General features: G+C 54.9%; 58 protein-coding genes (1 of these 58 cut by a window edge). 18 read left to right on the top strand and 40 right to left on the bottom strand.

Going from position 1 to position 57671, the window contains the following annotated elements; translation table 11 throughout:
* Together NFU03_RS00925 and NFU03_RS00920 are read right to left on the bottom strand one after the other, a co-directional pair.
* On the bottom strand, positions 1 to 20 hold the 5' portion of the coding sequence (locus NFU03_RS00925) for a YlbF/YmcA family competence regulator (RefSeq protein ID WP_251635306.1). Its footprint begins 424 nt before the window's first position; 20 of the gene's 444 nt are visible here — the first part of the coding sequence; its start codon is at positions 18 to 20; its stop codon lies beyond the left edge, outside the window.
* Positions 21 to 84: 64 nt separating this feature from the next.
* Positions 85 to 1518, bottom strand: coding sequence for a Mur ligase family protein (locus tag NFU03_RS00920; RefSeq protein ID WP_251635303.1), 1434 nt, complete (start codon positions 1516 to 1518; stop codon positions 85 to 87).
* A gap of 113 nt (positions 1519 to 1631) precedes the next feature.
* Here NFU03_RS00920 and NFU03_RS00915 point away from each other — a divergent pair, with 113 nt between their 5' ends.
* A complete protein-coding gene (locus tag NFU03_RS00915; protein WP_251635301.1) occupies positions 1632 to 2369 on the top strand; it encodes an amino acid kinase family protein in 738 nt (245 codons plus the stop codon).
* A gap of 4 nt (positions 2370 to 2373) precedes the next feature.
* On the opposite strand, the gene NFU03_RS00910 is transcribed toward NFU03_RS00915, so the two are convergent.
* The gene (locus tag NFU03_RS00910; RefSeq protein ID WP_251635299.1) at positions 2374 to 3438 is read right to left on the bottom strand and encodes a CAP domain-containing protein; all 1065 of its coding nucleotides are present in this window, start codon (positions 3436 to 3438) and stop codon (positions 2374 to 2376) included.
* 196 nt (positions 3439 to 3634) lie between these two features.
* On the opposite strand from NFU03_RS00910, the gene NFU03_RS00905 reads away from it, so the two are divergent.
* Together NFU03_RS00905 and ytvI are read left to right on the top strand one after the other, a co-directional pair.
* Positions 3635 to 3997, top strand: coding sequence for a YugN family protein (locus NFU03_RS00905; RefSeq protein ID WP_251635297.1), 363 nt, complete (start codon positions 3635 to 3637; stop codon positions 3995 to 3997).
* A 182-nt stretch (positions 3998 to 4179) separates the two neighbouring features.
* A complete protein-coding gene (gene ytvI, locus NFU03_RS00900) occupies positions 4180 to 5238 on the top strand; it encodes a sporulation integral membrane protein YtvI (protein ID WP_251635295.1) in 1059 nt (352 codons plus the stop codon).
* A 59-nt stretch (positions 5239 to 5297) separates the two neighbouring features.
* Here ytvI and NFU03_RS00895 read toward each other — a convergent pair whose 3' ends face one another.
* The 7 genes from NFU03_RS00895 to cyoE all read right to left on the bottom strand — a co-directional run bounded on the left by NFU03_RS00895 (position 5298) and on the right by cyoE (position 11828).
* Complete coding sequence (locus NFU03_RS00895) at positions 5298 to 5759, bottom strand: DUF420 domain-containing protein (RefSeq protein WP_251635293.1); 462 nt, start codon at positions 5757 to 5759, stop codon at positions 5298 to 5300.
* Between the two features lie 32 nt (positions 5760 to 5791).
* On the bottom strand, positions 5792 to 6715 hold the full coding sequence (ctaG, locus tag NFU03_RS00890; protein ID WP_251635291.1) for a cytochrome c oxidase assembly factor CtaG: 924 nt from the start codon (positions 6713 to 6715) through the stop codon (positions 5792 to 5794).
* Between the two features lie 139 nt (positions 6716 to 6854).
* Positions 6855 to 7202: a cytochrome C oxidase subunit IV family protein gene (locus NFU03_RS00885; RefSeq protein WP_251635289.1), complete on the bottom strand. Its 348-nt coding sequence runs from the start codon at positions 7200 to 7202 to the stop codon at positions 6855 to 6857.
* Between the two features lies 1 nt (position 7203).
* Entirely contained in the window at positions 7204 to 7830 is a 627-nt protein-coding gene (locus NFU03_RS00880) for a cytochrome c oxidase subunit 3 (protein WP_251635287.1), read from the bottom strand.
* A complete protein-coding gene (locus tag NFU03_RS00875; RefSeq protein WP_251635285.1) occupies positions 7830 to 9710 on the bottom strand; it encodes a cytochrome c oxidase subunit I in 1881 nt (626 codons plus the stop codon). Before NFU03_RS00875 ends, NFU03_RS00880 begins: the two co-directional genes overlap by 1 nt.
* A gap of 35 nt (positions 9711 to 9745) precedes the next feature.
* Positions 9746 to 10810, bottom strand: a complete 1065-nt coding sequence (coxB, locus tag NFU03_RS00870) for a cytochrome c oxidase subunit II (RefSeq protein ID WP_251635284.1) — start codon at positions 10808 to 10810, stop codon at positions 9746 to 9748.
* Between the two features lie 97 nt (positions 10811 to 10907).
* On the bottom strand, positions 10908 to 11828 hold the full coding sequence (gene cyoE, locus NFU03_RS00865) for a heme o synthase (RefSeq protein ID WP_251635283.1): 921 nt from the start codon (positions 11826 to 11828) through the stop codon (positions 10908 to 10910).
* 322 nt (positions 11829 to 12150) lie between these two features.
* On the opposite strand from cyoE, the gene NFU03_RS00860 reads away from it, so the two are divergent.
* Complete coding sequence (locus tag NFU03_RS00860; RefSeq protein ID WP_285835396.1) at positions 12151 to 13065, top strand: COX15/CtaA family protein; 915 nt, start codon at positions 12151 to 12153, stop codon at positions 13063 to 13065.
* A gap of 50 nt (positions 13066 to 13115) precedes the next feature.
* On the opposite strand, the gene pyc is transcribed toward NFU03_RS00860, so the two are convergent.
* The 3 genes from pyc to NFU03_RS00845 are packed head-to-tail and all read right to left on the bottom strand — an operon-like array spanning position 13116 to position 18082.
* Positions 13116 to 16553 carry a pyruvate carboxylase gene (gene pyc, locus NFU03_RS00855; RefSeq protein ID WP_251635282.1) on the bottom strand — a complete coding sequence of 1146 codons (3438 nt, stop codon included), beginning with the start codon at positions 16551 to 16553 and terminating at the stop codon, positions 13116 to 13118.
* Positions 16554 to 16576: 23 nt separating this feature from the next.
* Positions 16577 to 17740, bottom strand: a complete 1164-nt coding sequence (locus NFU03_RS00850; RefSeq protein ID WP_251635281.1) for an FtsW/RodA/SpoVE family cell cycle protein — start codon at positions 17738 to 17740, stop codon at positions 16577 to 16579.
* 60 nt (positions 17741 to 17800) lie between these two features.
* A complete protein-coding gene (locus NFU03_RS00845; protein ID WP_251635280.1) occupies positions 17801 to 18082 on the bottom strand; it encodes an Fpa/YlaN family protein in 282 nt (93 codons plus the stop codon).
* Positions 18083 to 18262: 180 nt separating this feature from the next.
* On the opposite strand from NFU03_RS00845, the gene NFU03_RS00840 reads away from it, so the two are divergent.
* A complete protein-coding gene (locus NFU03_RS00840; RefSeq protein WP_251635279.1) occupies positions 18263 to 18760 on the top strand; it encodes a peptidyl-prolyl cis-trans isomerase in 498 nt (165 codons plus the stop codon).
* 14 nt (positions 18761 to 18774) lie between these two features.
* Positions 18775 to 18978, top strand: coding sequence for a YlaI family protein (locus NFU03_RS00835; RefSeq protein ID WP_251635278.1), 204 nt, complete (start codon positions 18775 to 18777; stop codon positions 18976 to 18978).
* A gap of 22 nt (positions 18979 to 19000) precedes the next feature.
* Here NFU03_RS00835 and NFU03_RS00830 read toward each other — a convergent pair whose 3' ends face one another.
* The gene (locus tag NFU03_RS00830) at positions 19001 to 19333 is read right to left on the bottom strand and encodes a YlaH-like family protein (RefSeq protein WP_251635276.1); all 333 of its coding nucleotides are present in this window, start codon (positions 19331 to 19333) and stop codon (positions 19001 to 19003) included.
* Positions 19334 to 19357: 24 nt separating this feature from the next.
* Complete coding sequence (typA, locus tag NFU03_RS00825) at positions 19358 to 21190, bottom strand: translational GTPase TypA (protein ID WP_251635274.1); 1833 nt, start codon at positions 21188 to 21190, stop codon at positions 19358 to 19360.
* Between the two features lie 101 nt (positions 21191 to 21291).
* Between typA and NFU03_RS00820 the strand changes: the two genes are divergently transcribed.
* A complete protein-coding gene (locus NFU03_RS00820) occupies positions 21292 to 21477 on the top strand; it encodes a YlaF family protein (RefSeq protein ID WP_251635272.1) in 186 nt (61 codons plus the stop codon).
* A 41-nt stretch (positions 21478 to 21518) separates the two neighbouring features.
* On the opposite strand, the gene NFU03_RS00815 is transcribed toward NFU03_RS00820, so the two are convergent.
* On the bottom strand, positions 21519 to 22313 hold the full coding sequence (locus tag NFU03_RS00815) for an inositol monophosphatase family protein (RefSeq protein WP_251635270.1): 795 nt from the start codon (positions 22311 to 22313) through the stop codon (positions 21519 to 21521).
* A gap of 136 nt (positions 22314 to 22449) precedes the next feature.
* Complete coding sequence (locus NFU03_RS00810; protein WP_251635268.1) at positions 22450 to 22644, bottom strand: hypothetical protein; 195 nt, start codon at positions 22642 to 22644, stop codon at positions 22450 to 22452.
* Positions 22645 to 22797: 153 nt separating this feature from the next.
* Here NFU03_RS00810 and NFU03_RS00805 point away from each other — a divergent pair, with 153 nt between their 5' ends.
* Entirely contained in the window at positions 22798 to 23424 is a 627-nt protein-coding gene (locus NFU03_RS00805) for a YktB family protein (RefSeq protein ID WP_251635266.1), read from the top strand.
* Positions 23425 to 23495: 71 nt separating this feature from the next.
* Here the strand turns inward: NFU03_RS00805 and NFU03_RS00800 are convergent, their stop codons facing one another.
* The 6 genes from NFU03_RS00800 to NFU03_RS00775 form a co-directional block, all read right to left on the bottom strand.
* Complete coding sequence (locus NFU03_RS00800; RefSeq protein ID WP_251635264.1) at positions 23496 to 23765, bottom strand: UPF0223 family protein; 270 nt, start codon at positions 23763 to 23765, stop codon at positions 23496 to 23498.
* A gap of 80 nt (positions 23766 to 23845) precedes the next feature.
* Complete coding sequence (gene lpdA, locus NFU03_RS00795) at positions 23846 to 25258, bottom strand: dihydrolipoyl dehydrogenase (protein ID WP_251635262.1); 1413 nt, start codon at positions 25256 to 25258, stop codon at positions 23846 to 23848.
* A 3-nt stretch (positions 25259 to 25261) separates the two neighbouring features.
* The gene (locus tag NFU03_RS00790) at positions 25262 to 26644 is read right to left on the bottom strand and encodes a dihydrolipoamide acetyltransferase family protein (RefSeq protein ID WP_251635260.1); all 1383 of its coding nucleotides are present in this window, start codon (positions 26642 to 26644) and stop codon (positions 25262 to 25264) included.
* Positions 26645 to 26682: 38 nt separating this feature from the next.
* The gene (locus tag NFU03_RS00785) at positions 26683 to 27660 is read right to left on the bottom strand and encodes an alpha-ketoacid dehydrogenase subunit beta (RefSeq protein ID WP_251635258.1); all 978 of its coding nucleotides are present in this window, start codon (positions 27658 to 27660) and stop codon (positions 26683 to 26685) included.
* 3 nt (positions 27661 to 27663) lie between these two features.
* A complete protein-coding gene (gene pdhA / locus NFU03_RS00780; RefSeq protein WP_251635257.1) occupies positions 27664 to 28779 on the bottom strand; it encodes a pyruvate dehydrogenase (acetyl-transferring) E1 component subunit alpha in 1116 nt (371 codons plus the stop codon).
* A 212-nt stretch (positions 28780 to 28991) separates the two neighbouring features.
* On the bottom strand, positions 28992 to 29630 hold the full coding sequence (locus NFU03_RS00775; protein WP_251635255.1) for a YkyA family protein: 639 nt from the start codon (positions 29628 to 29630) through the stop codon (positions 28992 to 28994).
* 116 nt (positions 29631 to 29746) lie between these two features.
* Here NFU03_RS00775 and def point away from each other — a divergent pair, with 116 nt between their 5' ends.
* The 3 genes from def to rnjA all read left to right on the top strand — a co-directional run bounded on the left by def (position 29747) and on the right by rnjA (position 32435).
* Positions 29747 to 30301 (top strand): peptide deformylase, encoded by a 555-nt coding sequence (def, locus tag NFU03_RS00770; RefSeq protein ID WP_251635253.1) that lies wholly within the window; start codon positions 29747 to 29749, stop codon positions 30299 to 30301.
* 253 nt (positions 30302 to 30554) lie between these two features.
* Positions 30555 to 30764, top strand: a complete 210-nt coding sequence (locus NFU03_RS00765; RefSeq protein WP_251635251.1) for a DNA-dependent RNA polymerase subunit epsilon — start codon at positions 30555 to 30557, stop codon at positions 30762 to 30764.
* Positions 30765 to 30767: 3 nt separating this feature from the next.
* Entirely contained in the window at positions 30768 to 32435 is a 1668-nt protein-coding gene (gene rnjA, locus NFU03_RS00760) for a ribonuclease J1 (RefSeq protein WP_251635249.1), read from the top strand.
* A gap of 75 nt (positions 32436 to 32510) precedes the next feature.
* Here rnjA and NFU03_RS00755 read toward each other — a convergent pair whose 3' ends face one another.
* The 4 genes from NFU03_RS00755 to NFU03_RS00740 all read right to left on the bottom strand — a co-directional run bounded on the left by NFU03_RS00755 (position 32511) and on the right by NFU03_RS00740 (position 34847).
* Positions 32511 to 33170, bottom strand: a complete 660-nt coding sequence (locus tag NFU03_RS00755; RefSeq protein WP_251635247.1) for a potassium channel family protein — start codon at positions 33168 to 33170, stop codon at positions 32511 to 32513.
* A 114-nt stretch (positions 33171 to 33284) separates the two neighbouring features.
* Positions 33285 to 33734, bottom strand: coding sequence for a TlpA family protein disulfide reductase (locus NFU03_RS00750; protein ID WP_251635245.1), 450 nt, complete (start codon positions 33732 to 33734; stop codon positions 33285 to 33287).
* An 89-nt stretch (positions 33735 to 33823) separates the two neighbouring features.
* Positions 33824 to 34366, bottom strand: a complete 543-nt coding sequence (locus tag NFU03_RS00745; protein ID WP_251635243.1) for a peroxiredoxin — start codon at positions 34364 to 34366, stop codon at positions 33824 to 33826.
* 154 nt (positions 34367 to 34520) lie between these two features.
* Entirely contained in the window at positions 34521 to 34847 is a 327-nt protein-coding gene (locus NFU03_RS00740) for a hypothetical protein (protein WP_251635241.1), read from the bottom strand.
* 210 nt (positions 34848 to 35057) lie between these two features.
* Between NFU03_RS00740 and NFU03_RS00735 the strand changes: the two genes are divergently transcribed.
* The 6 genes from NFU03_RS00735 to NFU03_RS00710 all read left to right on the top strand — a co-directional run bounded on the left by NFU03_RS00735 (position 35058) and on the right by NFU03_RS00710 (position 40982).
* The gene (locus tag NFU03_RS00735; RefSeq protein ID WP_251635239.1) at positions 35058 to 35600 is read left to right on the top strand and encodes a helix-turn-helix domain-containing protein; all 543 of its coding nucleotides are present in this window, start codon (positions 35058 to 35060) and stop codon (positions 35598 to 35600) included.
* A gap of 17 nt (positions 35601 to 35617) precedes the next feature.
* Positions 35618 to 36721, top strand: coding sequence for an ABC transporter ATP-binding protein (locus tag NFU03_RS00730; protein WP_251635237.1), 1104 nt, complete (start codon positions 35618 to 35620; stop codon positions 36719 to 36721).
* Complete coding sequence (locus NFU03_RS00725) at positions 36711 to 37538, top strand: ABC transporter permease (RefSeq protein WP_251635235.1); 828 nt, start codon at positions 36711 to 36713, stop codon at positions 37536 to 37538. Before NFU03_RS00730 ends, NFU03_RS00725 begins: the two co-directional genes overlap by 11 nt.
* Positions 37522 to 38322, top strand: a complete 801-nt coding sequence (locus tag NFU03_RS00720) for an ABC transporter permease (RefSeq protein ID WP_251635233.1) — start codon at positions 37522 to 37524, stop codon at positions 38320 to 38322. The genes NFU03_RS00725 and NFU03_RS00720 overlap by 17 nt, the downstream gene beginning before the upstream one ends.
* Positions 38319 to 39392, top strand: a complete 1074-nt coding sequence (locus tag NFU03_RS00715) for an ABC transporter substrate-binding protein (RefSeq protein WP_251635231.1) — start codon at positions 38319 to 38321, stop codon at positions 39390 to 39392. Before NFU03_RS00720 ends, NFU03_RS00715 begins: the two co-directional genes overlap by 4 nt.
* Before the next feature lie 390 nt (positions 39393 to 39782).
* Positions 39783 to 40982 carry an MFS transporter gene (locus NFU03_RS00710; protein WP_398289485.1) on the top strand — a complete coding sequence of 400 codons (1200 nt, stop codon included), beginning with the start codon at positions 39783 to 39785 and terminating at the stop codon, positions 40980 to 40982.
* A gap of 42 nt (positions 40983 to 41024) precedes the next feature.
* Here the strand turns inward: NFU03_RS00710 and NFU03_RS00705 are convergent, their stop codons facing one another.
* The 12 genes from NFU03_RS00705 to fadH form a co-directional block, all read right to left on the bottom strand.
* A complete protein-coding gene (locus NFU03_RS00705) occupies positions 41025 to 43610 on the bottom strand; it encodes a VWA domain-containing protein (RefSeq protein WP_251635229.1) in 2586 nt (861 codons plus the stop codon).
* Positions 43594 to 45345, bottom strand: coding sequence for a vWA domain-containing protein (locus NFU03_RS00700; RefSeq protein WP_251635227.1), 1752 nt, complete (start codon positions 45343 to 45345; stop codon positions 43594 to 43596). Before NFU03_RS00700 ends, NFU03_RS00705 begins: the two co-directional genes overlap by 17 nt.
* 21 nt (positions 45346 to 45366) lie before the next feature.
* A complete protein-coding gene (locus NFU03_RS00695; protein WP_251635225.1) occupies positions 45367 to 46233 on the bottom strand; it encodes a DUF58 domain-containing protein in 867 nt (288 codons plus the stop codon).
* Positions 46233 to 47225, bottom strand: coding sequence for an AAA family ATPase (locus tag NFU03_RS00690; RefSeq protein ID WP_251635223.1), 993 nt, complete (start codon positions 47223 to 47225; stop codon positions 46233 to 46235). Before NFU03_RS00690 ends, NFU03_RS00695 begins: the two co-directional genes overlap by 1 nt.
* Positions 47226 to 47247: 22 nt before the next feature.
* Positions 47248 to 48837 (bottom strand): hypothetical protein, encoded by a 1590-nt coding sequence (locus NFU03_RS00685; RefSeq protein WP_251635221.1) that lies wholly within the window; start codon positions 48835 to 48837, stop codon positions 47248 to 47250.
* Positions 48838 to 48849: 12 nt separating this feature from the next.
* The gene (locus NFU03_RS00680) at positions 48850 to 49701 is read right to left on the bottom strand and encodes an ABC transporter permease (protein ID WP_251635220.1); all 852 of its coding nucleotides are present in this window, start codon (positions 49699 to 49701) and stop codon (positions 48850 to 48852) included.
* Complete coding sequence (locus tag NFU03_RS00675; RefSeq protein ID WP_251635219.1) at positions 49682 to 50632, bottom strand: ABC transporter ATP-binding protein; 951 nt, start codon at positions 50630 to 50632, stop codon at positions 49682 to 49684. The genes NFU03_RS00680 and NFU03_RS00675 overlap by 20 nt, the downstream gene beginning before the upstream one ends.
* A complete protein-coding gene (locus tag NFU03_RS00670; protein ID WP_251635218.1) occupies positions 50629 to 53022 on the bottom strand; it encodes a hypothetical protein in 2394 nt (797 codons plus the stop codon). The genes NFU03_RS00675 and NFU03_RS00670 overlap by 4 nt, the downstream gene beginning before the upstream one ends.
* A 73-nt stretch (positions 53023 to 53095) precedes the next feature.
* The gene (locus tag NFU03_RS00665; protein WP_251635217.1) at positions 53096 to 53989 is read right to left on the bottom strand and encodes a transcriptional regulator CcpC; all 894 of its coding nucleotides are present in this window, start codon (positions 53987 to 53989) and stop codon (positions 53096 to 53098) included.
* Between the two features lie 96 nt (positions 53990 to 54085).
* Positions 54086 to 54526 (bottom strand): cyclic-di-AMP-binding protein CbpB, encoded by a 441-nt coding sequence (cbpB, locus tag NFU03_RS00660; RefSeq protein WP_251636193.1) that lies wholly within the window; start codon positions 54524 to 54526, stop codon positions 54086 to 54088.
* 131 nt (positions 54527 to 54657) lie between these two features.
* A complete protein-coding gene (locus NFU03_RS00655; protein WP_251635216.1) occupies positions 54658 to 54897 on the bottom strand; it encodes a hypothetical protein in 240 nt (79 codons plus the stop codon).
* A 79-nt stretch (positions 54898 to 54976) separates the two neighbouring features.
* The gene (fadH, locus tag NFU03_RS00650) at positions 54977 to 55735 is read right to left on the bottom strand and encodes a 2,4-dienoyl-CoA reductase (protein WP_251635215.1); all 759 of its coding nucleotides are present in this window, start codon (positions 55733 to 55735) and stop codon (positions 54977 to 54979) included.
* Positions 55736 to 55933: 198 nt separating this feature from the next.
* On the opposite strand from fadH, the gene NFU03_RS00645 reads away from it, so the two are divergent.
* Positions 55934 to 56401, top strand: coding sequence for a YkyB family protein (locus NFU03_RS00645; protein ID WP_251635214.1), 468 nt, complete (start codon positions 55934 to 55936; stop codon positions 56399 to 56401).
* Positions 56402 to 56430: 29 nt separating this feature from the next.
* Here NFU03_RS00645 and NFU03_RS00640 read toward each other — a convergent pair whose 3' ends face one another.
* Positions 56431 to 57294, bottom strand: coding sequence for an NAD(P)-dependent oxidoreductase (locus tag NFU03_RS00640; protein WP_251635213.1), 864 nt, complete (start codon positions 57292 to 57294; stop codon positions 56431 to 56433).
* Positions 57295 to 57671 lie beyond the last annotated feature (377 nt).

Raw genomic sequence — 57671 nt, 5'->3', positions numbered from 1 at the left:
CATTCGTTGGTCATCATCATAGGTGCATTCCCTCCATTCTCTTTCAGTATACCAAATAGAGGGAAAAAACGCACCCGTTGTTCTTCACGTACGGGTATGTGACCGGATGGCGTCGAGGGCTGCGACCGCTTCGGAATAATCGGAGAGTGAAAAACGGTCCTGATTGACGATCTGGACCGCTTCATGGCCTTTGCCGGCGATGATGACGATATCATCGGGCTCGCTCATACTGACGGCTTGGCGGATCGCCTTTCTCCGGTCCAGTTCGACGGTGAACCGGTGCGGCTTTTCCACCCCTGCCAATATATGTTGCGCGATGACAGCCGGATCCTCGTCTCTCGGATTGTCTGCCGTCACGATGACATGGTCGCAATACTGTTCGGCAATCTTTCCCATCAGCGGCCGTTTCTCCCGGTCCCGGTTCCCGCCGCAGCCGAACACACAGACAAGCTTCCTCGGATTCAGTCCAGTCACCGCCTTCAGGACGGCTTCCAGCGCATCCGGTGAGTGGGCATAATCGATATACACTTTCCTGCTGTACTGTTCCGCAAGCTGGAGCCGGCCCGGCGGCAGCGTAAGGGAGCCGAGCGACCTGCTGATGGCTTCTGCAGGGAACCCGAGCAGCCTGACAGCTGAAGCTGCGGCCATCGCGTTAAGCCGGTTGTGCAGCCCGGCAGGCAGCCTCGCCGCCGTGTCCCCGTCGATCGACTGGTCGAGGAAGCGGTCCCGGCTGAAACGGTGCACAGGAACTTCACAGCATGCCGTCATCTCCATGCACACCGCGTCCTCTTCGTTGACGATCATCTGATCCGACAGCGAGCACAGCAGTTTCTTCGCAGCGATATACCCGGACCTTCCTCCATGATCCTCAAAGTGATCCGCCCCGATATTCAGAAGGATGCCGATATCGATCCCACAGTCTGTCAGGCGGCCTTTCTCGAGGCCGATCGAGGACGCTTCGAGCGCTGCGTGCGTCACCCCCCGTGCACGGCACTCACTCAGCAGCGGATGCAGATATTCAGCTGTCAGCGTGGTGAGCGGCGGGATGTCGATGTCCAGACGCTCACCGCCGATATAGCAGCCCGTCGTTCCGATGACAGCAGCCGGCACTCCCATCCCGCCGAGCAGCTGGCCGATGAAATGCGTCACTGTCGTTTTGCCGTTCGTGCCCGTCACTGCGATCACTTTCAGATCGTGTGACGGATTGCCTGCCAGTTCAGCTGCGCAGAATGACAAAAACCGGCTGCTGTCAGGGACGGTGATCACGGCAGTCCCAGCAGCAGACCATGCAGAAATCATGGCGGAAGAGACAGGGCGGTCGATCACCACAGCGTCCGCTCCATTCGTGATGGCTTCGTTGATCGCATGATGGCCGTCGTAGCTTGCGCCTTTCCGGGCGACGAACAGACTGCCGGCCTCCGCGCGTGCGGGGTGTTCCGTCACCTTCCTGATGACCACATCCCGCCAGTTCCCGTTGACCGTGCAAGGCCAGTTCCTGAGCAATTCAATCAGATACATATGCATGACTCCTTCCCGAACGTTTTCCGATCTGCAGAATATAGTAAGGATGAACCTACTGTAAGGTATGAAACGTCCTGAGCAAATGTCACGAAAGAAAGTTGGGAGACGAGATGATCATTCAGAAATTCGGCGGCGCTGCCATGAAAGACCGCAGGCTGCGCCGATTATGTATTGAGCGGATCAGGGAAGGGCTCGCGGAGCACGGCACCGTCGCCGCTGTCGTTTCTGCAATCGGCCGTCAGGAGAGTCCGTATTCCACAGACCGGATATTGTCCATCACGCCTTCGTTCCGTCCTGCCACCGCTGCCTGGGATCTGGCAGCGTCCTGCGGGGAGCTGATCGCGGCAGCCGTCCTCAGTGCGGAGCTGGCGGAAGCCGGTGTACCGAACAAAGTCATGCACAGCCGCCAGTCCGGTATCCTGACTGCCGGCGCATTCAGCGGTGCTTCCATCGAACAAGTGGAGACAAGCTCATATGAGCAGGCATTCCGGCAGTTCCGATGCGTCATCGTGCCCGGATTCCAGGGGATCAGTGAGGAAGGCGACTACATGACGCTCGGCCGCGGAGGCAGTGACTTGACAGCTGTCGTCCTCGGAAATGCCCTCAGAGCGAGCCACGTCGAATTCTTCAAGGACGTCCCGGGCGTCATGTCCGCCGATCCGCACGAATACGAAGATGCCCGCAAGCTGGACACACTGACGATCGACGAACTGTTCCCCTACCTTGAAACCGGCCGGCCGGTCATCCAGCAGCGTGCTGCGGATCACGCAAAAAAAACGGCAACCCCTCTATATATACGCGGGATTGCCGGAGCCGAACCGGGAACGTGGGTCATGCCGGCTCCTTGACCTGTCAGGGAGCTGGTTTTTCCGTTTCCTGTATGAGATTCTGGGTGTAGTAATTTCCATAGACCCCTGTGCCGATATGGGAGAAATCCCTGTCGAGCAGCACTTCCCTGTGCGCGGGGGAATTCAGCCAGCCATGGACGGCTTCGATGGCGTCCGTATAATTCAGCGCGATATTCTCCCCCGCTTTCTTCACGGTGATACCCGCCAGCTCCAGCCGGTTCGACAGCGATCCGGATGTCGGTGAGTCCTGTGAGAAATAATTTTGCAGGGCCATCTCCTTGCTATGTTCCCTCGCGACCACCTGCAACCGGTAGTCCCTCTTCAGCCTGCCCAGTTCGTGATTCGTCCTGTACAGGTTCGTAATATCGAGGATCTGCCGTTCAAGCGCCCGGTCGACGGCAAACTGGTCGTCGGACGACGGCTTCTTCACGTCCACCATCTCGCCCTTGTAGAACAGGTCATACGGCTGCTGCTTGACGAGCGTCATCGGGTCGATGAACCGGACCCCCTCCAGCTCCTCGCCGGTCTCGTCGATATAGAGCTGGGCGAACAGGCCGTCATATTGGATGAGCATCTTGTTTTTCACGTCTTCACCATTAAGCACGAACGTGTACTGGTTCTCCCCTACGCCGACTTCGAGTTCCGACTCGATCAGCGAACTGCGGTAGATGTCTTCACTGCTCTGCCCGTTGACATACGGGTACACATCCGCTTCCCGGTCCCCGCTGTAGATCTGGTTGACTGTCCCTTCCGCTACGCCAGCCATGATCATCGGCTTCGTATTATAGATCCACCACTCGAATCCATACGCGGACAAGTCTTTCCGATCGGGATTCCCCATTTTGTCCGTCAGCTTGGACGCCGGCTGTCCGACCCATGTCGAGATCCCCCGGACCGGCCGCGGCGCCATATTGCCTGCCTGCTGCTGAGATCCTTCCCCTCCGCTGATCGCCGTCCCCGGTTTCACAGGGGACTCCAGCGGATCGTTCTCCCGTATGCCGTCGTCCCAGAAGTAAAAGAATGCCAGGACAACTACTAACAGCAGCGCAACTTTCCATATCCGTTTCATTTCCCCTAGCACCTTCTTTCAGCTGCCTCTCCTTCTATTGTAATCAACTTCACAGCAGGAAGTCACTCTTTTCCCTCTGGAAAACCTTCCGTCCGGCCTCCCGACACAATGTTGCCATTGCAACCGCTTCCCTTTTGTTCTATGATTAGAGACGATTCGTTATCGATGAACTGTTCGTTAAGGAGGATGTTGGGATATGGATTTTATCAACACAGGGCTTGAGAATATTGCGGTCACGCTGCCGATCCTGAAAGAAGTGGCGGCAAGGTACGACTTGGTCCTTGCAGGACAGTGGGACTATGAACGAGTGACATTCGACAAAAAATACACAGTGGCAGAAGGGATCTACTACCTTCGTGTCTACGGGATCACACCCGGCGGTGACGTCGGCAGCAACGATGCAGTGATCGAATTCATCACCCCTCAGCTCGGGAAGCATTACTACCCGCACGGCGTCGAGTACGGCGAGGATGAGATCTACCCGCCATTCGTCGTCAACGACTCCAAGAAGACGATCGCCAATCTTGTAAAAGACCTGCAGGCAGTCAATCTGAAATAATACTATGCATGGACCACACACCGGCAGTACATCTTCCAGATGGACTTGCTGCCGGTGTTTTTCCGTTTGCCGGGTATTCGGTTCCCCGAAAAGCGGCGGGTTTCAGGACCTTCTGCTTTTCGTATCCATTTCCGTTTTCTTTGGCTATAATAGAAACAATACACAACTTGGAGGAATGCCGGGTGGCGAAGTGGCTGACAAAACGAACATTTCTTATTATCATCCTGACAGCAATCATAGTTGCTGCATTATTTTTCATTCTCCCGGTTTCGATACCGCTGATCCTGGCGCTGCTGACCGCGCTCATCATCGAGCCGCTCGTGAAACTGGTCGAGAACAAATTCAAGTGGAAGCGGAAACTTTCCGTCATTTCGGTCTTCATCTTCGTGATGCTGCTCGTGGCGCTCGGCGTGTACTATTCCATCACGTCGCTGATCGGCAGGATCATCCAGTTCACGAAGGACGCGCCGGACTACTTGAATTCACTGTCCGGTGCCTGGATCGATATGCAGGAGAAGATATTCAGATACACATCTGGACTCCCCTCCGATATCGTCAAGGCGACGCAGGAGCAGTTCACGACAGCGCTCAAGTCGTTCCAGACTTCACTGCTTGAACTGCTGAGCTACGAACGGATCGTCGCGCTGGCATCGGAAATCCCGAATTTCCTCGTGAGCTTCATCGTCTTCCTGATCGCCCTGTTCCTGTTCATGCTGGAGCTTCCGCAGCTGAAGCAGGGAGTGTTCAACCGCCTGACGGACAGGACAGCGGAGAAAGTGCGCTATATGACGACACGCCTGAATGCGACGATCATCGGGTTCGCGAAAGCCCAGCTGCTCGTCAGTTTCATCATCCTCGGGGCTTCGTTCGTCGGCCTGCTCCTCATCGTGCCGAAGTATGCAGTGGTCATGGCGCTCGTCATTTGGATCATCGACGTCATCCCGATCCTCGGGTCGATCATCATCCTGGCACCGTGGTCGCTCTATGAGCTTGCGAGCGGCGATGTCGCAATGGGCACGAAGCTCGCCATCCTGGCCGCCGTGCTGCTGATCATCCGCCGGACTGTCGAACCGAAAGTGATGGGCGCACAGATCGGGCTCTCCCCGCTGCCGACGCTGATCGGCATGTTCATCGGCCTGAAACTGTTCGGCGTCCTCGGTTTCTTCATCGGCCCGATGGTCGTCATCCTGTTCACGACGGCGATCGAAGCGGGAATCATCCGGCTGAATTTCAAGATTTAACGGTATGACAAAAAACACGCACCTCCCGAAATTACGGGAAGTGCGTGTTTTTTTCTGTTTCAGAACCCGAGGATGGCTTTGATCATCGAAGTCGTTTCGCCGCCTTTGTAGAATACATACAGCAACAGGTAGACCGCCACACCTGTCAGGGCCGCGAACACCCAGACGGTTGCCGTCACAGGGCCGAGACGGCGGTGGCGGGGCAGGTTGTCCTTGTATCCCGAAATGAGGGACAGGACACCGAGCACTGCACCGAACGTCGCCAGGCAGATGTGGAAGATGAGGAATACCGTGTAGTAGATCTTGATGCTGTCAGGTCCGCCGAATGATGTGTTGCCGACGATGACTGTCCTGGACAGGTAGATCACCAGGAACAGGAGGGCAGCGACGGACGCAGCGGTCATCACGTTCTTATGGGCATTCCGCCGCTGCTGTTTGATGAGGATCCAGCCGATAATGACGAGTACGCCTGAAATGACGATCAGTGCCGTGCTCAACGTTGGTAAAAGTGGTACATTCATGTGAATTCTCCATTTCGTTTCAGCGTCTGAAGTCAGCCATGCACAGTGAGTTTTTTACGTTCCAGCAGGTCTTTGCGTGTGATTTCATCTGCATTATCCTGTTCCTCACGATACCAAGTGATGAAGATCTTACCGATGATGAAGACATACAGCAGTTCCTGGATGACTTTCATGATGATGCCTCCGAGCTGCTGATCATACAGCGTCGGCATGTTGGTGAACAGTTCCGGTCCTGAAATGGACAGGCTCGACAGTCCGGACAATGTCCCGGCAGGCACACAGAGCGCCATCGCTTTCAGCCACGCTTCCCCGCTGTTATACGTTTCGTAAACCGGCACATCTGCAAAGATGATGAGCGAACACGCAGGTGTCAGCAGGATCGCACTGAGGATGACGTACCCGATCTTTTTCAGGCCGTGCAGCTTCGGCTCACCCGGCAGCGTATTGAAGATCGGCCACCAGAGGAACAGCGCAGACGCGAACAGCGTCAGGGTGAACGCGGTATGAAGCGGCAGGCTCAGTTTGATCGTATCAAGGACGAGCGGATAGTGATTGAGTGAAAACATCAGCGTGAAGAGCATCAGGCTGATGACCGGCTTCGTGAAAAACCGGATGACCGCAGCCACTTTCGGATAGCTGAACACTTTCTGCCAGAGGAAGTTCGGGATCCCCATGATGAACAGAGGAGCGATCACCAGAAGCAGCATGGCCATCTGCGCCATATGGACGGAAAACAGGATGTGGCCCATCAGATCCATCGGTGAGCCTTTCACAATATAGAGCAGGACCATCCCGGTGAGGAAAGTGGTGACCTGGCGGTTCGTCACAGGCTCCGTCCCCTCGAAGCGGGTCCTCCATTTCTTCGTCAGAAGGAAATACAGAATCGTCAGTACAGCAAGAAATACGAAAAAATACGGGCTCCACAACGCGCGAAAACCAAATATACTTAACGGCAAGTGCCCCAACTCCTTTAGTCAATACTGTTTTCATTATAGAACGTTCGCCATCAGAACACAATGAACGTTCTTTGACATCGTGTAAAAAGAAAACCCCCGACTCTGGCGGATGGCCAGAGTCAGGGGCATTTCTACACGCTTACCACCAGACAATCGTGACGAATGTCAGCGGGATCAGGAAGCCGAAGACAGCTCCTGTAAACATGAACATCTGCGGTACGCCATGTCCTTTATCTTTCATGTGCATGAAATAATAAAGCTGGAGTCCGACTTGCACTGCGGCGAAGAGGAACAATACCGGGATGACCAAGTATTGTGAGAACCCTTCGACACCTTGCTGGTAAGCAACGACGAATGTAAACGAGGCAAGTGTCATGAAAATCATCAGAGAGAACATCAATACTTGACCGCGCATCGTTTCTTTCGCACGGCGGATGTGCAAGTCCTGTTCAACAGGGGTTCTCTTGTACATTTGTACTTCTGCCATGTTATCCGATCACTCCCATCAAGTAAACTACCGTAAAGATGAATACCCATACGACGTCAATGAAGTGCCAGTACAGCGAGAACGTATAGTACTTAGTCGCATTATACAGGTTCAGGCCGCGTTTTGCATTCCGGAAGAGCAGGAGCGTTACCCAGACAAGTCCGATTGCAACGTGGAAACCGTGTGTTCCGACCAGTGTGAAGAAGGAAGAACTGAATGCACTGTTGCTGAAAGTGAATCCTTCTTTCACGTAGTGGGAGAACTCATACAGTTCCAGGCTGAGGAAACCGAGACCGAGAAGGGCTGTGATTCCGAGCCAGAGCTGCATTTTCTTGAAGTTGAAGTTTTTCATGTGGTACATCGCGTACACACTTGTCAATGACGACGTCAGCAGGAGAAGTGTCATGACGAAGACGAGCGGCAGTTCATACAATTCCTGTGTCGAGAATTCGAAACCGCTCGGTCCCTTGTTCTTGAGTGCCATGTAGGTCGCAAACAGTGTCGCGAACAGGATGGTCTCTCCGCCGAGGAAGAGCCAGAAACCGACGAATTTGTTCTTAGCTTCAAGCGTCGCTCGTTCCGGGTGTTCCGGCCACGTTTCAGGAGTGAATTTTTTGTTCAAGTCCATCAGAATTGACCCCCTTTGCGAGCATTGTCAATGTCACGCTGGATTTCTTCCTTCGTGACATGGAAACCGAGGTCATCCTGCAGGGAACGGGCAGACATCGCTACGAATGTCCAAGCAAGTCCAAAGATGAGCACCGGCAGTCCCCATGAAGTTTCCTGGTGGTACATCGCACCGAAACCGGCGACGAACATACCGAACGTCATCAGGAACGGGATGATCGAACCGTTAGGCATATGGATGTCGGAAACCGGTTCAGCAGGCGTGAGGCCTGTCATGTTGCCTTCCGATTTTTCGATCCATACACTGTCCAGCCCGCGTACGAGCGGAGTTGTCGTGAAGTTATAGAACGGCGGCGGAGATGGGATCGCCCACTCCAGCGTACGTCCGTCATGCCATGGGTCGTTGCCGACACGCTGGTTCTTCGCAACTGTCATGATGATATTGATCACCAGAACGATGACACCGATTGCCATCAGCAATGCACCGATCGAACTGATCATGTTCGCTGTGTTCCAGCCCTGTCCATCCATATATGTCCAGACACGGCGCGGCATTCCCCAGAACCCGAGCCAGTGCTGGATCAGGAACGTACAGTGGAATCCGACAAAGAAGAAGATGAACGTAATCTTACCGAGTGTTTCATTGAGCATCGTTCCGAACATTTTCGGCCAGTACAAATGCAGTCCGCCCAAGATGGCAAGCACTACACCACCGACGATAACGTAGTGGAAGTGAGCGACAATGAAGTAACTGTCGTGCAATTGGTAGTCAAGCGGTGCAGCACCCTGCATGACCCCTGTGACGCCCCCCATGACGAACGATGGGATGAATCCGAGTGCATAGAGCATCGGCGTCGTGACGGTGATGCTTCCGCCCCAGATGGTCAGGAGCCAGTTGAAGATCTTAACACCGGTCGGTACGGCGATCGCCATCGTTGCAACCGCGAAGATTGCGTTCGCTGTCGGTCCGAGACCGACTGTGAACATGTGGTGAGCCCATACCATGAATCCGAGGAATCCGATCAGCACTGTCGCAAATACCATCGCCGGATACCCGAAGAGGCGCTTGCGTGAGAAGATCGTGAAGATTTCCGAGAAAATACCGAATGCCGGCAAGATCAGGATATATACTTCAGGGTGACCGAAGATCCAGAAGATATGCTCCCAGATGATCGTGTTTCCGCCCATCGTATGGTCGAAGAAGTTACCGTTGAACATCCGGTCGAATGTCAGGAAGAACAAGCCGACAGTAAGCGGCGGGAATGCGAACAGAATCATCGCTGACGCGACGAATGTCGTCCACGTGAACAGCGGCATCCGCATGTACGTCATACCCGGAGCACGCATGTTGATGATCGTGACCAGGAAGTTGATCCCGGCCATCAGCGTACCGCCCCCTGCAATCTGCAGACCGATCGCATAGAAGTCGATCCCGTGACCAGTTGAGGCGAGGGACAAGGAAGCATAAGATGTCCAGCCTGCGTCAGGCACCTGGCCGACGAGCCATGAAATGTTCAGGAACAGTCCTCCGAAGAAGAACATCCAGAAACCGAGTGAGTTGATGAATGGGAACGCTACGTCACGTGCTCCGATCTGGAGCGGCATAATGTAGTTCATGAACCCGAACAATATCGGCATGGCAGCCAGGAAGATCATGGTCGTACCATGCATCGTGATTAAGTCGTTGAATAGACCTGCACTAACGAGGTCGTTGTTCGGCTTTAACAGCTGGAGACGGATGATCATCGCTTCGATCCCGCCGAGGACGAAGAAGAAACCGCCGCCGATCAGATACAGAATACCGATCTTCTTATGGTCGACTGTCGTCATCCAATCCCAGAATGCTGCGCCGAAGCTTCTTTTTTGAGCAACAGAACTCACGTTGTTTTACCTCCTCTTCAATATCGCATTACAGTTTACTGCTCAACGGAAAGTCCGAGCAGGTAGTCAGCCAAGTCGTCCAATTCCTGATCGGACAGCTGATTTTCGAATGAAGGCATTGTGTTGCCCGGTTTAAGTTTTTGTGGATTCTTGATCCATTCTTTCAGTTCTTTCTCATCATGCTTCAAGAAGCCGGCAACACGGTTGCGGTCTCCGAATGCAGCAAGGTTCGGACCTTGTGATCCGCCTTCACCGGCACCAGAAGTCGCGTGACAGCCGATACAGCTCGTCTTGAACACTTCCTCACCAGCTGCGTTTGCAACAACCGGCTTGTCTTTCGTAGCCTGCATGTTTTTCACCCATGTGTTGAATTCGTCACGCGGAAGTGTTTTGACCTTGAAGTCCATCAATGAGTGGGACGGACCGCACAGCTCAGCACATTTCCCGTAGAACACGCCATCTTTCAAACCTTTCGACTCCTGATCGAATGTCAGGTAGAACTTGTTCAAGTTCTCGACGTTCGTATCGAGCTTGCCGCCGATTGCAGGAATCCAGAAGGAGTGCTTGACGTCAGCCGCTTTCAAGTTGAAAAAGACTTTCTCTTTCGTCGGCACGACAAGTTCCTGTGCCGTTACGATACCGAGATCCGGATATTCGAACTCCCACCAGTACAGCTTCGCAGTGACGTCGACTACCAAGTGCTTGGCATTGCCGTCATCATCGACTTCCTCCATCGCTTTCACATCACCGAGTTTGTACGTGTAGTACACCGTCGGGACTGCAAGGATGATAATGAGGATGATCGGGATGATTGTCCAAATAAGTTCCAGTTTCTGACTGCCTTCCGTCTGTTCCGGAATGAAGTCATCCCCTAATTTCGAACGTCTGAAACGAAGCAGTGCTACTACGTAAATCGCAACTACGACAATAATGACAAACAGCATGATACCAGATGACAGCATCAGCAGCTTAAACTGGTCCTTACCTACCTGACCAGCCGGCAGAAGCGTGGATAGTTCCTGTTGGCCGCATCCTGCCAGAAATACAGTCAATACAGCTAACAAAGAAAAGAGACGCCATTTTTTGAGTCCTTTCATCATCGCTTCATAATCCCTCTCTTTCTAATAGTGTTTTCTTCCATCGAGGAGCAGTAACCTCTCTATAATGAATTCCTGTCAAAGAAAGAATTCCAGCGGGTCAGATGAATATCGAGAAGATAATCATCGATACAAAAAGAATCGTCATGTAGTTCAGTGAGTAGATGAACATGGACATCGCCCATTTCAAGTCATCCTTTGCACGGAATCCCTTCAGTGCGAGCGCAAGCCAGCCGATGTTCAGCAAGGTGGCCAAGATGATGAATGCGGTGCCGAGACCGCTCAGCAGAAATGGCAGCGGGAACAGCAGCACGACCCATGCAAGCATGGATTTCTTCGTGCGGGCGAATCCCTTCACTACAGGCAGCATCGGTATTCCTGCGGCCCGATATTCCTCCGTCTTCTTCATGGCCAGCGCGTAGAAATGAGGCGGCTGCCAGACGAACATGATGAGGAACAGTGCCCAGGCTCCGAGACCGAGTGACGGATCCACTGCAGCCCAGCCGATCAGCGGCGGAATGGCTCCTGACAGGCTTCCAACAATCGTGTTTGCGACATGTCGCCGTTTCGACCACATCGAGTAGAGGACGACGTAGCTGAACACGCCAGCGAGGCCGAGCCATCCGGTTGTCGGGTTCGCTGAGAACAGCAATCCTTCGCCGATGACGATGAACCCGAGTGCGGCAGTGAGGACGGCAGGTGCTTTGAAGCGCCCTGTCACGGTCGGACGGGTTTTGGTGCGTGACATGATCGGGTCGATATCCCGGTCGATCAGGTTGTTCAGTGCAGCCGAGCCGGCAATGATGAGGGCGGTTCCAAGAAGCACTGCAATCATGAGATCCAGTCTATGTACGAAATTGATGCCTGCAAACTGGAATGCAACGAACAGACCTGTAAACGCGGTGATCAGGTTGGAATTCACGATCCCGATTTTGATGAGCGCCAGGAAATCCTTCAGGAATGTAGGCGCGATCGCAGTCTCCGGTGCCGTCTGTGCAGCAGTCGTTCGACTGTTTGACATTTGACTCCCCCTTTCAAAGCCGGTTGAAAATGACCGCTATACTTAACTATATCGAAAATCCTTCACAATTTCTATACATAATCGCAATTTGTATAGAATTGCACACTCACGCAAGGATTTATACAGTGCACATTCTATAGTAAATCATTCCTCCCTGTCATTTGTGAAGTTATCAGGTCTTTTTTATGAACGTTTTGTGAAAAACAGGCTGGTCCCCTGTCTAATTCGTTTCCGCCATTGTGTTTTACCAGCCGTTTCTCTATCATTAAAAATTAGAGACCTTTCCAAACGGTCGACATATCTCAAAAGAAGGTGTCCTTGTTTGAAACGATATAACTACTTGAAATGGTTTGCCGTCGCAGCGACCATCGGGATGCTGCTCATCATGCTCGGCGGAGCGCTCGTTACGAAGACGGACAGCGGCATGGGCTGCGGCCGGCACTGGCCGGGCTGCAACGGCCAGCTGATCCCCGATGAAATCACGACCGAAGTGCTCATCGAATTCTCCCACCGCGTCGTTACAGGTGCTGTCGGGATTTTAATCGTCGTCCTCGCCGTCTGGTCGTGGAAAGCGATCGGACATGTCCGGGAGACGAAGTTCCTCGCCTCCATGGCTGTGTTCTTCCTCATCCTGCAGGCGCTGATCGGGGCCGCCCAGGTGAAATGGGGGCAGGGCGACTTCATACTCGCACTGCATTTCGGGATCTCGCTCATTTCGTTTGCAGCGGTGCTGCTGCTGACGCTGCTCATCTTCGAAGTCGATAAGAAGTTCGATGCGGACCGCCTGAAAGTCGGCAGGAAACTGCGGTTCCACACAGTCGGCGTGACAGTCTACTCGTACCTCGTCATCTACACCGGTGCGCTCGTGCGCCATACGGAGTCGAGTCTCGCATGTGCCGACTGGCCGCTCTGCCGGAATGACCGGTTCGAACTGCCGTCCAATCTGAACGAATGGGTGCAGATGGGCCACCGGACCGCCGCCGCCCTTATCGTCCTTTGGATAGCGTATATCGCGTTCCATGTGTACCGGAACTACCGGGACCAGAAAGTGCTCGTCTGGAGCTGGTCGATCGCACTGGCGCTTGTGCTCGCACAGGCATTCACCGGAATGCTGTCCATCTTCACGCGGCTCGATCTGATCGTCGCTCTGTTCCACTCCTTGTTCGTCACGCTGCTGTTCGGCCTGCTGACGTATATGATCCTCCTGCTGTCGCGTGTCAGGGAATCGCAGAAGTAACGAATGAAACAGCCGCCCGGGGCTTTGTCCCCGGGCGGCTGTTTGTTTTGTCAATGTTCCAGTTCGATCAGCAGGTCACCAGTTGAAATCGCTTCGCCCGGCGACACGAAGATCTCCTTCACGACCCCGTCATACGGCGTCTGGATCGTCGTTTCCATCTTCATCGCCTCGGTGATCAGCAGATGCTGGCCGCGGCGTACGCGGTCGCCTTTCGCGACGGCGATCTGCAGGACGGTACCCGGCATGGTCGCAGCGATATGCGCGTCATTCCCTGGATCCGCCTTCAGTTTCTTCACGACGTCCGCTTCGACGCTGACGTCCTGGATGACGACTTCACGCGGCTGGCCATTCAGTTCGAAGTAGACGATGCGCGTGCCGTCTGCCTGCGGTTCGCCGATCGAGACGAGCTTGACGATGAGTGTCTTCCCTTTCTCGATCTCCACTTCGATCTCTTCCCCGAGACGCATACCGTAGAGGAATTCAGGCGTCTGGATGACGGACAGGTTGCCGAAATCATTGTGCATGGCCGCATACTCATCGAACACTTTCGGGTACAGCGCAGAGGCCAGCGCATCTTTCATCGTAACCGGTCGCTGAAGCTTCTCCTCGAGGTCCGCTTTCACCTGTTCGAAATCGATCGGTTCCAGCAGTTCGCCCGGCCGTTCCGTCAGCGGCTTGCGGCCTTTCAGGACGACTTTCTGCAGCTCTTCCGGGAACCCGCCGTACGGCTGGCCGATATAGCCTTCAAAGAATTCGATGACCGATTCAGGGAAATCGATGGAATTGCCGCGTTCGATCACCGCTTTTTCATCCAGCTCGTTCTGCACCATGAACAGCGCCATATCCCCTACCACTTTCGATGACGGGGTCACTTTCACGATGTCGCCGAACAGCATGTTGACGCGGGAGAACATCTCCTTCACTTCTTTCCAACGGTTGCCGAGGCCGACGCCTTTCGCCTGCTGCTGCAGGTTCGAGTACTGACCGCCCGGCATTTCGTGGACATACACTTCCGAATGCGGACTGATCATGCCGCTTTCGAAGTGGGAATAGAAGGCCCGCACGTCTTCCCAGTAGAACGACAGCTCTTCGAGTGCTTTGATATCTGTCCGTACGCCCCGATTGCCGTACTGCAGCGCATAGAACAGCGAGTTCGCGGACGGCTGGGACGTCAGCCCTGACATCGCGCCGAGAGCCGTGTCGACGATATCCACGCCCGCTTCGATTGCGCGCGTATACATGGCGATCCCATTGCCGCTCGTATCGTGCGAATGGAGGTGGATCGGGATATCGACCGTCTCCTTCAGTTCGGAGATGAGACGGTAGGCGGCTTCCGGTTTCAGCAGACCGGCCATATCTTTCAGTGACAGGATATGGGCACCGGCGTTTTCGAGCTCTTTCGCCATCTCTTTGTAATAGCTGACCGAATACTTCGTCCGCAGCGGATCGAGGACGTCGCCTGTATAGCACAGCGCCGCTTCGGCCACTTTGTTCTCCTGGCGCACCGCATCGATCGCCACTTCCATCCCTTTCAGCCAGTTCAGGCTGTCGAAGATCCGGAACACATCGATCCCGGACGCAGCAGCCTCTTTGACGAACTCACGGATGACGTTATCCGGATAGTTCTTGTAGCCGACAGCGTTCGCACCGCGGAACAGCATCTGGAACAGCACATTCGGGATCTGTGCACGCAGGACGGCCAGCCGTTCCCACGGATCCTCTTTCAGGAACCGGTACGACACGTCGAACGTCGCGCCGCCCCACATTTCGAACGAGAACAGGTCCGGCATGAGCCGTGCGGATTCAGCAGCGATGTTCGCCATGTCCGCAGTCCGTACACGGGTCGCTAGCAGCGACTGGTGGGCGTCGCGGAACGTCGTATCCGTCAGCAGCACATCCTCCTGCTCCTTTACCCATGCAGCCAGCCCGTCTGGTCCGCGCTCATCGAGGATCTGCTTGGTCCCCGGCTTCGGCGGTATCGACAGATCGATTTCCGGCTTGCGCGGCGTGGCGTAAACCGGCTTGGACTGTCGGCCGATCCCCGGGAAGCCGTTGACGGTGATCGTCCCGAGATAATTCAGCACTTTCGTTCCGCGGTCTTTTTTGACTGGGAATTCGAACAATTCAGGAGCCGTGTCTATGAAGCTCGTCGTATAATCACCTGTGAGGAAACTCTCATGCCGGACGACGTTTTCTAGGAACGGAATATTGGTCTTGATGCCCCTGATGCGGAATTCCTGGAGGTTGCGGTCCATCTTGGCTGCCGCTTCCCGGAACGTCACACCCCATGTCGATACTTTCACGAGCAGTGAATCATAATAAGGCGTGATGACAGCCCCCTGGAACCCGTTTCCTGCATCGAGCCGCACTCCAAATCCGCCTCCCGAACGGTAGACTGACAGTTTGCCTGTGTCCGGCATGAAATCATTGAGCGGATCTTCCGTTGTTACGCGTGCCTGGATGGCGTAGCCGAACAGCGGAATCTTGTCCTGTTCCGGCACGGCAGCATGACCTGCATGCAGGTCCTCACCATCGGCGATGAAAATCTGGGTATGGACGATATCGATACCGGTCACCATTTCGGAGATCGTATGCTCCACTTGGATCCTCGGGTTCACTTCGATGAAGTAGTATTCGCCGTCCGCCACGAGGAACTCGACTGTGCCTGCGTTTATGTACCCGACATTCGCCATCAGTTTGACTGCGGCGTCGCAGATTTCCTGGCGCAGCTCCGCAGACAGGGAAATGGCCGGTGCGATTTCGACCAGTTTCTGATGGCGCCGCTGCACGGAACAGTCGCGCTCGTACAGATGGACGATATTGCCATGTGTGTCGCCGAGTATCTGGACTTCGATATGCTTCGGTTCACGGATCAGCTTTTCAACATATACTTCGTCCGATCCGAAAGCGGAATTCGCTTCCGACTTCGCCCGGCTGTACGCTTCCTGCACCTCGTCTGCATGCTCGACGATCCGCATGCCGCGCCCTCCGCCCCCGAGCGATGCCTTGATGATGATCGGATAGCCATGCGACGTCCCGAACGCTTCGACATCCTCGACGGAATCGACCGGTCCGTCCGTACCCGGAATGACGGGAATACCGGCACGCACCGCCTGTGTACGCGCTTTCACTTTATCGCCGAACATCTCCAGATGACGGGAAGCCGGACCGATGAAGATGATCCCTTCCTGTTCAAGGCGTGCAGCGAACTCCTCATTTTCAGCAAGGAAGCCGTACCCCGGGTGGACCGCATTGGCCCCAGAGTGCTTTGCGATTTCAATGATCCCCTCGATATCCAGATACGCATCGATCGGCTTCTTCCCTTCACCGATCAGATACGATTCATCCGCTTTATAGCGGTGGAACGATCCCCGGTCTTCCGCTGAATAGATTCCGACAGTCGGGATCTGGAGTTCCGTGCACGCACGGAAGACACGAATTGCAATTTCCCCACGGTTTGCAACCAAAATCTTCTTGATCGATTTCATTTCCACCTTAGGCACGCCCTTTTCTATTTTTTCTGCTCATATCTAGTGAACATTGAAATATTCATCAATATTCCTAATGCTAAAGATAACAGAATAATCGAAGTTCCGCCATAACTAATAAACGGAAGCGTCACGCCGGTCAGCGGAATCAGCCCCGTCAGGCCTCCGAGGTTGACGAAGGTCTGGATGCCGATGAGCGCGCCGATTCCGGAAGCGAGCATCCTCGCATGGGGATCCGCCGTCCTGAGCGCAATCGTAAGTGCGCGGAAGACGAGGAAACCGAGCCCTCCGATGACGATCGCTGATCCGAAGACACCGAGTTCCTCCGAAATGACCGCCATGATGAAATCCGTATGCGGTTCAGGCAGGTAGCCCATCTTCTGCACGGAATTGCCGAGGCCGAGGCCGAACACACCGCCGGCCCCGATCGCGATATAGCCGTTGACGATCTGCAGTCCTGATGTCTGCATATAGTCGAAAGGAGCCCGGAAAGCCGTCAGCCGGCCGATCCGCCCGCCTGTCATAACGCTATCCCAAGCAAAGTAAAGGACAATGCCGACCACGACTAGCATGGCGGCAACAAAACCGCTCAATTTGCCGAACGTCTTCAGGCTGATGCCGCTCGCCGCCATGACACAGATCGCCGTCATGATGATGATGAACGTCGCCCCGATATCCGTCTCGAACATGATCGAACCGACCGCAGCGCCAAGAAGGAGGATCGGCGGCATGATGCCTTTGTTGATGTCATTTATGGTGCCGGCATCGTACTTGTTCGCGAACGCACCTGCGAAGTAGAGGATGATGACGATCTTCGCGACTTCGGATGGCTGCAGGCTGCCGATCGGCAGGTTGATCCAGCTTTGTGAGCCGACTTCCCCGCCGAACCCGATGAAGTGCACAAGGACGAGCAGGAAGAGCATCACTGCGACTGAAATGATCATAAATAGCTTTTGCCGGTATAACTTATATGGAAGGAACGCAGTGAACAGGAAGGCAGGAATGGCGATGAACACGCTCCTGAGCTGCTGGTTGAAGAAAAAATCCGCCGGTTTGCCGTACCGGTTGGCAGCCCACACCATGCTGGAGGAGTAGACCATGACCAAACCGAACAGGATCAGCAGTAAGTATGTAAAAAATAACGGAAAATCGAAGTGGCGGAAGAGCCGTTTTGCATAACTTTTCAAGAAAATCCCTCGTATCTGTAAATAAAAAACTCAAACTGTAAGTGAGTTTGAGTCTTCCGTTTATTTTTTGACGCTGAGTTCATGCAATATGTTCATTTCCTTCTCGAGAGCCGAAAGGATGTTCTTTCCGCGATCTCTTTCAATAAGACCGAGCTTGACAGCAAAGTCGATTTCACGGGACAGCCCATACATCTGTGTGTCCAGCACTTCTTCGTACAAAGGGCATTGCGGCATCGTCAAGTTATCCATCTGCACTTTAATGAGCTGGGCGATCTTGTCTGCATCGGCCTGCAGCTGCATGATAGCTTTTTCCTGATACGTTTCCTGCACTTCTATATCCATGAGGACGCCCCCCAAACCTCTTTTTTCAGCAAGGTGCTATACCCTAAATTGTAGCTTTATAAAGCCGAAATTGCAAGTGATTCCCGAACCGGCCGTGCGACTTTCAGCCGGATGACTTCCGGTTGGCGCAAAAAGGCGGTATACTGTTACTAACTCACGACTAAGCTGGGAGGCTTTACTTTGGAAACCATCATACCGATTACAGGCAACGTGAAATATTCGATCACAATCGACCCGACTGTCTGGATCTTCGACGACCGCCGGATCGATCTGGATACGTACTTTGTGACCGAGCAGGTAGAGTTCGACGAAATGGAAGACTACAAGGAGCGGATGGGCAAGCACTGGTCCCGCGAAATCATGGAAGGCGCCACCTATCCCCCCACTTTACAGACTGAGAAGAAATATGAGAAACAGAAAATGCTGACGGGTACGTTCGGTATGATCATCGAGCCGTTCCTGAAGAACGCGGAGCCGGCGGCCGATGCGGAGAATATCATCCTCGTTACATCGGAAGGCGAGTTCGAGTTCCCGATCAGCGATGCGAAAGAGCTGATCTTCCAGTTCAGCCTGAAAGGAAAACCGCTGAAAGAAGATGGTCCTGTGTACGTACTGAAAAAGGACGGGTCCAACTTGGATTCACCGATCAAAGGCGTCACGTCCATCCGGATCAGCTGAAAAGAGGTGCAGCGATGCGTGTGAAATGTGTGATCTGTGATGAGATCGGCAAACTCGATGACGAAGATCCGCTGGCAAAGAAGCTGCGGAACCGGCCGATCCATACGTATATGTGCGAAAGCTGCAGGAACCGGATCGGGGAACTGACCCATATCCGGAAAGAGACCGGTAAATTCACATTCCACCGGAGTTCCCATCCTGCTGAAGACGAATTCTAAAAAAAGAAAGATCCAGCCGCTGTTAAGCGACTGGATCTTTTTTGTGTTCGTTCAGCCGGCGCACCCTGTAAATGATCAGGATGAGTGCCGCTACGATGAGACCTTCCACAATCGGAAGGAAAAATGCTAAGAACGTCAGCACGAGGCAGCCGATGAACAAAAACGTGTAGATCACAAGGTTTTGCAGCGGCTTGATTTTCCTGGCGAAGCCCAGTTTGTAGACGAGGGCCGCCAGTAAAAACACGAGGGCGAACAATACGTAGCCTGCAGAATTGAAACCGGGCACCAGTTCATAGATAAATTTAGCAATCCCGGACATCTTCTCGGCGACGAGCTCTGAATCCTCTACCTTCATTCAATACATTCCTTTCCCAGGAGCTTATTTGCTCTTTTTCTGTGCCTTTTCCCGTTCGTTCTTGTCGAGGATCTTTTTCCGGAGACGGATCGACACCGGAGTGACTTCACAATACTCATCTTCCGCTGCGTATTGCAGCGCTTCTTCGAGTGTCAGGATCTTCGGCTTTTTCGTTGAAACAGTCTGGTCCTTCGTTGCGGAACGGACGTTCGTTGCGTGCTTCACACGTGTCAGGTTGATCGTAATATCGTTTTCACGCGTATTTTCACCGACAACCATCCCAGCATAGATGTCTGTTCCTGCTTCGACGAACATCGTGCCGCGGTCTTCCAGCTGCATGATGCTGTATGCTGTCACTTTTCCGTTTTCCATGGAAACGAGAACACCATTGCGGCGGCCGCCGACTTTATCTGCGGACATCTGCTTGTATTCTGCGAATGAATGGTTCAGGATGCCGTAACCGCGTGTCAGCGTCAGGAAGTCGGTCGAATAGCCGATCAATCCGCGAGCCGGCACGAGGAATGTCAGGCGGACCTGTCCATTACCGTTATTCACCATATCCAGCATTTCACCTTTACGCTCACCCATCGATTCGATGACAGCGCCGGTATACTCTTCCGGTACGTCGATCTGGACGTTTTCCACTGGTTCGCAACGTTTGCCGTCGATCGTCTTGACGATAACTTCTGGCTTCGAAACTTGCAGCTCGAACCCTTCACGGCGCATGTTTTCGATCAGGATCGACAAGTGCAGCTCACCGCGGCCGGAAACGATCCACGCATCCGGGGAATCCGTCGGGTCGACGCGCAGTGACACGTCTGTCTGGAGCTGCTGCTGGAGCCGCTCTTCGATTTTACGGGATGTGACCCACTTGCCTTCTCTGCCTGCGAACGGGCTGTTGTTCACGAGGAACTTCATCTGCAGTGTCGGTTCGTCGACGTGCAGCAGCGGCAGGGCTTCCTGATGGTCCGTCGGGCAGACGGTCTCGCCGACATCCAGATCATCCATCCCGGAAATCGCGATCAGGTCGCCTGCGTATGCTTCCTGGATTTCGATCCGCTTCAGACCTAGGAACCCAAACATCTTCGTCACGCGGAAGTTCTTGACCGAACCGTCCCGCTTCATGACGCTGACCTGCTGTCCGACGTTCATCGTTCCGCGGAAGACGCGGCCGATACCGATACGGCCCATGTAGTCGCTATAGTCGAGAAGCGATACTTGGAACTGGAGCGGCTCGTCCCGGTTGTCGACCGGTGCAGGGATCTTGTCAAGGATCGCATCGTACAGCACTTTCAGTGTGTCTTCCTGGTCTGCCGGGTCCGGGGACAGGCTCGCAGTTCCGTTGAAACCGGAAGCGAATACGACAGGGAATTCAAGCTGATCGTCGTTTGCATCGAGTTCGATGAACAGTTCCAATACTTCGTCGACGACTTCTTCAGGACGCGCAAATTCGCGGTCGATCTTGTTGACGACGACGATCGGCTTCAAGTCGATTTCGAGCGCTTTCTTCAAGACGAAACGGGTCTGCGGCATGCAGCCTTCGAATGCATCGACGACGAGGACGACGCCGTCTACCATTTTCAGGATCCGTTCCACTTCTCCGCCGAAATCGGCGTGTCCCGGTGTATCGAGGATGTTGATCTTCGTGCCTTCATATTCGATTGCCGTGTTTTTCGCGAGGATCGTGATTCCGCGTTCCCGTTCCAATTCGTTCGAGTCCATTGCCCGTTCGTCGACGTGCTCGTTCGAACGGAAGATCCCGGACTGTTTCAAAAGCTGGTCGACCAGTGTCGTTTTTCCGTGATCGACGTGGGCGATGATCGCTATATTTCTAATATCATTGCGTAAGTTTGTCATTATTTCACTCCATCTGTCTTTATTCAGTTGTTTAACTGTGTTATTATAGCACAAGATACATCGAGAAAAAACGATTTACTTTTATCGGGAGGCGTATTTTTTTGAAAAATGTCAAATGGGTGTTCGTCGCATACTCCCTGGGTGCGATTCTTTCGATGTTCATGATCGGGATTGCAGTTGGTGTGAAAAGCTTCCTGCTCGCTTTTGCAGCGATTCTCGCGCTCGTCCTCATCATGGGTAACGGGTTCAAGATGAAAAAGAAATACCGTGAGCAAGGTCTTCTATAGAATTCTGAAGTGAAGGGCGCACCGGTCATCCGGCTGCCCCTTCACTTTTTTAATCGGATGAATTCGCCCAGCAGCTGACGGTGCAGCCCCGGATTCGCGACGACGAACGTCTCCTGGCCGAGCAGGCTGAGCGCAGACCCGTCCATCGTTGTCGCCACCGCCCCGACTTCGTTCGCAATCACCATGCCCCCTGCCACGTCCCAAGGCGACAGCCGCATGGACAGGTAGGCATCGATCCGGCCGGCCGCGACATGAGTCAGTTCGAGGGCGGCCGAACCATAGGAACGGGTACCCCGGCAGCGGTTCACGAGCTCGATCATCGGTTCGTGCTCCGCGTAGCGGTTCGGCGCGACCCAGCTTGCATTCACGCCGATCACCGACTCCTCGACCGCTGTCTCTTTCAGCGGCAGCAGCCGGATGTCGTTCAAATAAGCGCCTTCCCCCTTTTCGGCGCTATAAAGATCGCCGGCCATCACGTCGTACACGTATCCGAGGACGCCGACACCGTCCAGGTAGATGCCGAGCGATATTGCGAAATTCCGCTTCTGATGGATGAAGTTCATCGTCCCGTCGATCGGGTCGAGGAACCAGACCACCCCTTCAAGCGTTTCCACCGTATCGCCGAATCCCTCCTCGCCCATCACCCGGTGATCCGGGAAGTTCTGACGGATGCGGCGGATGAAAAACTGCTCGATCTCCTTGTCGATATTCGTCACAAGATCGTTCTCGGATGACTTCGCGCTCACTTCAATGCCGGTAAAGAAAGAATGCCTGATATGATGCCCCGCTTCTTTGATGAGCGATTTCGCATAGCGGTCAATGGGTCCCCAATTCATCTCCAATCCCTCCAGTTCTGCTGCTTTCAGTATAGCATAGCCCGTTTGTCCCCAAACAAAAAAGGCTTCTGTCATGATCTCCATCACAGAGAACAATGCCCAGATGCCTTTCTACAAATTCCGAATGACACTCCAATTAAAAACCATTCAGCTTCTCCAGTTCGCTGTGGATTTCCGTCAGACGCTTCTTGCTCTTCGCGATCTGCTTCGTATCCTCCTCTTCCAGCGCATCGTGGAGAGTTGCGAGTTCATAATCCAGTTCAAGGTTCAATACTTTAAGGAATTCCTTTTCAACGTCAGCTTTGCGTATTACGTGGACGACTTGTTTCATGATAGAACACCCCTTTTTTGAAAGTATGTGCTATTTCCTGTTACCATAAGATATGCGGGAACCGACAGGACAACTAGATATTCGTCCTCTTGTCTTCAATTGTTCCCCATTGTCTTTAGTTATAAACGTGGAAAAATGAGAGGGGGAACGGATATGACGAAAGGATTCTGGACGGAATCGGATTTCGGCGTATTTGAAACGCCTGGCCTGGAAGCCCGGATGACGGCTCTGCAGGAACGGATCCAGCCGAAATTCGCGATGCTCGGCGAACGGTATGCCCCGATTCTGTCTGCATGGGGGAAAGGCGAATTTTTCGCCCATGTCGCGAAGCATGCACGGCGCACCGTCAATCCGCCGAGGGACAGCTGGGTCGCCTTCGCACCTGCGAAACGGGGTTACAAAGCGCTGCCTCATTTCCAGATTGGTCTGTGGGGCACCCATTTATTCATCATCCTGGCGGTCATTTACGAAAATCCGGACAAAAAAGGGATTTCCGAAAGGCTTCAGCACGATGTGAAGCTGCTGACGGGGCTTCCCGGCGATTATATCGTTTCCGGCGATCATATGAAGCCGGGCGCGGACTCTATCCATGACGCCGGCGAAGAAGGGATCCTGAAGCTGCTGGAACGGCTGCATGATGTCAAAAAAGCCGAGTTCCTCGTCGGCCGACACCTTCCTGCAGAAGAGGCCGTCCGCATGACGGAGAGTGAATTCCTCTCGTATGCCGACCGGACATTCGAAACGCTGCTGCCGGTATACGAACGGATCACCGGCCAGTAATACAAAAAACGATCCGGATCGCGCAAAATCGGCCGCGCGGTCCGGATCGTTTTTTCTTTCACCTGCATGGGTCAGCCTTTGATGAGCTCTCCGTCCGTTCCTTCTTTGGCACGTTTCACCACTTTGTAGCTTTCGTACCCGCTCACTTCCTTGAATTCCCGGAAGAGCGTCTTTTCCTCCGCCATCGACGGCACTACTGTCTTGAACCGCTTGTACACCGCCAGCAGGTCCTCCCGTAAGATCCCCTGTTCGAATGATTTTTCAATAGCTGTAAACAACTCGGTGACGGTTACGATCTCTTCGGTCGTCCAGTCGATACGGATCGGATAACTGTATTCCATCTCCATCCCTCCGTTCTTTCCATAGGATATACAGAAAAAAGGGGCCTATCCGGCGCAAACCGGACAGGTCCCTCATCTGCTTATTTCGACAAAATGTGGATCGGTTTGCCAAGTGCCACTTCAGCGGCTTCCATGGCGATCTCACCGAGTGTCGGGTGGGCATGGATCGTCATCGAGACGTCTTCAAGAGTCATGCCGCCTTCGATGGCAATCGCCATTTCTGCGATCATGTCAGAAGCGTTCTCACCTGCGATCTGTGCACCGATCAGCAGACCGTCTTCCTTGCGTGCAACCAGTTTCACGAAACCTTCTGTCGCATTCAGCGACAGCGCGCGTCCGTTTGCTGCGAACGGGAACTTGCCGACGACGACTTCGTAGCCTTCGTCTTTTGCCTCTTTCTCGTTAAAGCCGACAGTGGCAAGTTCAGGATCCGTGAAGCAGACAGCCGGGATCGCCAAGTAATCGACTTCCGACTTTTCACCGGCAATCGCTTCCGCAGCGACTTTCCCTTCATAGGACGCTTTGTGAGCGAGCTGCAGTCCCGGAACGATATCCCCGATTGCGTAGATGTTCGGGATGCTTGTCCGGCACTGTTTGTCGACACTCAGGAGACCACGGTCTTCAAACTTAAGGCCGAGTTCCTCCAGACCGATTTCATCGGTGTTCGGACGGCGGCCGACAGTTACGAGTACATAGTCAGCTTCAACCGTCTGCTCTTCGCCTTTTGCCTCATAAGTGACTTTTACACCGCTGTCCGTTTCTTCAGCGCCTTTCGCAGTCGCTTTGACAACGATTTCGACGCCTTTTTTCTTCAGGCCTTTTTTGACAAGCTGGGTCATCTGCTTCTCAAAGCCGGACAGGATATCATCTCCGCCTTCGATGATTGTCACTTCAGAACCGAGATTTGCGTATGCAGAACCGAGTTCCGTACCGATGTAACCCCCGCCGATGACAACTAGTTTCTTCGGCAGTTCTTTCAGCGCAAGTGCGCCTGTCGAGTTGATGATGCGGTCTGAGAACTTGAAGTTCGGGATTTCGACCGGACGTGCACCAGTCGCAAGGATCGCATTTTTGAATTTGTATGTCTGGGCGGACTTATCGTCCATCACGCGGACTGTGTTCGCATCGACGAAGTACGCTTCGCCTTGGACGATGTCGACTTTGTTGCCTTTCAGGAGTCCTTCGACGCCGCCTGTCAGCTTATTGACGACGCTTTCCTTGAAAGCCATCGCTTTGCTGAAGTCGAGTTTAACGTCGGAAGCTGTGATCCCCATATCGTCGGAGCCTTGTGCATGAACGAAACGGTGCCCGACGGAGATGAGAGCCTTCGAAGGGATACATCCGACATTCAGGCAGACGCCGCCGATCATGTTCTTCTCAACGATCGTCACTTTCTGTCCGAGCTGGGCTGCACGGATTGCTGCCACATATCCTCCGGGGCCTGAACCGACTACGAGCGTATCTGTTTCAATTGGAAAATCTCCTACTACCATGGTTTACGCCTCCATTAATAAAAGTTCTGGATTTCCGAGTAAGTGCTTAATGTGATTGAGCGCCTGCTGGCCGGTTGCGCCATCGATCACCCGATGATCAAACACTAATGATAATGCTAACATAGGTGCAGCGATGATTTCACCATTTTTCACGATCGGCTTCTCCGAAATGCGGCCGATTCCGAGAATCGCCACTTCCGGGTGGTTGATGATCGGGGTGAACCATTGTCCGCCCGCCGATCCGATATTCGTGATCGAACAGGAAGCGCCTTTCATCTCATTCGGAGAGAGTTTGCCCTCGCGCGCTTTACCGCCGAGTTCAGAGATCTCTTTTGAAATCGCGAACATCGATTTGCGGTCTGCGTGTTTGATGACCGGCACAAGGAGACCGCGGTCCGTGTCTGCAGCAATACCGATATTGAAGTAATGCTTGTAGACGAGCTCTTCCGTTGCATCGTCGAGTGATGTGTTCAATTCAGGGAATTTGCGCAATGTCGAGACGAGTGCTTTGACGACATACGGCAAGTACGTCAGCTTCACGTCCTGCTCTGCTGCGATCTCCTTGAATTTCTTTCGGTGTGCGACCAGTTCGGTCACGTCCACTTCGTCAAGCAGCGTCACGTGAGGTGCCGTGTGCTTCGAATTGACCATCGCTTTTGCGATAGCCTTCCGGATGCCTGACAATTTTTCGCGGGTTTCCGGGAAATCGCCTTCCGGAACCGCCTGTTCGGCAGGTTTCGGCTGGACTGCTGAAGCGGCTTCTGCAGGTTGTTCAGACACTGACTCTGCGGCCGGCTGTTCCGCCTGCGGTTTGCCTCCGCCCTGCTTGAATGTCTCGATGTCTTCCTTCAGTACACGGCCATTCTTTCCTGTGCCGGAAACTTGTTTGATGTCGACACCTTCTTCGCGTGCGAACTTGCGGACGGACGGCATTGCAATCACACGGCGGTTCGGATCCGCGTTTGCGCTTGCAGGAGCGGGCGTCGTATCGGCGCCTTTTCCGGCCTCTTGCTGAGGGGCGTCGGCTTTGTCGATCTCCTGCCCTTCTTCAGCTGTCGCCTGCACTTGGGCTTCCGTCTCTTTCTTCTCTTCGGACTTTCCTTCAGCCGGCTGTTCGTCCGGTGTGTCGTCCTCTTCGTCTTCGTGATCCGGGGAGTCGATGCGGATCAGCTTATCGCCGACGACCGCAACAGTCCCTTCCTGCACGAGGATCTCTTCAACTGTTCCTGTCACCGGGGAAGGGATCTCGACGACCGATTTGTCATTCTGCACTTCAAGAAGTGTATCGTCTTCGTTGATGGTATCGCCTTTAGCGACGAACCATTTGACGATTTCACCTTCGTGAATTCCTTCTCCGATATCTGGTAAACGGAAATGATAGGCCACGTCATCCACCCTCTCTATTAGTCATTTGATTCGTAAGTTCAGAAGTTCAAAACTTTCTTAGCGGTTTCCGTAATGTCAGCCGCGTTCGGGAGCCATGTGTTTTCCCCTTGTGCGTACGGATAAACCGTATCCGGAGCCGTCACCCGCAGGACAGGCGCTTCGAGGCTGAGCACGGCGCGTTCCATGATCTCAGCAACGACGTTCGCTGCAATCCCTGCCTGGCGCTGTGCTTCCTGGACGACGATCGCCCGGTTCGTCTTCTCGACGGATGCAATGATCGTTTCCACGTCAAGCGGCTGGATCGTGCGCAGGTCGATCACTTCAGCGGAGTGGCCTTCTTTTTCCAGCGCTTCAGCTGCTTTCAGGCTCTCCTGCACCATCGCACCGTATGCGATGATCGTGACGTCTGTTCCTTCGCGCTTGATATCCGCTTTGCCGAGGGGAATCGTATATTCCTCTTCCGGCACTTCTTGGCGGAATGAGCGGTACAGCTTCATGTGTTCTAGGAACACGACCGGGTTTTCGTCCTGGATGGCCGAGATGAGAAGCCCTTTTGCATCGTATGGCGTCGAAGGGATGACGACTTTGATGCCCGGCTGTGCAGCGACGAGCCCTTCCAGGCTGTCCGCGTGCATCTCAGGAGTTGCGACACCGCCGCCGAACGGCGAGCGGATCGTGATCGGTGCGTTGCGTTTGCCGGCTGTCCGGAAACTCTGGCGGGCTGCCTGGCCGCTGACCGAGTCCATCACTTCGAAAAGGAAGCCGAAAAACTGGATTTCCATGACCGGGCGCCATCCTGTGAGGGACAGTCCGATCGCAAGACCGCCGATACCTGACTCTGCAAGCGGTGTATCGAAGACCCGCTCTTCCCCGAATTCCTTCTGAAGACCTTCGGTTGCCCGGAAGACGCCTCCGTTTTTCCCGACGTCCTCACCGAAGACGAGCACGTTTTCATCATTCTTCAATTCCGTGCGCATTGCATCGGTAATTGCTTGGATCATCGTCATTTGTGCCATCGGTTATTTCGACTCCTTTTCTGTATAGATGTCAAACTGTTCCTGGACATTGTAAGGCATGTCGCCTTTGTACATGATTTTCAGGAAGTCTGTCACTTTCTGCTTCGGTGCCTGATCGGCCTGTTTGATCGCGTCCTTGATCTCCTGCTTGGCGCGTTCGATCACAGCGTTCTCCTGCTCTTCACTCCACAGTTTCTTGCCTTCGAGATACGTACGGAAGCGGACGATCGGATCCTTCTTCTCCCATTCGCTGTCGATATCGGAAGTCCGGTAGCGTGTCGGGTCATCCCCGGCCATCGTATGCGGACCATAGCGGTAGCACATCGTCTCGATCAGTGTCGGGCCTTCGCCATTGACTGCACGTTCGCGCGCGTCCTTCGTCGCTGCGTAGACCGCGAGCGGATCCATGCCGTCCACGAGGATGCTCGGGATTCCTGCTGCAAGACCTTTCTGGGCAAGTGTCTTTGCCGCTGTCTGGACGGAACGAGGTGTCGAGATCGCATATTGGTTGTTCTGAACGACGAAGATCGCCGGGGAGCGGTAAGCGCCCGCGAAGTTGATGCCTTCATAGAAGTCGCCCTGTGACGTACCGCCGTCACCGGTGTAGGTCATCACGACTGATTTTTTTCCGCGTTTCTGCAGTCCTAGTGCAATACCTGCCGCTTGGACGTACTGTGCGCCGATGATGATCTGCGGCGGGAAGATATTGAGGTCATCCGCCAGATCACTGCCGAGGTAGTGGCCCCGTGACCAGAGGAATGCCATATGTAATGGCAGGCCGTGGAAGATCAGCTGTGGTACATCACGGTATCCCGGCAGGATGAAATCGTCTTTCTCCAGCGCGTAATGGGAAGCAAGCTGGGACGCTTCCTGCCCGGCTGTCGGTGCATAGAATCCGAGACGGCCCTGGCGGTTCAGCGCAATCGACCGCTGATCCAGGATGCGCGTATAGACCATGCGCTCCATAAGCTCTGTCAGCTCTTCGTCCGACATTTTCGGATCAGCCTCTTCGTTCACGATCTTTCCGTCTTCGTTCAGAATCTGAAACATCTCAAACTTTTCTTCGATCTCATGCAGCGTATTCACAGGATCGAACTGCGTGTTCTTTTTTGCAGCCATTTCGGCAACTCTCCTTCTTTTAAACTGTATTAGGTATTCCGCGACATTCCATTGATACACAATTTCTTTCTTTTCCAGTATACTGAAACGTCGAGGAACGGTCAATCCATGAAGCATCTGCGCTGGTTGGCGGCAGACTGACTCCCCCGCTGACCGGCCGTCTGTATTAGCACATCCTATCATCTGTGCTATAATACAATGAATTCATCAACTTACTCGTCCCCGGGCTGCTGGGTCTCCTTGAGCGCCTCGTTCACTTCAGCTGTCGACTCATTGAACAGTCTGACAGCATCCGCAAGCTTCGACTGCTGATCATTCACATCCCCGATCGCCTCGTCGAGCTCAGCCCGCTTTACATTTTCATCAACGAGCAGGCCATAAACCTTCCGCTGTTTTTCGAGCAGTTCCATATAATTGGCGGCCACTGTGCGGTGCAGCTCGTACCGGGTGTCCAGAGCCGATTTCAGTTTTGCGACGGCTTTCTTGCCTTCATCCGTTCCGGCGGGCGGAAGGGTCGTCAGCTGTTTCGCCGTCTCCTCTGCAGCATCGATCTCCTCTTCCTCTTTTCCCATGATGCCGCTCCGCTCTTCAAGCGATGCCTGCAGGCGCGACACCCCGCTTTCCAGCGCTTCCCGGTCTTCAATGCTCAGACCGGTCGTCTTCTTGAACAATGTCTGTTCCTTCTTCTCCAGGCTGTCCAGCTGGTTTTCATAATCCGTGATTTCCTTTTCGTGCTTCTGCACCTCACTTAAAATCCCATCGAGTCCGTGCTGCATCTCGTCCTTCTCCTGCGTGCAGCCCGCTGTCAGCAGAAGCAGCCAGATCGGGACGAACATGATCAACTTGCGCATACGTCATCACCTCGCTTTTTTTCATGCACAGCTTGAAATCCTTTCACCTGATTCCCGATTCCATTATACTAATAATATAGGTAACGACGCACCAAATGGAAAAGGGGACAGACGAAATGATTTTAATGGAAGATATAATACGAGAAGGCAACCCTGCATTACGGGAACGTTCGGAGGAAGTAGTATTCCCTCTCTCCGCTGAAGACAAACAGCTGGCGCACGACCTGCATGAGTATGTCGTCAACAGCCAGGACGATGCCGTCTCTGAGAAATACGGACTGCGTGCCGGCATCGGACTCGCCGCTCCGCAAGTGAACCGTCTGAAAAGGATTTTTGCGCTGCACATCGAATCGGACGAGGAGAAAGGGATCAGCCTGATCGCCATCAATCCGCGGATCGTCAGCCACTCGGTCGAGAAGACCTATCTATCGACGGGCGAAGGCTGCCTGTCGGTGGACCGGGAAGTCGAAGGGATCGTGCCGCGCTACACCCGAATTACGGTGAAAGCGTTCGACACCGAAGGGAAAGAGTACAAGAAGCGGCTGAAGGGTCTTCCTGCCATCGCCTTCCAGCATGAGCTGGATCACTTGAACGGAGTGATGTTCTATGATCATATCGACCCGAACGAACCGTACCGGGTCCCTGCCGATTCTTCACCATATGAACGCTGAATGAGCGCCGACTGGCATTTGACAGAAATTTTGAAATATGGTATACTTCCTTTAAGGAGTGATACCGCCATGTATAAGCGCCTGAAACGAAAATTGTTGAAGCGTCTGAATGGCATCCTCGGCAAAAAGTCAATCGCATAAAGATATCCGCCCACCCATGAGCAGGTGGGCTTTTCTTTATTTTCCGCTGATGGCATGGTACTATTAAAAATATCAGTCCAAAATCGAACGACAGAACAAAGGAGATCACAACATGATTTTTAAAGTGTACTACCAAGAGAGCAAGGTCCAGGTGCCCGTCCGCGAAAACACCAAAACGATGTACGTGGAGGCTGAGACGCAGCGCGAAGTACGCAAAAAGCTGCAAAGCCGCAACTACAACATCGAATTCATCCAGCAGCTTGAAGGGGAGCATCTCACGTATGAGCAGGCTTCAGGTAACTTCGAGCTCGAGCAGGTGTAATCCATGAAATCCATTAAAAACAATGAGACAGCTGTATTCGCTCTGGGCGGACTGGGCGAGATCGGCAAAAACACGTACGCGGTACAATTCCAGGATGAAATCATCCTCATTGACGCGGGTATCAAATTCCCGGAGGACGACCTGCTTGGAATCGACTACGTCATTCCGGACTATACGTACCTGAAACGGAATGAAGACAAAATCAAAGGGCTGTTCATCACACACGGCCACGAAGACCATATCGGGGGTATCCCCTACCTGCTGCGCCAGGTGAACATGCCGGTATACGGCGGTAAGCTCGCCCTCGGCCTGCTGCGCAACAAACTTGAAGAGCACGGTCTGATGCGCTCCACGAAACTGATTGAATTCGGCGAGGATGACGTGTTCAAGTTCCGGAAGACGGCAGTGTCCTTCTTCCGGACGACACACAGTATCCCGGACGCATACGGGGTCGTCGTGAAGACGCCTTCCGGCAACATCGTCCATACCGGGGACTTCAAGTTCGACTTCACACCTGTCGGGGAACCGGCGAACCTGGCCAAGATGGCACGGATCGGGAGTGAAGGCGTCCTCTGCCTTCTATCCGACAGTACGAATGCGGAAGTGCCGAACTTCACGATGTCCGAACGCAAAGTCGGCGACAGCCTGAACGACATCTTCCGCAAAGTGGACGGACGGGTCATCTTTGCGACATTCGCATCGAATATCCACCGTCTCCAGCAAGTGATCGAGGCTGCACAGATCTTCAACCGCAAAGTGGCGGTGTTCGGCCGCAGCATGGATAACGCAATTACGATCGGACGCGAACTCGGTTACATCGACGCGCCGAAAGACTTGTTCGTCGATGCCCAGAGCATCAACCGGCTGCCGGCGAACGAAGTCATGATCCTCTGTACAGGAAGCCAGGGAGAACCGATGGCCGCCCTGTCACGGATCGCAAACGGCACGCACCGCCAAGTCCAGATCCAGCCGGGAGATACGGTCATCTTCTCCTCGTCCCCGATTCCCGGGAACCGGCTGAGTGTCAACAAGACGATCAACGCCCTGTTCCGCGCCGGAGCGGAAGTCATCCACGGCGCACTGAATAATATCCATACGTCGGGCCACGGATCCCAGGAAGAGCAGAAACTGATGCTCCGTCTGATCCAGCCGAAGTTCTTCATGCCGATCCACGGGGAATACCGGATGCTCAAGATGCACGAAGAGCTGGCTATCTCCTGCGACGTGGAACCGGATAACGTCTTCATCATGTCGAACGGAGATGTGCTGGCGCTCACCGAAGATTCCGCCCGTCCTGCAGGGCGCGTCCCTTCCGGGGATGTGTATATCGACGGCAGCGGAATCGGCGATATCGGCAATGTCGTCCTCCGCGATCGGAAGAACCTGTCCGAAGACGGCCTCGTGATCGTCGTCGCGACAATCGACAAGAAACGGAACCGAGTCGTTTCCGGACCGGACCTCATCTCGCGCGGATTCGTCTACATGCGGGAGTCCGGTGCGATGATCAACGAAGCGCAGTACATGCTGACGCGTCAGATGCACCGTAAACTCGCTGCCGGACCTGCTGATATCGGCGTCCTGAAAAGCGACATCATCGACTCGCTCAGCTCCTACCTGTACGACAAGACCAAACGGAAACCGATGATCCTGCCGGTGATCCTTGAAGTGTGACCGATAGCAAAAGGGCCGTCCCTGGAAGTCATTGATGACTTTCCGAGACAGCCCTTTTTTTCTATGCCGTTCTTGTTAATGGAGCACTTTCCTCTCGAAGCGGTGGATGTCGACGTCGGATCCGATGACGATGAGGATGTCGTTCAGCTGGATCTCTTCGATCGCCTGTGGGGACACGAGGATATGATCTTCCCGCTTGATGGCGACGATGTTGACACCGTATTTGGCACGGATGTCGAGGTCGATGAGTGAAGCCCCTGAAAGTTTGGTATTCGCGCGGATTTCGACGATGGAATACTCCTCGGACAGCTCCAGGTAGTCGAGGATGTCGTTGGAGACGAGCCGGTTCGCAATCCGTCTTCCCATATCCCGTTCCGGATGGATGACATGGTCCGCACCGATTTTCCGCAGCACTTTTTCGTGATAATCATTTTGCGCTTTCACTGTGATGGTCGGCACACCAATCTCCTTCAGGATGAGCGTCGTTAAAATACTCGCCTGGATGTTTTCCCCGATGGCGACGACGACATGTTCGAAGTTCCGGATGCCGAGCGACCGCAATGTCGACTCATCAGTCGTATCCGCGGCCACCGCCTGAGTCGCGATCTGTGCATATTCCGCTACACGGTCCTGCGATATGTCGATCGCCATGACGGATGCATCCAATTCAATGAGTTCATTGACGATGCTTCCACCGAACCGTCCGAGCCCGATGACCACAAATTCCTTTTTCATTATCCATCTCTCCGATAGCTATAAGAATGCGTATAGTTTACCACAGCCGCGCACTGCACTCAAACCATGAGAAAACCCGGCATTCCGTCTGACGGAAGCCGGGTGTTTCAGCTGTTATTTCTTCATTTCGTCGAGCACGCGGTTGACGCGTTTTTCGAGCATCTTCATGCCGCTGCCGCCCGCTTGGAAGTGGCGCAGCTGGCCGTCCTTGTCGAATACATAATACGCAGGGACGTACTGGTTTTCGAACGCGTCATTCAGCTTCAGTTCGCTGTCCACGTAGATCGGCTGCGTAATATCATGCTCTGCAGCGACTTCTTTGATGTGATCGAGGTTGACGTCGTCTTCCGAACGCGGCATATGGACAGCCACCACGTTCAGCTCGTCTTTGTACTGGTCCCGGAATGCGTTGACATCCGGCATCGCTTCTTTACACATATGGCAGCTCACTGACCAGAAGTGGATGAGGGTCGGTTTTTCACCGACGAGCTCCGATTTCGTCACTTCACCGTTCAGCCAAGCTGTCGCGCCGTCCAATTCAGGCATCTGTTCACGTAGTTTCATTGGAATATCCTCCTTTGAGTGAAAATCCCCGCAGCGGATGCTGAACGGGGACATTGCTGTCAATCTGCTTGATAAGTATGGTTCCGGTCTTACAGGGTTTCCTGACCTGGACGCCAGTTCGCCGGGCAGAGACCGCCTGTCTGAAGCGCTTGAAGTACGCGGAGCGTTTCGTCGACGTCACGGCCGATATTGTTGTGGAATACAGTCTGGTACTGCATTTCACCTTCAGGGTTGATGATGAAGAGTCCGCGGAGTGCCACGCCTTCTTCTTCGATCAGGACACCGTAGTTGCGTGCCACTTCGTGGTTTGTGTCTGCAGCAAGCGGATAGTTCAGTTCGCCGAGACCATTGTCTTTGCGGTCTGTGTTGATCCATGCTTTATGTGTGTGGATCGTATCTGTGGAGACACCGATCACTTCAGCATCGAGATCTTCGAATTCATCATAGCGGTCGGACATTGCTGTGATTTCAGTAGGGCACACGAAAGTGAAGTCCATTGGATAGAAGAAAAGGACTGTCCACTTGTCGTTTTTCATGTTTTCTTCAAGACTTACTTTCCCGAAGGACTTGTCCTTCATTACTGCTTCCATTTCAAATCGTGGAGCTTGTTTCCCAACCATGCGTTCTGCCATTCAAAATCCCTCCAATTTATCTTTAGAGCAGCCATCTCATCTGCTCAATTCTTCTATATCGTACCAAACGTCCGCCAGAATATCAATTAGAATGATTTACTTTTAAGAATGATTATCGGCAATGACCCGGTAATTGAGAAGCAGAGCGCCCGGATCAGTTTTCTGCATCGAGGCACAGCGACGGTCTCGCCGGGCGGTCCCCGCAATATTCGCACTCGGGGTCATTACAGGACGCCTCGCGCCACTCGTCACACGCGCCGCAGAAGACCGAGTCGAACTGTTCGTTGTACAGAAGCGGTTCCATGCAGCAGATGCAGTGGTTCGCCATTTCGTCCCACTCGATGACCGTTTCCTTATGGAACAGGAACACCCGCTTCTCCCCGTCTCTCACAGGCGGTGTCCGTCCTTCCAGTGCCGCCTTCAGCATATTGTTCCAGTGCCGGTCTTCCGGGTCAAAGTAGAAAGTCATTTTCTCGCCCAATCGGAACCCTCCATTTCTTTGTTTCAGTTTACTACTCCCACGCTGAGAACACAATGATTCCGGTGCCTCCTTCCTGCACGGGGAAGCAGATGAATTTTCCTTTCCAATCATTTCACTATTGCATTCCTGCAAAGGTTTTGTATAATGAAAGACGCTAAAAGTAAACTTGAAGTACACTTATACTAAACTCCGATGAAAGTGGGGAACGTCATGCAAATCGGCAGCAAGATCAAACGGCTGCGATTACAAAATGGGCTGACACAGGAAGAGCTGGGCGAGCGCACCGACCTGACGAAAGGATATATTTCGCAGCTGGAGAGAGATTTGAACTCCCCTTCGATCGAAACGCTGTTCTCCCTGCTCGAGGTGCTCGGCACGAGCCCGAAAGAGTTCTTCGATGAGTCGAAGAAGAGTGAGCCGGTCGTTTTCTCACCTCATGATCAGACGACTTATTCGAACGACGAACTCGGCTACAAAATCCGCTGGCTCATCCCCCGTTCGAACGAAAATGACATGGAACCTGTGCATATTACGTTTTCCGCCAAAGGGGAGCTGAAGCAGTTCGCCCCTTCCCTCTCGGAAACGTTTATCTATGTATTGTCAGGGAACGTGGAAATAGAGATCGGCACCCAGGTTTACCAGGCGGAAGCCGGTGATGCCGTCTATTATTCCGCGGAGGATCAGCACCGGATTTACAATGCACACGACGGAGTGAGCGAACTGCTCCTCGTCGCTACGGAATCTTATCTATAGAAAAAGGGGGACCTTCCTTGTCCACACAACCGATCATCCGTTTTGAGAATGTCAGCAAACGATTCAACGAAGAAACCACTGTTTTGAAGGATGTATCCTTTGAAATGGAGCGGGGGAAATTCTATACACTGCTCGGCCCTTCCGGCTGCGGCAAGACGACGATCCTCCGGCTGATCGCGGGTTTTTCCGAGCCATCCTCCGGAACGATCTACTTCGACGGCAAACCCATCAACCAAGTCCCGGCGAATGAACGCCAAGTCAATACGGTGTTCCAGGATTACGCGCTGTTCCCTCATTTGAATGTGTATGAAAACGTCGCGTTCGGACTGCGCATCAAGAAAGTGAAGAAAGCGGAAATCGACAGCCGCGTCAAGGAAGCGCTGAAGTTCGTCAACCTGTCCGGTTACGAAAACCGCGAAATCACCGAGATGTCCGGCGGCCAGCGTCAGCGTGTGGCGATCGCCCGCGCAATCATCAACGACCCGGAAATCATCCTGCTCGACGAACCATTGTCCGCACTCGACCTGAAACTGCGGTCGGCCATGCAGTATGAATTGCGCGAACTGCAGCAGCGGCTCGGCAAGACGTTCATCTTCGTGACGCACGACCAGGAAGAGGCGCTCGCCATGTCAGACGAGATTTTCGTCATGAACTTCGGGGAGATCCAGCAGTCCGGCACGCCGAACGACATCTACGACGAGCCGATCAGCCGCTTTGTCGCGGACTTCATCGGCGAATCGAATATCGTCAAGGGCGTCATGATCGAAGACTATCTCGTCGAGTTCAACGGCAAACGGTTCGAGTGCGCCGATGCCGGCCTGCAGCCGAATGAGAAAGTGGATATCGTGCTGCGTCCGGAAGACTTGGAGATCACACCGGTCGACGGCGGCAAGCTCGCGGTCACCGTCGATACATCCTTGTTCCGCGGGGTCCATTACGAACTGTCGACTTACGACGAAGACGGCAACGAATGGCTCGTGCACTCCACGAAGAAAGCGGAAGTCGGCAAGAAGATCGGTCTGGATTTCAATCCGGAAGATATCCACGTCATGCGTCTGAACGAATCCGAAGAAGACTACGACGCGCGGCTCGAAGCGTATGGTGCGGCGGATGAAAACTAACCGCACGAATTTCCGGCTGCCGCTCGTCCCCTATTCACTTTGGATCATCCTGTTCGTCATCGCACCGATCGGCCTGATCGTCTACTATTCATTCTTCGATCTGGGCGGCAATTTCACGCTGAGCAACTATAGCAACTTTTTCACATCCGTCTATTTGCAACTGACAGTCAGCTCGTTCTGGTACGCTTTCCTGATCACGTTCTTTTCGCTGCTCATCGCCTACCCGACAGCTTATTTCCTGACCAAACTGAAGCATAAGCAGCTCTGGCTGCTGCTCATCATCATCCCTTCATGGATCAACCTGCTGCTGAAGACATATGCATTCATCGGACTGATGGGCTTATACGGGCCGATCAACGCCGCGCTTGAAGCGTTCGGCATCGGCAAGCACCAGATCCTGTTCACCGATTTCAGCTTCGTGTTCGTGTCGGTCTACATCTTCATCCCGTTCATGATCCTGCCGATATTCAATGCGCTCGATAAGCTGAATCCGGCACTGATCGACGCTTCGCGTGATCTCGGTGCGAATGCGTGGACGACCTTCACCCGGGTGATCTGGCCGCTGACGCTGAACGGTGTGAAGTCCGGCATCCAGGTCGTCTTCATCCCTGCGCTGTCGCTCTTCATGATCACTCGGCTCATCGCAGGAAACCGGGTCATCACGCTCGGGACCGCGATTGAACAGCAGTTCCTCGTGACACAGAACTGGGGCATGGGTTCGACGATCGCCGTCTTCCTCATCCTGTTCATGGTCGTGATCCTGCTGCTGACGACAGCAAACGAAAGGGGGATGGCGGGCAGTGGAAAAAAACGGTAAACTCGCGAAGATCTATCTGATAGCTGTCTTCGTCGTCCTGTACGCTCCGATTGCGTATCTGATCTTCTATTCATTCAATTCGGGCGGCAAGATGTCGCACTTCGAATCGTTCACATGGGAGCATTATGCTGCCGTCTTCGAGGACAAACGGCTGATCGGCATCGTGCTGAACACAGTCATCGTCGCCCTGCTGTCGGCGCTGATCTCAACGGCGATCGGCGTCATGGGTGCGATTTCGATCCACTATATGCGCAACAAAGCGATGCGGAACGTCATGCTGTCGATGAACTCCATCCTCATGGTGAGTCCGGACGTCATCATCGGAGCGTCGTTCCTCATCCTCTTCACCCTGGTCGGCATCAAGCTCGGATTCGCGTCCGTGCTTCTGTCGCACATCGCGTTCAGCATCCCGATCGTCGTCATCATGGTGCTGCCGAAACTGCAGGAAATGAGCCCGACACTGATCGACGCGGCGCTCGACCTCGGCGCGACCCGGAAAGAGATCATGTCGCGCGTCATCCTGCCGTTCATCCAGCCGGGCATCTTTGCCGGGTTCTTCCTGGCACTGACCTATTCGCTCGATGACTTCGCCGTGACCTTCTTCGTCACGGGCAACGGCTTCTCGACCCTTTCCGTCGAGATCTATTCCATGGCGCGCACAGGTGTCACGCTGACGATCAACGCCCTGTCCGGCCTGATCTTCGTCATTACGGCAGGCCTGATTCTCGGCTATTATGTATTGAAAAACCGGCCGAGGACGCCGGCTTCGGGGGTGAAACGATGAAATCACTCATACGCGGTGCACTGCTGATCATCATTGCAGCGGCCGTCCTGATGATCGTTAACGCCCAGCTCGCGAAAAGCGGCGCACAGGCAGGCGGCAACACACTGACGGTCTACAACTGGGGCGAGTATATTGACCCAGATCTTATCAAGCAGTTCGAAAAAGAGACGGGCATCAACGTCATCTACGAAACGTTCGATTCGAACGAAGGGATGATGGGCAAGATCGAACAGGGCGGCACGTCGTACGACATAACCGTGCCGTCGGAGTACATGGTCGAAATGATGCGGAAGAAAGACCTGCTCATCCCGCTCGATTACAGCAAGATCCCCAACATGAAAAACATCGATCCTTATTTCGAGGATCTGCCGTTCGATCCGAAGAACAAGTACTCCATCCCTTACTTCTGGGGTACGCTCGGCATCGCGTACAACCCGTCGCTGCTCGAAGGCCAGACGTTCGAGAGCTGGGATGACGTGTGGGACCCTTCGCTGAAACAGGAAGTGGTCCTCGTCGACAGCGCCCGCGAAGTGATCGGCATGGGCCTGAACTCGCTCGGCTATTCGCTCAACTCGACGGACCCCCGCGAACTGCGGGAAGCGACAGACAAACTGAAGACGCTGAGCCCGAATATCAAGGCCGTCATCGGTGACGAAGTGACGCAGATGATGATGAACAACGAAGCAGCCGTCTCCCTCATCTGGTCCGGCCAGGCGGCGGATATGATGTCCGAGAACGAAGACATCACGTATGTCGTGCCGGAGGAAGGTTCGAACTTGTGGTTCGACAATATCGTCATCCCGCGGACTGTCAAGAACATCGACGGCGCCTATAAGTTCATCGACTTCATGCTACGGCCTGAAGTCGCTGCCCAGAATGCCGATTACGTCGGTTATTCAACACCGAACCTGAAGGCGCTCGATTTCATGGATCCCGAAGTGACGTCCGATGAGCGGTACTACCCGGACGAGGAAGCGCGCGGTCATCTGGAAGTGTACAAGGACCTCGGTTTGGAGATGCTCGGTTTTTACAATGAATTGTTCCTTGAGTTCAAGATGGATATGAAGTGATTGGAACGGGAAGCAGAAGCGCTTGGGCGCTTCTGCTTTTTTGTTGTGCGGAGTTGGGCTTGAGGGGAGACTCCTTAGTTACCGTAGTGCACTTGATTGGAATCTCGCGGGCACTAGGGGTGTCCCTTTGTGACCGGGCGAGGCTGCTGGGGTCTTTCACGGTCACTAGCAAAGCGCCCTAGTGACCGGATGACTCGTTCGCACGCTCCAACGGGCACTAGAACAACTCCTTAATTACCGAAGTGCAACTGTTTGGAACCTCGCGGGCACAAAGGAGCTTACCTATTGTCCACCGAACACCACGAACCCCAAGCTGTCGGAAATAACGCCAAAGAGCGCGATATGATACACTTGAGCAAGCAACCGCAGTTACAAAAAGGAGGAACCCGTTTGGCCGGCAAGAAAACACCTATCGCAATCTATATTCTCATGTTCAATATGTTCATCACCATGTCCGGCATCGGACTCATCATCCCGATCATGCCCGATTATCTGGCGACGTTCGGGGTCGCCGGCGCAGCACTCGGCTCGCTCATCGCCGTGTTTTCGTTTGCACAATTCATCTTCTCCCCGATATCCGGTTCCCTTTCCGACCGGCACGGCCGGAAGAAGATTATCATCTTCGGCCTTCTCCTGTACGGACTGTCGCAGCTCGCGTTCGGGATGTCCACACACTTGTGGATGCTGTTCGCCGCCCGCTTCTTCTCAGGGATCGGCTCTGCATTCCTCATCCCTCCGATGATGGCGTTCGTCGCCGACATCACTTCTTACGAAGGACGCGGACGCGGCATGGGGCTGCTCGGCGCGTCGATGTCCCTCGGTTTCATGATCGGACCGGGGATCGGCGGGTTCCTGTCGAAGTTCGGACTGCAGTTCCCATTCTACTTTGCAGCAGGAGCGGCTCTGTTCGCCGCTGTCATGTCCATGTACATCCTGCCGAACCCGGCGCCGGCCGCAACGGAAGAGGCCGGTCCGAAACAGGGGGGCAACCTGTTCCGGCAAATTGCGAGATCGGCCACTAAGCCGTACTTCGTCGTCCTGATCGTCATGTTCGTCTTCTCGTTCGGCCTGGCTAATTTCCAGTCGACCATCTCCCTCTATGTCGGCATCAAGTATGACTACACACCGCTGATGATCGCGGTCATCATTACGGTCGGCGGGTTCGTCGGTGTCATCATCCAGACGTTCGTCATCGAGCGGCTGTTCAAACGTTACGGTGAGATGCGTGTCATCCTCATCAACTTAGTCGCAGCAGCTATTTCGATGCTCGGCATCACGTTCGTCAACCAGTTCTGGTCGATCCTGCTCGTCGCGACGATCTTCTCGACAGCGACGGCACTGCTCCGGCCGGCCGTCAACACGCTCGTCTCCAAGCTCGCCGGGGACGAGCAGGGCTACGCCGCCGGTATGATGAATGCCTATATGAGTCTCGGCAACATGGTCGGCCCGGCGCTCGCCGGTTTCGTCTTCGACTGGAAGATGACAGCGCCTTATTTCCTCGGCACTGCCATCCTGCTCGCCTGTTTCGCCCTTGCCGCCACTTGGGCAAAACGGAATGCGGGGACGCTCTCTGCCACCCGTTCCAATTAAAAAAGTCCTGCTGCACCTTATCATAGGTGCGGCAGGACTTTTTCATCGTCTGCGCTGCTGTTTCAGCAGTTTGGAAATATTCGTATCCGGTTCGGCTTCCAGATCAGCCGCAGGCGATGCAGGTTTCGCTTTTGGCAGGATCCTGCTGAAGCGGCGCAGCGTAATATCCGCGAAAAAGAACAGGAGCGCCGCGAACAGGAGCCAGGCGGTCACCGTACGTTCGTCATGGCTTTTGTACGGATGCGCCCGGAACATCTCTTTCGGGTCAGTGAGCAATCTGCCGCCCGTCTGATCCGTCAGCTGTTTCAGCAGCGCCATGTCCGTCTTGCCCGGCCGGTATTCATCTCCATACGGCACCGTGACACCGGTTTCGAAAAAGGCGCCCTGGTCATCCTTGACCCCCAGGTACACGAGCCCCGGTTCTGTATCGAGTGTGACTGTAACTTTACCCGGCGCCGTCTGTTCTTCCGTCACCTCGATCTCTTTGCCATCTTCCGTTACGGCGGTCACTTCGAGGAACGCGGATTTGCCGCCTTCATCCGAAATGGTGAACGTTCCTCCCGCCCCCTGCGTCACGGTGAACGGAGCTGAACTGTAGGATGGCAGGATCCGTTTCAGGGCCGTCTGCCAGAAATCGGGATAACGGTCCCACGCAGCGAGCCCGCCCGACCACTTGCCGGACGAATCGGACGTGAAGGCAGCGGTGCGGCCGAGGCCGTATTTCCATTCGGCTAGGATCGGATCGCCTTTCGGACTCTTTCCTGCTGTATCAGCCGTCTGCTTAACGCTCGTCGCGATATAGGCGTTCATCTGCGGGACACCTCCCGCGAACAGTTCGTTCCAGTCCGCGATACCGCCGAGCTGCATGTAGAACGGATCGTCTTCGATGTACGTCCTCGTCATCGTGATCGTTTCCCGCGACAGGATTGCAGGAACGGTCGATTCGTCGGTCACGCCGTAATAACGGCCGCCTCCAGCTTCCGCCATTCCTTCCAGCAGCCGTTGGTCGGCGTCCGCTCCGATGCCAACGGTGGACAGCGTCGTGTTGGCAGACTTGCCTTCGGCGATCGTGTCGAGATAACCAGGAGGCATCGGGGACTGTCCGTCTGTCAGCAGGATGATGTGCTTGCGCTGAAGCTTCAGTTCCGCCAGATCCGCATACGCCTTTTCGACGGATGGAAAGATCATTGTCCCGCCTCCTGCCGAGACAGATAAAATCTTGGCGGTGACGTCTTCCTTATCTTCGAGCGGTGAAGCGGGCACGATTTCCCAGATCTGTTCATCGAAAGCGGTGAAGCCGAATGTATCCTGCTCCCTCAGCAGATCGACGGACCGCGCAGCCGCTTCCCGGGCAAGGGTGAGTTTGGACCCGCTCATGCTGCCGGAGCGGTCCATGACGATCACCAGACCGAGCGAAGGCAGTTCTTCCTTCCCTTTCACTTCCATTTCGACCGGCAGGAGCTTTTCGACAGGGGTCTTGAAGTAGCCGCCGAGACCGAAACTGTTTTCCCCGCCGGTCATCAGGAAGCCGGTTCCGAAGTTTTTGACCGCCTGTTCGATCAGCCCCATCTTCTCCTCCCCGACGAGCGTGCCCGGCACATTGTCGAAAATGATAGCACTGTACGGCATGTATCCCGTCAGTGTGGCAGGCAGCTCTTCCGCTTTCATCGCCGTCACCTGAACCGCACTGGAATCGAGCAGGCCGGGAATGACCGATGGATCGTCCTCCGTTTCGACGACGAGGACAGCCGGCTTGCCCTGTATCGAGACAGCGGCGAACAGCCGGTTGTTCTCGAGGAAATGATCATCATCCGCAACAAGTTTCGCTTCGTACTTGAGCAGCCCTGTACGATCGGTCTTGACCGGGTAGGTGAACTGGTTCACGCCCGGCACGAGCGTCACACGGTTTTCCCCGAGCAGCCGGTCGTCCTCATAGATCATCAGCGTGCCGTCCATCCGATCGGACGACTCGACTTCTACCGTCATGAGCTGCTGCTGTCCGGCATAGGCCGTACGGGGCAGTTCAAGTTTCGTCACGGCGGCATCCCGCACATCGGCATCCGGCAGCGCCAGTGCATCGATCTGGACGCGTCCGCCGGTCAATTTGCGCGTATAGGAACGGATATCCCCTTTCGTCTCCCTGCCGTCCGACAGCAGCACGATACGCGCAGCAAGCCGGCTGTCGGCTGCGGCAAGCGCGAGGGAGACGGCCTTCTCGATGTCCGTTTCACCGGGCTGCTGCATAACCCGGGGCTCGCCGGGATGCGGTATTGCATCCGACAGCGGTACATCCGTCCGGAAATCTCCGGCAAAGGAGTAGATGCCCGCGGACTGATGGTCTTTCCGATAACGGATGCCCGCGTCGATGAAACCGTCGATCTCTTTCGCAGAAGCTCCGGCTGAAGCGGACCGGTCGGCAACGATCAGAATCTGTTCCCTGTCATTCGGGAGCACGAGATACGGTGTCGCCAACGCACTGATCAGCAGTACGGATGCGGCTGTCCGGAACAGGAAGATGAGACGCGTCCTCCCCGATTTCCTGCCAGGAGTCTTCCAGGCGAATACGAGATAAGCGATCAGCGGCAGCAGAAGCAACAGCCAGAGCGGGTGTTCAATACGGATATCCACGGCGTCTCTGCACCTCCCATTCGGCAGTCATCAGAACTAAAAGAACTAAGACGAATGGCCAGACGATCGGCTTACGCGTTGTCGTCGTGCCCGTTGTACCGGCAAGTTTTCCGGCTGTGTAGGATTCCCCGGTGTTCACGGTGTGCTGCGAAGGCGCCAGCTGGACGGCCAGCAGCTTTTCAGCGGAGCCGTCAGCTGCCCGGTAGATCCCCGGACGCGCCGGTGCCTCAAGCGTATTCGCCGCTTCCGCAGTCGACAGATACTCACCTTCCATATCGTACAAGTCTGCGGGCGACGCCATGAGGACGGACTTCCGCTGCATCGGGGTGAATGTCCCGAGCGTCGCAGACTCTTCCGACAACGACTTCACGGCACTCCAGATGAACAGCGGGAATGTCGGCTGCAGCGGCCAGTCCGTCGCTTCCAGGTCAGCGAGGAAGATGAGGTCCCCCCTCGGCGAGCGCTGGATGAGCGGCGAATCCCCGATCCGGGCAAGGATTTCATACCCTTCGAATGGCGGATAGACCGATTCGACATACATCTCTTTCGGGGCGGCGACGGAGAACAGCGGATCGTCCGTGAAGCGGAGATCACCTTCTGCAGCCTCAGATTCAGCATCGACCCTGCCGATCAGCAGGACAGGACGGTCCCCTTCCGTCAGTGCATCCGACGACCGGGTGATCCGCAATGCATCTTTCGGTACACTGCGGTTCCCGTCATCTGTAATGATATCTTCCTGGATCGCTTCAACCGCCTTTCGCAGCAGTTCATGGAGTGACGGATCGACCGCGATGGCCCGGGGTTCGTTTCCGAGCAGGGCAAAGCTTACATTGTCAGCGGCATAATCATCCTTCGTCTGCAGTTCCGCCGACAAGGCCGCCGCATCTGTCTTCACGTCCTTGAACGCGATGGTCTCCTCTTCATCAGGTTCCCCCGATGTCGGCTTCTGGGCGAGCACCGTGCCGGTTGCTGCATCTTTCAATAAGACTGTCCCCGGCTGAGCCGTTTCGGAGTCACTCGAGAGTTTGACGATGGCCGTGACCGTACCGCCGCTCCGGACCGCTCCGAAACGGACGATGGACCGGTTGGCTGCCGGCCTGCTGTTCGCATGTACCTGCCAACTGACCCCTTCCGTCTCTTCCTTGAACTCGGAACGGTCGAACCGGTCCGTGAAAATATGGACTTCCGCGTTTTCCTCACCGAGCTGCGCACGGACGAGTTCGATCGCCTGCTGCATCGAAGGATCCGCGTAATTGACGCGGAGTTTATCCAATACGGCTGCTGCCTCGGAAGGGCTTTTCGCCTCCAGGGCGACCGCCGGCTCCTCGCCTGTCGTGATGATCGTGACCGGACGGTTTTCCTCCTCATCCAGCATCAGCTTCTTCATCGCTTCCCGGCTGCTGTCGAACAGAGACGTGCCTCCGGGTGACGCAAGCATGGCTGCGGAGCTGTCGACGACGAAGAAGAGCGGCACACCGCTGCTCCTGTCCTGCTTCAAATACGGGCCGAGCAGCAGCCAGACAAACAGCAGGAGCGCGAACAGCTGCAGGTAGAAGAGGCTGTTCCGCTGCAGGTTGCGGATGAACGGCGAGACGTGCTCCTCCTGACGGTCCGCCTGCCAGAACAGTACGGAGGAGACCGTCTTCGGCTGGAACCGTTTCCTGAACAAGTAATAGAGCAGGAGGGCCGCCGGGAAAACGAGTGTCCATAGATTATAAAGGCTGCTGAATCCCATCGGTGTCCCCCCTTTTCCGTATTACCGAACCCAACGCGCGTCCCTCATCTGCCTTGAGAATACATTCTCCGGCCCGGTCTGCGGTGACGTGAACAGGACATCCACGCCGTATTTCGCAGCACTTTCCAGCAGTTTCTTTTTGTGCTGCTCCGCTCTGTGCAAGTAAGCCTGCTCCGCAGAGGAAGTCATGGATACTTCCGCCTGCCGATCGTCTTCGCTGTCGACCAGCCTTAGATCACCGCTGAAGTCCGGATGCTGCTCAGCAGCTGACCGGACGACGATCAGCCTGACGTCCCGGCACCGTGCCGCAAGACTCCGGAACCAGTCGTGCAGCACATCATTCGGCTCGAGCGCATCGGTGATGATGAACAGCAGGGAGGTCCCGTGGGGGATGCCCGCCAGGCTGTCCGTAACGGCCCGGTTTCCGGAAGGCTCGTCAAAGGACGCAATCCTGGACGTCCAGGCCTTCGACTGTGCGGCACCTTTTCGTTTCACCGGTTTCTCCGCTGCGTCCGCCGTCCTGCTGATGGAGACGCCATCCCCGTTCTTCAATGCGATCTGCCCGAGGCCGATGGCGATCTGCTGCGCAAACGGCCATTTCCCTTCAAAATCCATCGACCGGCTCGCATCTAGCACGATATGAACGCGCAGCTCCTGTTCATCCAGAAACTGTTTGACGTAATATGTATCCGTCCGTGCGTAGACATTCCAGTCGATATGCCGGATGTCATCACCCGGATGGTACTCCTTGAAATCCGAGAACTCGAGTGAGGCACCTGTCTTCTTCGAAAGGTGGCCTCCTTTGTGATGTCCGAGCCTGCCGCCATACCGGACGAATGCCAGACGTCCGATGCGGGCAGCCAGACTTGGCGGGAACAGCAGCGTCATCAGCGGACCGCCTCCCTCCGCAGGTTTTCAAGCACATGATCGAGGAAGAGCTCCGGTGTAATGCCTTCCGCCTCTGCTTCATAATTGAGCTGGATCCGGTGCAAGAGTGCCGGTTTGGCCACTGTCCGCAAGTCTGCGATTGAAACGTGGATACGGCCCGCCAGGAATGCCCGCGCTTTCGCCAGGCGGATCATCGCCTGCAGGCCCCGCGGACCGCTCCCGAATTGGACATACCGAGCCCAGTCATTCCGGTCGCCCGCGTCCGGCTGCGTGTCCGTGACGAGCTGGACCGCATAATCGATCATCTCCTCTGCAATCACGATTTCCCTGACGAGTTCCTGGGCAGCCAGCACATCCGTATCGTTCATCACTTTCCTGATACGGACCGTTTCCGTCCCCGTCGTCCTCCGGATGATTTCTTTCAGCTCCTGACCAGTCGGGTGCTGCAAGATGATCTTGCACAGGAACCGGTCCAGCTGCGCTTCCGGCAGCGGATAGGTCCCCTCCAGGTCGATCGGGTTCTGTGTCGCGAGGACAAAGAAAGGAGCGGCCATCGGATAAGTCTCCCCGAGGACGGTCACAGTCTTCTCCCCCATCGCTTCCAGCAGGGCACTCTGGGTTTTCGGCGTCGCCCGGTTGATCTCATCGGCGAGGACGAGCTGGCTGAACAGCGGCCCTTCGCGGAACGAAAACTGCTGCCGTCCGTCATCCCCCCGCTCAAGTAAAGTCGTTCCTGTAATATCGGACGGCATCAGGTCAGGCGTGAATTGGATCCGTTTGAATGACAGATCGAGCACTTCGCTGATCGTCCGGATAAGCATCGTCTTGCCGAGACCCGGCGCCCCTTCCAGCAGCGCATGCCCTCCTGCCAGGATCGACAGCAGGGAATAGTCGACCGCTTCCTGCTGGCCGACGATGAATTTCCCGATTTCCTCCTTCACCTCCGCCATCCGGCTGCTCATTTCTTCAAAACGTTCAAGAGATGCAGTCATTCCCTCTTCCCCCTTCCGTGTATCATTCAATCGAAGAAAAATAATCGGTCACGATCTTTTCAAGCTCCGGTGACAACGGCAGCTGTTCCGTCTGTTTCAAATACGAGTCCTTATACTGCCCGACCACTTCTTCGTATGGCCGGACCGTCCCTTTCCGGGTATCCGTCTTCTTGTCCGTCGATTGGGCGGCGTCCCCTTTTCCGAGCTGTCCGCCGTCCGTCACTGAACTGCCCGGCTTTCCGAGCCGGTCGCCGGGTATTGCAAGAAGGTTCCTGCCGCCAGATCCGGTACCGGCTCCTGAGCCCTGGCCGGAGCCTTGACCCTGACCCGATCCCTGGCCATTGCCGGAGCCTTGACCCTGTCCCGATCCCTGGCCATTGCCGGATCCTTGACTCTGACCCGATCCCTGACCATTGCCGGAGCCTTGACCCTGACCCGATCCCTGACCGTTGCCGGATCCTTGGCCCTGACCTGAACTCTGTCCGTTACCGGAACCTTGGCTCTGGCCGCTCCCCGGCTGACTGCTGTTCCCCGAGCCGGGCTTCTGGCCCGATGATTGCCCGATCCCCTGGCCTTGGCTCCCCGTCCCTTGTGTCCCGGACGGCTTGCCGCTGCCTGCGCCGGGAGAATTGCTGCCGCCCGTCTGTGATCCGCCGGACTGGCTGCTGCCTGATCCGTCTGAACCGGCATTGCCGTTCTGATCACCATTCTGATCTCCGTTCTGAGCACCGGCTGCCAGCTGGGGAAGTGACGGTGCCTTCCCTATGCTTGCGAGATCCCTGTACGCCCTGTCTCCCGCATCAGCCAGCCCGGATGTGATCTGCTGCAGCTCTTTCAGCTCCCCCGCTTCTCCGCTTGTCAGCTGTCCGGCTTCACCAGCGCCTGCACCTGCGGCTTTTTTGTTATTCAGCTGCTGCTGGCGGTGTTTCAGTTCTTTCTGGGTTTTGATGAATTCCTTCAGCGCCTGCTCGGACGTCTGCGGCTTCTTCAAGTCCCCGGCGAGCGCTTCCAGTTTCTTTTTCACTTGAGGCGCCGCCGCTTTCTCCGCCATCTTTTCCGCCTGTTTCTTCAGCTCGGCGACGACCTTCTTCTCGGCCGCCGAGTCACGCGCTTCCTGCTGTGCAGGTGACGGGAACAGATTCAGCAGGAGAAGGAGGACGGCCGCCGCTGCTGTCGCGCCTGCAACTCTCCAGTCGGGCTTCAGCTTCTTGCGCCTTGAGAAAAGATGCAGCGCGGCTTCGAGGCGTAAAATGACGCGTTCGGTCAATAAACTGCCGAACGGTGAGTCCTGTACAACCGGATCGAGTGCTGTCACGAGCAGATTATCCGGCAAATACCGGTCGAGCGCCCGGACCGCCTGTTTCGTCGTGACCCGTTTCCGGACCATCAGAACGGCGGCAAGCACTCCTGCAGAACAAGCAAGCACCAGTGCATACATTCCGTATCCGGGGAAGACGAACAGCCTCGACAGGATGACGACGGCAAGGGCGCTTGCGAGCATCCACAGCAGTCCTTTAGGGCCTTCTGTGACAAATTGCTCGAACCGGAGACTTCTTCTCACTTTCTTCACGGCACGGTCGAGCTGGTTCCGCTTATTCTCCTGCTGTGCCATCATGCTCCCTCCTTACTTCCGTTTCTTCATGTTGACCCGGAGACGTTTCGATGCCAGCCAGATCGACAAGACGGCGATCAGCCCATAGAAGAGCACATAGCCGATCCATAACGGGAAGTGCACTTGTGTCATCTCTTCGATGCCCATGCCGATATCGCTCGATAGCAGGGACGCGAAGAAGATTTCCGGATTGACGGAAGCGAGGAAATGGCCGATGTACGATTTCCCCGCTATCCCTGTACCTCCGGCGCCCATCTGTTTGATCTGCACGATGATCAGGAACAGGAACGGGATCACTGCCGTGAAGAACAGCATGCTGCCGTACGTCGCGATCATCGATACCGTCGTCTTCCGGATGAGCGTCGAGAACAGGACACCGAGACTGCCGATCGACAGCAGGGTGATGAACAGGAACAGCAGCGATTTCATCAGAAGCACTGGTGAAATCCCACCGAACAGGAACACCAGGCTGTAGATCGGGAGCCCTGCGACGATGAGCAGCAGCAGGAACAGCACGGACGACAGCAGTTTCCCCGAAATGATTTGGAACGAGCTCTGGGACGTCGTCAGCAGCATGGGCAGCGTCTGGCGCTCCCGTTCCCCGCTGATCGTGCCAGCTGTCAGCCCGGGGGTGATGAACAGCACGAGCCCGAGCTGGATGAACGTCAGGAACGAAAACAGCATGACACTTTCCGACGGTTTGAAATAGATCGTGCCCGACAGGCTCGTCGTCGTGTAGATAAAACCGAAAACGAAGAGGCACATCGCCGTCAAATATAGGAAAACCCCGACGAAGCTTTTCGGACTGCGGAAGCGGAGTTTCACTTCTTTGGCGAGTACCGGATTAGTCAGCTTGGCTTTCACGATGATCGGCTCCTTTCGTTATCTGCATGAAGACGTCTTCGAGATCCGCTGAATCTTCCGAGAAGGAGACGATCCGAATGCCTGCCAGGACGGCCGACCGAAGCAGCTGGAACTGATCGGCATCTTCGCCTTTGAACGTGAAGGACAGCTGACCTGTTTCTGCACCGAGGGAGATATTGGAGACGAAAGGACTCTCCTCGAACACCGGGACGGCCGCGGAACGATCCCCCGCCACCCGGACGGTGATCGTCTTGTCGCCCGCGAGCTGCGCCTGTATCTCAGGGACGGACCCGTGCGCTATCAGCCTGCCGCTGTCAATGACGCCGATTTCGTCGCACATCTCCGCGAGTTCCGGCAAGATGTGGGAAGAAATCAGGATCGTCTTGCCCATCGATTTCAGCGACCGCAGTATATCCCGCATCTCGACGCGCGCACGCGGATCGAGACCCGATGCCGGTTCATCCAGAATGAGCACTTTCGGGTCGTGGATCAGACTTCTCGCAAGGCAGAGCCGCTGTTTCATTCCCCTCGAAAGTGAATCGACGTACGTGTCCCGTTTGTCGGACAGGTTCACGAGCTCCAGCAGATCGGTGATGAGCCGCTCCCGTTCCGCCGGCGGAATCCCGTAGCTTGCGCCGTAGAAATCCAAGTACTCATGCGCTTTCAGCTGGTCATAGATGCCGAAGAAATCCGGCATGTAGCCGATCCGTCTGCGGATTTCCTCGGGCTGCTTCGTAATATCGATGCCGTCGATGACGACCGTGCCGGAAGTCGGCTGCAGCAAGGTCGACAAAATGAGGAATGTCGTCGATTTCCCAGCTCCATTCGCCCCGACAAATCCGAACACCGTCCCTTCTGGCAGCGTGAGTGTCAGGTGATCAAGAGCAGTGAAGTTCCCATACTTTTTCGTTAAATCCGTAATCTGTATCATTTTGCAGCCTCCCCTGTCAGACGGAGTTCCGGCGGATGTACAGGGTCTCCGGCCTGGTTGTCGGTCACCGCCAGTTTGACCGTTACTTTTCCTTCTTTTGACACATAATCACCCGCTGGTTCAGCAGTCAGCGTGCTTTTCCCTTCAAGCGGTTCATACTCGCCTGATACTATATTCAGGATACTGACCTCATAGCGGGCTGAGTCCGTTCCGAGCAGCTGGAGACTGCTCCATCCCGTCACTTCCTTCACAAAGTTTTCAGGAAGCTGCCATGTCTGTGTGTATTCGTCTTCGTAGAAGAAATATTCCTTAGTCGTTTCATCCAGCAGATCGGCGGGCTGGCCGGTGACGGACAGCAGTTCCATCTGCATCGCTTCACTGTCGATCTTCACCGATCCCGACAGCACGGTTTCGATATCGACCGGCTGCAGGACGATGGACAGCGGTGAGGAGGAAGCTTTCCTGCCGTTCAGTGCAAGCTCCATGATCTGGGTACCGGTGACCCCTGCGAGAACCGGCTTAAGTGAGCTGTTCAAGTGCGTTGCGGAAAACTCCAGGAGCCCTTCCTTCCTGCTCTCCATCAGATCCTCCTGACTGGCCGCCATCTGGCCCATGGAGCCCATCTGGAAGGAGGATCTCCCGCCGAGGACGCTTGCTTTGATCTCCTTCTTGACGGAGATCGTCTCTCCTGCCGCAACGGCACCGAGGGAGATCTTCTTGCTGCCGGTCAGCAGGAGGACGTCATCCAAGGCGAACGGGAATGTGTTCGTCACTGTGCCGGTCAGCAGGCCTTCTTTGAATGTCAGGTCCGTATCGAAGCTGCCTGCGCTTTCCATCTCGGTCCGGCCGTAGAAGGAGGCGACGTTCCAAAATCCTAGATTCCGGTACGTCAGCAATTCTTCGGAGGTGCCCTTTTCGACGACCGCCCTGTCATGCGCACGGCCGTTGCCGCCGAAGACATTCGTCATGGATGAACTCACAAGGACGGTGCTCGGTTTCTGTACCCCAAAGGAGAACTCACCGCTTTTGTCCGTCAGCAGGGATTCGACGTAATAACCGGATAACCGGCTGTCCGGCCCCACTTCATAGATAGCGGAATGCTGGAGCTGCGATTTCCCAAGACGGTCCTTGGCCCCGTAAGCGAAGATGGCGATGGATACTGCGACCGCAGCGGCCGGGATGATCCACCACGCATGCTCCCGCTTATCCTTTTTCCGTAAAAATACATAGAGGACCGGGATGGCCATGAAGAGATAGATCAGGATGAAACCCGCCAGCAGCGGCGCGGACACTTTGAAGGACGGGAACAGCTCATTCGTCTGTGCGACCGACCACGACAGGTCATCCGCCGGACTGGAATAATACGGCTGCACCGGACGCTGCGCCGTCAGCATCCCGCTCGTTTTCAGCAGATCCGACCAGAAGCGTTTCGCTCCGATCGCCGAGCGGAATGCGTCGCTTCCGATCGTGAAGGAAGTCTGGACGACAATCCCGTCGTTGACAGGACGTGCAGCCGCAAGGATCACACCGTCCGTTTCGGCGACGGCTTTTGCGTCTGCAGCAAGGGCGGAACCGTACCCGGGAACCGGATCCTTGAACTTGTCATTGAACAGCTTGGGCGGCAGTTCCTTGGCCGATGATAATTCCAACGGCAAATACTCCCGGAAAACACCTGCTTCAGCAGCCGCGTTATCGGAAGCGCCGAGCAGCAGGATCCCGCCGCTCTTCACCCATTCAAGCATCGCGTCCTGCTGGGCGGCTGTCAGATCGGCTACTGCAAACCGGTCGGCAGCGACGATATCCACCGCTCCCCAGCCTGCAGCTTCACTTGGCAGAGGAGCTGCATCCCCTTTTGACAGGTTCAGCAATTCCATGCCCTGGAAGCCTGTCAGCTGAATGTCCTTCAAAGACGACAGCCGGTCGATATTGTCCGCAAGACCCGCGACGAAAAGGGTCTCACGCGGAAAGGACATGGACGTCACGAGCTGGGTGCCGGAGTGGGCGATCTCCTTCCCGCTCTTCCAGCCGTTTTCATACAGGAAGACGTTTTTCTTCACTTGGCCGCCGTACATGTTCGGGTCTTCCAGGGACTCGACGATCATCGAGACGGTCTGTTTCTCCCCTTGCCCGACAGTGACCGGCACCACGCGGCCTGCACCTGACGACTGGCCCGCCGTCGTGTCGAAGACCAGGTCGCCGGTAAAGGAACTGCCTTTGTTTTCAATGGTGAAGACGACCGGTGCGCCTTCCCCGTCTTTCGTTTTGCTGTCCAGTCCTGCTGAAACTGAAATAGATAAATCCGGCACTGCCAATGCCTGACGTGCGGGTATCAGCAGAACCATTAGAAATACAGCCGTCAGCAGCCGTCCAAAAACCTTCCATGCGTGCATCCTTCTCATCGCCTCGCTTTCTGACTTGTTTGTGTGATAATAGTTAGTACGTGTAAATCTGGTAAAAGTTGCACTATTCAAGCAATGTGGAACCTTTTCGCAGCATGTCCGCGTGTTCTTCGATAACCGATGTGAACGCCTGTACCTGTTTCAGGCCGAAAATCGACTCATACCCGATCAGATACGTATCGCGCGTCAATTCGAATTCCGCTTCACTGTTCAGCAGGGGAATCTTATTCACCTGCTCATCGCCCCGCAGCGTGATGGACGGCAGGATGGCGTAGCCGATGCCGTTTAGGGCAAGCTGGCGGCATGTCTCCATCTGATCTACCGTCAGCTGTCGTCCCGGCTTCCTCGAAAAATGTTTCTGCCACCATTGCTGAATTTCCATGTAGTAGTTCGAATCGCTCTTGAACTGGATGTACGGACGATCTGTATCTTTCAGCTGATCAATCGACGTTATTTCCTGATCCACGAGATAGAGCTGGTCGCGGAACAGATACGTCCGCCGGCTGTTCCATTCCACTTCTCCCCGCACTATGCCGACATGGGCCTCGCCTTCATAGAGCGCCCGCAGGATCTCCGACGTCCAGCCGGTCATGAGCGAAATCTTCGCATCGGGATACCGCTTGACGAAGTCCTTCAGCACTTCCGGCAGCCATGTCTGTCCGACAATCGATGCACAAGCGATGTTCAGCGTCCCGTGCACCCGGTCCGCAAGCGAAGCGATCCGCTCCAGCGTCTCCTCCTTTTTCTGCACGATCTCCTTCGCATAGTCGATGACGAGCTCCCCGGCAGCCGTCGGCACAAGCCCTTTCTGCGACCGGACGAACAGCTTGGCACCCCACTCCTTCTCAATCGACTGCAACCGCTGGGACAATGCCGGCTGGGAGATGAACAGCCGGTCCGCCGCTTTCCGCATATTCCCTTCCTCCGCCAGCATCTTAATAATCTCCGAAGTATTCATACGCCTCTTCCTCTCATCTGTCACTCTATTAAAAAAGAGGCTCTTCATGGAAAAAGAGCCTCTTCAGATCAGCCGGACCGTGACCCGGCAATGATATTATTTTGCACTGTATACATACTTCTTGAATTGTTTCAGCATCACCCGGCGTGTCAGGATCCCGGCGAACGTGCCGTCATCTTCCGTCACACAAAGGAACGTATGGTTGATGAGCAGATCCAGCCCTTTCTGGAAACGGTCCGTCGTCCGGATCACGGGCAGATCGGTCTGCATGATCCCATCGACCTTCAGCTCCGACAGCCGCTCATATTCAATTCGCTCAAGGCCGAGGATGGCGTCCGTAATCATCCCGATACCGAGCAGCCCCTGCAGCTTATACTTTGCATCGAGCACAGGAATCGCCGAGTAACCTGTCTTGGTCAGCACGAGCAGCGCGTGCTCCGCATTGTTGCCGATCTGCACGTGAGCCACTTTATCAGCAGGGATCAAATAATCGGAAATCGGCATCACTAAAAATTCATTATTGTTCAAAGCAACCAATGTAAACCGCTCCTCCAGCAGCAACTTGTACCCTTCCATGCTGCTTCTCTACTATATCACAGAGCCGTCTGAAAAATGAAGGAAGGCCGTAAAACAACTGGGAATTTTTTCTCACAAAAAAAGCCTCTTGGTTAGTAAGAGGCCCAGTAGTACATAATAATAATCCCGACGAACAGAGCGGCAACAAGAATCACCCACAAGATCGGGTTCAGCGTGAACGGGTGATCCTCGATCGGCTCGGCCACGCTGCGGTCCTGCCGGTTCAGCACCCCTTCCGGATTATACGCCGGCTTTTTCAACACCGAGAACAGACCGATCAGGACGATGACCGCGATGACGACTGCAATCGGAACCATCCATATATCGAACAACGCCTACACTCCTTCCGCACGCAGCAGTATTGAAGGCTGCCTGCATCGTTAGCGTGTGCAGTCGCCAGGAAACTAACCGTCAGAACGGAAATTGGTTCAGCCATTGCCCGCCATCGAGCGTCACGATCTCCCCGTTCATGTAAGATGCTTTGTCGGACATGATGAACGCTGCAAGCTCGGCGATCTCTTCCGGCCGGCCGACCCGGCCGAGCGGTACCGACTCGATCGTGCGCTGCGCCGCCTCTTCGGACTGGAACAGCTTTTCGGCGCCGCCTGTCCGCTCGATCGGTCCCGGAGCGATCCCGTTGACCCGCACGCCGTATTTCCGGCCCCATTCGACTGCGAGCGTGCGGGTCAGTGACATGACGCCCGCTTTCGCCGCCGCCGAATGGACGACACCAGGTCCGGCATCCCACGCATAGGTAGCCAGCATATTGAGGATCGCCCCTTTCTGCCCTTTCTCTTTCCAATAGTTCATGACCGCGCTCGAACAGTAGAACGTCCCATTCAGTACGATATCGATGACCGATTTCCAGCCGTTCGGCGACAGGTCCTCCGCATGGACGAGGAAATTCCCAGCGGCATTATTGACAAGGCCGTCAATCCTCCCGAATGTCTCGTCCGCATACCGGATCATCGCTTCGATCGTCTCCAGCTGGCGCACGTCCATCTGGAACGGATAGGCATTGTCCCCGATCTCTTTTTTTGCAGCTGCCAGCTTCTCTTCGTCCCTGCCCGTGATGATGACCTTCGCTCCATCATCCGCAAACTTTTTCGCCATATATTTCCCCATTCCATTCGAACCGCCCGTCACGATGATGACTTTCTGGTCTGTCATATGAATTCCCCCTTATGATGAATGAATGTTCATTCAAACTTTACCACAATTCAGATAATCTTTCATCTGTCTCATCTGTTTTCATAGTTTACGCGATAATTTCCCTGTTCCCGCCATTTGTATGTACTTCTCGCTGAAATCCTAGTACAATACTGTCAACTTGTCATTTTCGAGTAAAAAGGGAAAGGAGGGGATTCTTTGACAGAACGAGCCGCACTCCGCGACTTGGCGGTGGCGATCTATACGGTGAACCGCCACGCGAAGACAGCGCCGGATAACCGCCCGCTGTACCAGCTGAAGAAACAATCGATCGACAAACTGCTGCAATCTGGCGATGCGGAGAAAGTCGGTCTGCATTTTGTGGAGAATCCGAGGTTCAGCAAGCAGCATTCCACCGTCCTTGTCCGCTGCGGAGATTTCCTGTTCCACACGCTGCCGGAAAAAGAGGACTTCGCCAAGCTCCCGCATCTCGGTGAGCAGGACATGCAGTTCAGGAACCCCCAGGAGCGGATGAGCCTGAAGGCGGCCCGCGACCTGCTGACGGCTTTTACAGGAGGCGCCGGCGAAAAACCGGTCCAGGCCGCTCCGAAACCGCAGCTTCAGAAGAAAAAACGTGTGACGAATACAGACTCGTTCCGCTCCTCCTACTTGGACGGAAAACGGTAAAGGACATGCCCGCGGGCATGTCCTTTTTTTCACTCGTAATACTTGAACAGCACTTGGGTCCCTTTGTCGCTGAATCCCTGATTGCTCAAGTCTTCGTACAGGCTGATCGCAAGCTCGAGCCCCGGCAGCGGAAGCTCCATCGCTTTTGCCTCTTCGAGTGCGATGTGCAGATCCTTCAGGAAGTGCTTCGTGTAGAAACCGGGTTCGAAATTGCCTGCGAGCATGCGCGGCCCGAGATTGGACAGCGACCAGGAGCCCGCCGCCCCCGTAGCGATCGATTCGAGAACCTTCTCTGCGTCGAGTCCCGCTTTTTGAGCGTACGCCAGCGCTTCACAAACTCCGATAATGTTCGTCGCGATTGCGAGCTGATTGCTCATTTTCGTATGCTGGCCCGCCCCGGCCGGCCCCTGCAGCATGACACGGCTGCCGAACACGTCGAAGACCGGCTTCACTTGTTCGAACACCGCTTCTTCTCCTCCGCACATGATCGACAGCGTGCCGTTGCGCGCGCCGACGTCTCCGCCGGAAACAGGCGCGTCCAACGACTTCATGCCTTTCTCTTCAGCGGCTGTTTCGATCCGTTTCGCGAGCGCCGGACTCGAAGTCGTCATATCCACCAGCACTTGTCCTGCTGAACCGGTCGCCAGGATACCGTCTTGCCCGAAATACACTTCCTCCACGTCCGACGGATAGCCGACCATCGTGAACACGATATCCGCTCCGCGGACAGCATCCTGTACTGCAGGCGCCCATCCGGCCCCTGCTTCCAGAAGCGGTTCGGCTTTCGCTTTCGTACGAGTGAAGACGGTGACCGCATGTCCCGCCGTCAGCAAATGACGGACGATGCTCGCCCCCATGACCCCTGTTCCGATGAACCCGATCTTATATGTCATCCCCATTACCCCTTTCGATACTTTCCCCACTATCATACCGTATCTTCCGCGATTTTTCCGCACGCGGGAATGTTTGTGAGTGACAGCGGTTGTGATCTGCACTGGCGGGGATGCGTGGAATGATTTTTAGTGACCGAGGATGCCGGGAGAGCGCAGTGCAGGGCGGTAAGGACGCGGACTAGTGACCGGTGATGCCGGGAGAGCATGCTCGCGGGTAATAAAAACGCCGCCTAGTGACCGGAGGTGCATTAAATACATGCTTTCGGTCACTAAGAGCACTCCTTAGTGACCGACGTCGCTCTAAATGCACCATCCCAGGCAATACGAACTCCCCTTACTGACCGGTGATACCCCAAATTCACTTCCTCGGTCACTAA

The sequence above is a fragment of the Sporosarcina sp. NCCP-2716 genome (assembly GCF_023707985.1).
GTDB lineage: Bacteria > Bacillota > Bacilli > Bacillales_A > Planococcaceae > Sporosarcina.
This window is presented reverse-complemented; position numbering and strand designations above follow the sequence as displayed.

Excerpts from the sequence above, each read along its gene's own strand:
- pyc (WP_251635282.1), bottom strand. The coding sequence starts at position 16,553 with ATGAAATCGATCAAGAAGATTTTGGTTGCAAACCGTGGGGAAATTGCA.
- NFU03_RS00765 (WP_251635251.1), top strand. The coding sequence starts at position 30,555 with ATGATTTTTAAAGTGTACTACCAAGAGAGCAAGGTCCAGGTGCCCGTC.
- NFU03_RS00805 (WP_251635266.1), top strand. The coding sequence starts at position 22,798 with ATGACGAAAGGATTCTGGACGGAATCGGATTTCGGCGTATTTGAAACG.
- fadH (WP_251635215.1), bottom strand. The coding sequence starts at position 55,735 with ATGACAGACCAGAAAGTCATCATCGTGACGGGCGGTTCGAATGGAATG.
- NFU03_RS00715 (WP_251635231.1), top strand. The coding sequence starts at position 38,319 with ATGAAATCACTCATACGCGGTGCACTGCTGATCATCATTGCAGCGGCC.
- NFU03_RS00815 (WP_251635270.1), bottom strand. The coding sequence starts at position 22,313 with ATGAATTGGGGACCCATTGACCGCTATGCGAAATCGCTCATCAAAGAA.
- coxB (WP_251635284.1), bottom strand. The coding sequence starts at position 10,810 with ATGATGAAAGGACTCAAAAAATGGCGTCTCTTTTCTTTGTTAGCTGTA.
- NFU03_RS00845 (WP_251635280.1), bottom strand. The coding sequence starts at position 18,082 with ATGGATATAGAAGTGCAGGAAACGTATCAGGAAAAAGCTATCATGCAG.
- NFU03_RS00735 (WP_251635239.1), top strand. The coding sequence starts at position 35,058 with ATGCAAATCGGCAGCAAGATCAAACGGCTGCGATTACAAAATGGGCTG.
- NFU03_RS00750 (WP_251635245.1), bottom strand. The coding sequence starts at position 33,734 with ATGAAACTACGTGAACAGATGCCTGAATTGGACGGCGCGACAGCTTGG.
- NFU03_RS00920 (WP_251635303.1), bottom strand. The coding sequence starts at position 1,518 with ATGTATCTGATTGAATTGCTCAGGAACTGGCCTTGCACGGTCAACGGG.
- rnjA (WP_251635249.1), top strand. The coding sequence starts at position 30,768 with ATGAAATCCATTAAAAACAATGAGACAGCTGTATTCGCTCTGGGCGGA.
- NFU03_RS00685 (WP_251635221.1), bottom strand. The coding sequence starts at position 48,837 with ATGGCACAGCAGGAGAATAAGCGGAACCAGCTCGACCGTGCCGTGAAG.
- NFU03_RS00830 (WP_251635276.1), bottom strand. The coding sequence starts at position 19,333 with ATGAAGGTAGAGGATTCAGAGCTCGTCGCCGAGAAGATGTCCGGGATT.
- NFU03_RS00700 (WP_251635227.1), bottom strand. The coding sequence starts at position 45,345 with ATGGGATTCAGCAGCCTTTATAATCTATGGACACTCGTTTTCCCGGCG.
- lpdA (WP_251635262.1), bottom strand. The coding sequence starts at position 25,258 with ATGGTAGTAGGAGATTTTCCAATTGAAACAGATACGCTCGTAGTCGGT.
- NFU03_RS00745 (WP_251635243.1), bottom strand. The coding sequence starts at position 34,366 with ATGGCAGAACGCATGGTTGGGAAACAAGCTCCACGATTTGAAATGGAA.
- NFU03_RS00785 (WP_251635258.1), bottom strand. The coding sequence starts at position 27,660 with ATGGCACAAATGACGATGATCCAAGCAATTACCGATGCAATGCGCACG.
- NFU03_RS00690 (WP_251635223.1), bottom strand. The coding sequence starts at position 47,225 with ATGACTGCATCTCTTGAACGTTTTGAAGAAATGAGCAGCCGGATGGCG.
- NFU03_RS00910 (WP_251635299.1), bottom strand. The coding sequence starts at position 3,438 with ATGAAACGGATATGGAAAGTTGCGCTGCTGTTAGTAGTTGTCCTGGCA.
- NFU03_RS00915 (WP_251635301.1), top strand. The coding sequence starts at position 1,632 with ATGATCATTCAGAAATTCGGCGGCGCTGCCATGAAAGACCGCAGGCTG.
- NFU03_RS00880 (WP_251635287.1), bottom strand. The coding sequence starts at position 7,830 with ATGGACTTGAACAAAAAATTCACTCCTGAAACGTGGCCGGAACACCCG.
- typA (WP_251635274.1), bottom strand. The coding sequence starts at position 21,190 with ATGACAAACTTACGCAATGATATTAGAAATATAGCGATCATCGCCCAC.
- NFU03_RS00800 (WP_251635264.1), bottom strand. The coding sequence starts at position 23,765 with ATGGAATACAGTTATCCGATCCGTATCGACTGGACGACCGAAGAGATC.
- def (WP_251635253.1), top strand. The coding sequence starts at position 29,747 with ATGATTTTAATGGAAGATATAATACGAGAAGGCAACCCTGCATTACGG.
- NFU03_RS00755 (WP_251635247.1), bottom strand. The coding sequence starts at position 33,170 with ATGAAAAAGGAATTTGTGGTCATCGGGCTCGGACGGTTCGGTGGAAGC.
- NFU03_RS00665 (WP_251635217.1), bottom strand. The coding sequence starts at position 53,989 with ATGAATACTTCGGAGATTATTAAGATGCTGGCGGAGGAAGGGAATATG.
- NFU03_RS00775 (WP_251635255.1), bottom strand. The coding sequence starts at position 29,630 with ATGCGCAAGTTGATCATGTTCGTCCCGATCTGGCTGCTTCTGCTGACA.
- NFU03_RS00905 (WP_251635297.1), top strand. The coding sequence starts at position 3,635 with ATGGATTTTATCAACACAGGGCTTGAGAATATTGCGGTCACGCTGCCG.
- cyoE (WP_251635283.1), bottom strand. The coding sequence starts at position 11,828 with ATGTCAAACAGTCGAACGACTGCTGCACAGACGGCACCGGAGACTGCG.
- pdhA (WP_251635257.1), bottom strand. The coding sequence starts at position 28,779 with ATGGCTGCAAAAAAGAACACGCAGTTCGATCCTGTGAATACGCTGCAT.
- NFU03_RS00725 (WP_251635235.1), top strand. The coding sequence starts at position 36,711 with ATGAAAACTAACCGCACGAATTTCCGGCTGCCGCTCGTCCCCTATTCA.
- NFU03_RS00810 (WP_251635268.1), bottom strand. The coding sequence starts at position 22,644 with ATGAAACAAGTCGTCCACGTAATACGCAAAGCTGACGTTGAAAAGGAA.
- NFU03_RS00835 (WP_251635278.1), top strand. The coding sequence starts at position 18,775 with ATGCGTGTGAAATGTGTGATCTGTGATGAGATCGGCAAACTCGATGAC.
- NFU03_RS00895 (WP_251635293.1), bottom strand. The coding sequence starts at position 5,759 with ATGAATGTACCACTTTTACCAACGTTGAGCACGGCACTGATCGTCATT.
- NFU03_RS00640 (WP_251635213.1), bottom strand. The coding sequence starts at position 57,294 with ATGACATATAAGATCGGGTTCATCGGAACAGGGGTCATGGGGGCGAGC.
- NFU03_RS00695 (WP_251635225.1), bottom strand. The coding sequence starts at position 46,233 with ATGACGCTGCTGTTCCCGCCAAGTCTGGCTGCCCGCATCGGACGTCTG.
- NFU03_RS00670 (WP_251635218.1), bottom strand. The coding sequence starts at position 53,022 with ATGCACGCATGGAAGGTTTTTGGACGGCTGCTGACGGCTGTATTTCTA.
- NFU03_RS00885 (WP_251635289.1), bottom strand. The coding sequence starts at position 7,202 with ATGGCAGAAGTACAAATGTACAAGAGAACCCCTGTTGAACAGGACTTG.
- NFU03_RS00675 (WP_251635219.1), bottom strand. The coding sequence starts at position 50,632 with ATGATACAGATTACGGATTTAACGAAAAAGTATGGGAACTTCACTGCT.